Genomic DNA, 57671 nt, shown 5'->3' with positions numbered 1-57671 from the left:
GCGGGTCGCGCCGTTCAAGCCGCAGAACATGGCGCTCAACAGCGCGGTGACGGTCGACGGCGGCGAGATCGGCCGCGCCCAGGCGTTGCAGGCGGTGGCCGCGGGAATTGCCGCGCACACCGATCTGAACCCGGTGCTGCTCAAACCGACCAGCGATCGCGGCGCGCAGGTGATCATCCACGGCAAGGCGCGCATGAATCTCGACGCGCGCGCCTATCACGACTACAAACCCGTCGCGTTCGACGCTGTGCTGGAATCGTATGCGCGTCTGCAGGCCGCGTACGACACGATCTTCGTCGAAGGCGCGGGCAGTCCGGCCGAGATCAATCTGCGCGAGCGCGATATCGCCAACATGGGATTCGCGGAAGCCGTCGATTGCCCGGTCGTGCTGGTCGCCGACATCGATCGCGGCGGCGTGTTCGCGCATCTGACCGGCACGCTGGCATGTCTGTCGGCGAGCGAGCGGGCGCGGGTGCGCGGCTTCATCATCAACCGCTTTCGCGGCGACATTGGTTTGCTGCAGCCCGGGCTGGACTGGCTCGAAGCGAAGACCGGCAAGCCGGTGCTTGGCGTGGTCCCTTATCTGCATGGTCTGACGCTTGACGCGGAAGACATGCTGCCGCCCGAACTGCGCGCGGCGCACAGCGGCGATGCGGGACGGATGTTGCGGGTGGTCGTGCCGGTTCTGCCGCATATCAGCAATCACACCGATTTCGACGCGCTGCGCGCGCATCCGCAGGTCGATTTTCATTACGTGCGAAGCGGCACAGCGCCGCCGCCGGCCGATCTGATCATCCTGCCGGGGTCGAAGAACGTGCCCGGCGATCTGGCGTTTCTGCGCGCGCAAGGCTGGGACGTGGTGCTGCAAAAGCATCTGCGCTACGGCGGACGCGTGATCGGCATTTGCGGCGGCATGCAGATGCTGGGCCGCGAAGTCGCCGACCCGCACGGCGTGGAGGGCGCGCCGGGGACGTCGGCGGGGCTCGGCTGGCTCGATTATTCGACGGTCCTCACGCGCGAAAAGACGCTGAAGAATGTGACTGGGCGCCTCGCGTTGCCCGGTTCGCCCAAAGTGGCCGGCTACGAAATTCACATGGGCGAGACGCGGGGCCCGGCGCTGGACACGCCCGCGTTGCAACTGGAAAACGCGCAGGTGGCGCGAGGGACGCAAGGGACACAGGGGGCGCGCCCCGACGGCGCGATGTCCGCCGACGGCCAGATTCTCGCCACCTATGTGCATGGCTTGTTCGACACGCCGGCTGCGTGCGCCGCGTTGCTCGCTTGGGCGGGCCTCACCGATGCCGAGAAAATCGACTACCCGGCGCTGCGCGAGGCATCGCTGGATCGCCTGGCGGATACGCTCGCCGAGCATCTCGACCTTGCTAAGTTTTTTGCGGCGATGGGTTGATCGGGATCAGTTTAAGGCGAGCGATCAAATCCTGATGGGAAATAATCAAAGCGTCGGCGGTAGTTTTTCACGTTATTTGGTTCGAATAAAGTCCTGACATCGACGGCCGGCAGCCGGCCGTCTTCTTCCACAAAGGGACTCGTCATGAATTCGAACCGCTCCGCCGATCTGGCCGCCTTACTTCTTCGCGTTGTGTTGGGCGTGCTGTATCTCGCCCACAGTCTGCAAAAGATTTTTGTTTTCACGTTGCCCGGTACTGCGCAGTTCTTCGTGTCGCTCGGCTTGCCGGGGTGGCTTGGCTATCTGACGGCCTTCGTCGAGTTGTTCGGCGGCATCGCGCTGCTGCTCGGGATGCAAGTCCGCTGGGTCGCGCTCGTACTGTTGCCGTTCATGCTCGGCGCGATGTCGGCGCATCTGCATAACGGTTGGGGTTTCACGTCGCCGAACGGCGGCTGGGAATATCCGGCGTTCTGGGCGGTGACTTTGGTGGTGCAAGCGCTGCTCGGCGGCGGTGTGCTGGCGGTGAGTGGAATGAAGGCGCCACGCATGGCGGCTGCCTGATGGGTATCAGCGGTCAGCCCCGACTGGCCCCATTCTCCGGGAATATCAACCGGTAATTCTTCAGGTCCTCCTTGAAGGCATTACAGCGATCAAATTGGTCCTGCACATCGTGTCGCGGCTGACCGTAGTCGAAGCGCGAAGTCCAGTCGTGGATACGCGTCATGCTGCGAATGTACGGGGCTGCATCGCGGTCATTTGTCAGCCGCTTGAGTGGCAGCAGATAGTCCTCGCGGTACACGGTCGGAACGATGATTCGGCACACGCCTGCTTCGCTGAGTACGCAGTTCATCGCAAGCCGCGCCGAGCGACCGTTACCGTCCAGGAAAGGATGGACCTCCGCAACGACGAACATCGTCATCAATGCCCGCGCGACAGGGTCAGTCAGTGAACTGATGCGCTCAAAGCCTTCCGCCAGGGTAGCCGGCACGTGCTCCGGCAATACGAAGAGCGTGTTGCCCGCCATATTTCGCTTCTCTTTCCACTGACCGGGTCTTTTGTCCGGTCGCGCCTGCATCACGAGGGCATTCACGCTCTTGAGCCAATCGAGAAAATCGCCGGCCGTCGGTGCAGGACCGTTTCGCCATGGCGTCGTGCTAGCCGCTCGAAAGGTGCCCAGGATGTCGTGGGAATCTTCCGACCGGTTCGGAATGATGGCCCCCTCGAAGACAATCTGCTCTGCTTCTTCAACCTCGAACGTAGTGCCCTCGATGAAGTTCGAAAAGTAGGCTTCGAAGAAAGCAAAATTCTCTAGTGACGTGCCCCTTGTTGCAGGGTCGGTCGGATGCGCGAAGACTGCGCCGGAGAGCGACGCGTGCAGCACGTCAAACAGTTCCAGCCGGTCAGGGTCGTACGGCTTGCCTGCGGCGCGCGCGAGTGCCAACTTGCTGCGAAGCTTCTTTTCTTCGTGTGTGCCGAGCAGTGCGCCGATGAGTCCGTCGAGGCGCTTGCCCTCGGCAGCCATGTCGAGCTTGTCGGCGATGGCTCTCGCCTGGTCCCGCAGATCGTTGAGCTTGAAATCTCCCCTGATCGTCAAAATTTTGTCGAGGCGGGCCTCGATGTCTTCCTGCGGAAGCACCCGTGCAGCTGCACCGCGAGCGGTTCCCATGTTCTCAAGGAAGCCACGGGCCTCGCCCGGCATATAAATGTTCCTGTGTGGCAAGTCGGGCGCCGGCGGTTCGAGCAATGGCTGCGCGCCGGCTCCAGAAAATACCTCGATGGTGAGCCCGGGCAACTCGAGCTTGCGGCGCGTGCGGCCACGGCGAACGTGAAGGACGCCATCGACAGGTCGGTGCTCCAGTGCGGACCGATAAGCCAGCACCGCACCCGGAAGAAGGTGGCTGACAATCGCGGCCCAATTGCGAAGAACGACCGCTTCGACCGGACTATCCAGGTTGCGCGTGTAGACGCCCGCATAAATGCGTCGGAGCGCACCCGTCTCGGCGAGGCGGCGCAACGCGCGCGCATGCGCATCGTCTTCCACGGAAAAGAGGACTTCCGCGGTCTCCCTGTCCGAATTTTGCGTCATTGTGCGCCCTATGGCCGTCGGAATGTCCGAATAATGGATGAATAGTGTATCGTCTTGTCCGAAATGTAGGTGATTTGGTGTGCCAGTGATCCGAAGCATTTGCCGGAAACAACTTGATTCGCCCGCCCCCACCGCGCCTGTTGTCCGTAAATCAGATGATTCGTGACTGATTTTGTCCGAATACAGGTAGATTGAATGGAAAACAAAAATTGGCCATGCGAGCCCGCAGTCCGCCGCCCCGCCCCGCGCCCCATCCGCTCAATACAACACCATCTGCGTGCAGCGAAACAGGGCCATCGTCTTGCCGTTCGGGTCGGTGACGGTGGCGTCCCACACCTGCGTGCTGCGCCCCAGATGCACACTCTTGGCGACCGCGCGGATCGTGCCTTCGGTCGCCGTGCCGAGAAAATTGCTTTTCAGCTCGATGGTCGTGAAATTGCGCGCCGTCTCCGGCAGATGCGCAAGGCACGCATAGCCACAGGCGGTATCGGCGAGACCGATCACAGTGGCGGCGTGCAAAAAGCCGTTCGGCGCGAGCAATTCGCCGCGCACGGTCAATTCCGCGGTCAGAACGCCTTGTTCCAGCGACAGCACATGCACGCCCAGCAAGCCCGGCAGCTTGCCCTGCTGGCGTTCGTGGAGGCGTTCGATGGAGTATTCCGGGCGCAGTTCGCTCATGAGATTCGGTCCTTGATTGAAAAAAAACAGCAGGGTGGAGCGGCCGATTAGCCGTCGGGGGCTTCGCCGCGGTGCATTTGTCGATATTATCAACGGCTGGATCGACGGGTGATCCCGAAAAAGTACGGATCGGAACCCGCCGGCGCAACTCACAGTAATAGCGCGGCAAACCGGCTGGCGGCGCCCAGCCTTCTTTGCGGGAGAATTCATGACGGTGATCGTGGTGGCGAATCCGAAGGGCGGCGTGGGCAAGAGCACGCTTTCGACCAATCTGGCCGGCTATTTCGCCGCAGCTGGCGAATGGGTCGCGCTGGCGGACCTGGACAAGCAGCACTCCGCGCACGCGTGGCTGGCGCTGCGGCCCGACACGCTGCCGGCCATCGAAAGCTGGGAAGTCAGCCCGGACTCGCCGGCCAAACCGCCCAGGGGCCTGGAGCATGCGGTCGTCGATACGCCGGCCGGGCTGCACGGCAATCGTCTGAGCATCGCGCTGGATCTGGCCGACAAGGTGATCGTGCCACTCCAGCCGTCGCTGTTCGATATTCTCGCCACCCAGGAATTTCTCGAACGGCTGGCGAAGGAAAAAGCGGTCAGGAAAGGCGCGATCGAAATCGGCGTGGTCGGTATGCGCGTCGATGCGCGCACGCGCTCGGCGGAGCAGCTGCATCGCTTTGTCGAGGGATTGAAGCTGCCGGTGCTGGGCTATCTGCGCGACACGCAGAACTACGTGCAACTGGCGGCCCACGGCCTGACCTTGTGGGACGTCGCGAAAAGCCGCGTGGAGAAGGATCTGGAGCAGTGGCAGCCGATCGTCGAATGGACGAACGGGGCTGGCGACAAGGCTTGAGGCGGGGACGGCAGACGGCTGTGGCCGCCCGCCAGGAGGGCGCTTGCGCGGCGAGCGCGTGAACAACGCACCGCGAGCGTGTCATTGAACGCGTAAAGCGCCTGTAGAGCGAGCGTGCAAAGCCAACAAAAAAAACGAACGGCAGGACCGCTCAGGTGCAGTTCTGCGTCGGCACGTGATCGCGGCTGCCCTTGATCCGGTTGTGGTCGTCGACGAACACCAGGTCCGGCTTCCAGCCCGCCTTCAGCTCCGCTTCATCGACCACCGCGAACGCCGCGATGATCACCAGATCGCCCAGCTGCGCGCGCCGCGCAGCCGAGCCGTTCAGCGAAATCATGCCGCTGCCGCGTTCGCCCTTGATCGCGTAGGTCGAGAAGCGCTCGCCGTTATTGATGTTCCAGATGTCGATCCGTTCGTTTTCGACGATGTTGGCTGCTTCCAGCAAATCTTCGTCGATCGCGCACGAGCCTTCATAGTGCAGCTCGCAGTGCGTGACCGCGACGCGGTGAATCTTCGACTTCAGCATGTTGCGTTGCATGACCAATCCTGTAGGGCTTCAGTTGCGGCTTCGGTTGCGGCTTCAGATTTCGAGGTTGTCGATCAGACGGGTCGCGCCGAGTTTGGCGGCGGCCAGTACGACCAGTTGCGCATTCGCGTCCTGCGCGCCGGGCGGCAGCAGGTTCGAGCGCTTGCGCACCGCGATGTAGTCGGGCTGCCAGCCGCGCGCGGCCAACGCCGCCATGGCCGCCTGTTCGAGTTTTGCGAAGTCGCGCTCGCCGGACAACACCGCGTCGCGCACGCGATTGAGCTCGGCGGCGAGCATCGGCGCCTCGGCGCGCTCGGCGGGCTGCAGATAGCGGTTGCGCGAGCTGAGCGCGAGGCCGTCGGCGTCACGCACGGTTTCGGCGGCGATGATGTCGGTCGGCACCGCGAACTGGTGGCACATGCTGCGCACGATCATCAGCTGCTGGTAATCCTTCTTGCCGAACACCGCGACGCGCGGCTGCACGCACGACATCAGCTTCATCACCACGGTGCACACGCCTTGGAAGAAACCCGGCCGGAATTCGCCTTCGAGGATGTCGCCCAGATCGTGCGGCGGATGCACGCGGTACTCCTGCGGCTCCGGATACAGATCCTTTTCGGTCGGCGCGAACAGCACGTAGACGCCTTCCTTTTGCAGCTTGTCGATGTCGGCTTCGAGCGTGCGCGGGTATTTGTCGAAATCCTCGTTCGGACCGAACTGCAGACGGTTGACGAAAATGCTCGCCACCACCGGGTCGCCGTGCTGGCGCGCGAGGCGCATCAGTGACAGATGACCCTCGTGCAGGTTGCCCATGGTCGGCACAAAGGCCGTGCGATTCTGGCCGCGCAACTGGTCGCGCAATTCATGGATCGAGCTGATGACTTTCATGATCGGACAGGGATTTCCTCGCGCGGCGCGCGACTCGGTTGGCGCAAGACTTCAGGGAAGCGCGCGGGCCGCCGCCTCATTTGCGATGACGGGTTTGGAGCGCGGGATTGTAGTGGATTTGCGCGCGGGGTGCACCGAAACGAGGCAACTCGTGCGGCCACCCCGCGCGGCGCCCGCCGTCGCGTCGGCGCGTGCGCTGTCGACGGCCTCAGGCCGGCAAATAGGCGAGGCGCACATAGATCGGTGCGAACGGCTCGGCCTGGGTGATTTCGACGAGCGACTCGCGGCACAGTTCGAGCACGGCGATGAAATTGACCACCACGACCGGCACGCCCTTGCTCGTGTCGAACAGGTCGGAGAACTCGATGAAGCGCGCGTTTTGCAGTTGCCGCAGGATCGAGCTCATATGCTCGCGCACCGACAGCTCCTCGCGCGAAATCTTGTGATGCTGGACCAGCTTGGCGCGCTTGATCACGTCGGCCCACGCGGCGCGCAGGTCTTCGCTGTTCACATCGGGAAAGCGCGGCGTGATGCTTTGCTCGATGTAGACCTCGGCGCGCAGGAAGTCGCGCCCGAGTTGCGGCAACTGGTCGATGCGCTGCGCGGCGAGCTTCATCTGCTCGTATTCGAGCAGGCGGCGCACCAGTTCGGCGCGCGGATCTTCGGCTTCTTCGCCGCTGTCGGCCTTCTTCACCGGCAGCAGCATGCGCGACTTGATCTCGATCAGCATCGCGGCCATCAGCAGATATTCGGACGCGAGTTCGAGATTGGTCTGGCGCAACTGGTCGACGTAACCGAGGTATTGCACGGTGACGTCCGCCATCGGGATGTCGAGCACGTTGAAGTTCTGCTTGCGGATCAGATACAGCAGCAGATCCAGCGGTCCTTCGAACGTTTCGAGAAACACCTCGAGCGCGTCTGGCGGAATGTACAGATCCGTCGGCAGCTTGAAGAGCGGTTCGCCGTACAGGCGTGCAAACGCAATGCCGTCGACGGTGTCGGGTGTCGAATCGGTGGCGGGCGCAGCAAGCGCGGCGTCGGCGGGGGCCGGCGCCGGGCCGTGTACCTCGTCGGCGTGACTCACGCGCTTAGAAATTTTGATAGTACGAGTAAGGCGTCTGTTCTACGCGCGAGGCTCGCTGCTCGGCGCGCTCTTCCAGATCGATCGGCTGTTTGTCCCACAGCAGCGCGCGGCCGCGGCGTTGCTCGGCTTCCAGATTGGGCTTCTGTTGCTTGAGCTGGTTCAGGAACTGGGTGATGTCCGATTGATACATGGCTCGACGTCCGTGGTGGGTGAGGTGGCGGTTGCCCGGCAGGGACCTGGGGCGCAGCGCCGTTGTTCCGGAATTTTACCGCATGCGCCGCGCGCGGTCGAAAAACGGCGACAGCGGCTTTTTAGAGATCTCGCGGCCCCCGCCGATGTGGTCAAATAGCATGCCCCGGCCGCCGCCGCGCGCCCGGGCGAAAGAATTCATCAACCACGGCTCGGAGGTCCTGTTTGGCGGGATGTGCGATCGACAAGCCGCGTCTGCGGCGCGGCAATGCCGGTTCGGGGCGTGGACGTCTGACGCCTGTGCGGCACTGGCTGCGCGCATGGCTCGCGTTCGGGATCGTCATGCTGACGCTGGCTGCCGGCGACGCACACGCCGCGCGCGCGTCGGCCAGCTACAAGGTTGACATCATCGCCACGCCGCGTTCGCTGCGCAAGCTGCTCGAACAGCATCTGGATATTGCCCGCTTCGCCAAACGCCCCGACATCAGCGACGACCAGTTCGCGTTCCTGATCACCGCCACTCCGCAGCAGGTGCGCGACCTGGCCGCGACGCAGGGCTATTTCACGGCGGTCGTGCGCACCGACGTGCGCACCGTCGACGATACGAGACGCGTCACGGTGAGCGTCGATCCCGGCCCGCAAACCATCGTCACGTCGGTTTCGTTGTCGTTTCGCGGCGCGGTGCTCACCGAAGACCTGGAGCAGGAAAACGCCACGCGCTTCGCGTTTTCGCTGCACGAGGGCGACCCGTTCTCACAGGGCGGCTGGGACGACGCGAAGAACGCGTCGCTGAGAGTCTTGCAGTCGCGCCGCTACCTGGCCGCGAAGATCTATCACTCCGAGGCGCGGATCGATCCGCGCACGCATGAGGCGGAACTGTCGGTCACCTACGAAAGCGGGCCGACCTTCACGATGGGCCAGCTCGACGTATCGGGCACGCGGCGTTATCCGGAACGGATCGTCCACAACGTCAATCCGATTTCGCCCGGCGATATCTACGACACGCGCCGCGTCGCCGAATTGCAGCGGCAGTTGCAGAACACGCCGTATTTCGCGAGCGTCGCGATCGACCTGGACAACGACCCGGCCAAGCCGATCGACACGCCGATCCACGTGAAGGTCTCGGAGTTTCCGTACCACGGTTTCCGCGGCGGGGTGGGCTACTCGACCGACAACGGCCCGTTGGTGCAGGGCTCGTACACGTATCTGAACACGTTCGGCGCGGCGTGGCCGTTCACCGTCGAGGGCCGCGCCGACAAGACCCAGCAATACGGGCAAATCCAGCTGTCGATGCCGCCGGGGCCGCGCGCGTGGACCAATAGCGTGTTGGCGTCCTACACCACCACCGACGTTTCGGACACGCGCATCTACAGCATTCGCGGCGGCGTGCAGCGCTCTCGTACCTCGCAGTTCCTCGACTACAACTACTCGCTGCTGTACTACCAGGACCGGCTCGACCAGAATGCGGCGCCGCCGACCACGGCCCACGCGCTGGTGCCGGGATGGTCGTGGACCCGGCGCGATACCGACGATCCGCTGTTCCCGCGCAGGGGCAACCTGGTCCACGTCGAGGCGGGCTTCGCGATCAAGGGCGTGCTGACCGACCAGACCTTCATCCGCGGCTACGCGCGCGGCCAGCAGTACCTGCCGATCGGCAGGGACGACATCGTGCTGATCCGTGCCGAACTTGGCGGCGTGTTCACGAGCGGCAATTCGAGCGGTGTGCCGGCTTCGCTGCTGTTCCGCGCGGGCGGTTCGAACTCGGTGCGAGGCTATGGCTTCCAGAGCATCGGTAACGACGTCGCCGGTTCGGTGCTGCCCACCAAATATCTCGTGACGGCGGCGGCCGAGTACCAGCACTGGTTCTCGCACAATTGGGGCGCGGCCGCGTTCTTCGACATCGGCACCGCCACCGATACCTGGGGCGAAAAAGTTTTCTTCCCCGGCGTCGGCGTGGGAGCGCGCTGGCGCAGCCCGGTCGGTCCGGTCAATGTCGATATCGCTTACGGCATCCGCAACAACAGCGTGCGGCCCTATCTGACGCTGGGCATCGCCTTCTGATGAACACCTGCTTTTACCTGATCCGCGCATGACCACGGACGTCGCCGACCAACCTCCCGTGCAGCCGCCCGGCGCCAATCCGCCCGGACAGCCGCCGCCCGAAGCGCCGCGCCCCAGGCGCCGGCTCGGCCGCGTGCTGCTGAAGGCATTGGTCTCGACGGTAATCGTGCTGGTGCTGCTGCTCGCGTTGGCGGTCGGCCTGCTGTACGGCACGCTGACCACCGAGCGCGGCACCGCCTATGCGTGGCAGGCGGCGGTCAGGCTGCTGGGCGGCAGGCTGGGCGGCACGCTGGAGAGCGGCACGCTCGCCAACGGCGTGCAACTGCGGCACGTGCGCTGGCGCAGTCTCGACGGCAGCGGCACCGATATCCAGATCGACCGCGTCGCGGGCCGCTGGGCGCTCGCACGCGAGCCGTGGCGCTTCACGATCGACTATCTGCACGTCGGCACGATCGACGCGCGGATCGGCGCGTCGGCGTCGAGCAGCAGCGAACCGCTGAAGCTGCCGCAAGACCTGCGCTTGCCGATGCAGCTCGAGGTCCGCGACGTTCAGGTCAACAAACTGTTGCTGCACCAGGGCGCGTCGACCACCGAGCTGTCGCGCTTCGCTTTTCATGGACGCAGCGACGGACGTCATCACGAGGCCGCGATCGAGCGGCTCGATACGCCGTTCGGCGCGGTGACCGCATCGGCCAGGCTCGACGGCATGCGGCCGTTTCCGCTCACCGGCGAGGTCGGCTATGCGGGCAAGGTCAACAACGAGGCGGTCGAGGTGGGCGGCCATCTGAGCGGCTCGCTCGAGGAGCTTGTCGCCGAACTCGATGCCACCGGCATGAAGCTCGCCGGCCATGCGCGGGTCGAGGCCACGCCGTTCGCCGCCGTGCCCTTGCAGCGCGCGACGCTGACCTTCGATCACGTCAATCCGCAGGCTTTCGCGCCCGGCGCGCCGCTGGCCGATCTGGCCGTGCGCGCGGAGTTGCAGCCGGTCGGGCAGGAGGGGACGGGGGCGGTCGAGTTGGGGGCCAGCGTCGCGCAGCCTTCCGTCGCCGGCCACGCCAAACACGGCGCCACTCCCGGCGCCGCTGGAAAAACCGCCGCAGCCTTCGCGGTCGCCGGACACGTGTCGATCGTCAACGCCAAACCCGGTGCGATCGACCAGAACCTGCTGCCGCTGATCGACGCCAACGCCGACGTGCGGCTCGACGCCCAGGCACAGCACATCTCGAACCTGAACGTGCGGATCGTGAGAAACGCGACGATCACCGGCGGCGGCGCGTTGACAGGCCGGCGCGGCCAGTTCGATCTGCGCGTCGCGGGACTCGACCTGAACGCGCTGCAAGCGACGGTGCGGCCCACGCAGCTGTCCGGCTCCATCGGCATCCGCTTGAACGACGACATCCAGAGCCTCACGCTCGACCTCGCCGACCCGCCCGCGGCGCTGCGCGCGCAAGGCAAGGTGACGTTCGATCCCGCCCGGATGAGCTTCAACGACGTGCGCATCACGTCGGGCCGCGGCCGCATCGATCTGTCCGGCGCGCTCAAGCACGACGCCAATTCCACCTACAACCTGAAAGCGCAACTGACCGATTTCGACCCGTTGACGCTGGCTTCGCAGATGCCGTCGCGCACGCCGGTGGCTGGGCCGGCGCCCGCGTCGAACAGCGCGCAGCGCGCGCGGACCGGCCAGGCCGCGCAGACCGTGGCCCAGGCGGGCAGCACCGCCGGCGCGAAAAGCGCGGCACCGGGCGATCAGGCCGCCGCGATCGCGAAAAACACCGCCAAAGCCGCGGTGCAGACCGAGGTGATCGAGCGCAAAACGCCGCCGGCGCGTGGCGCCGCACGCGCCGCGCCTGCCGCCCGCAAAATCGAAGCGCGTGTAAACGGCACGCTCATCGCGGCCGGCATGCTCGGCCCGGTCTTCACCACCAAGGCCGAATTCAAGCTGGGCCCGAGCGTCTACGACAACCTGCCGCTGACCGGCGGCGGCACGATCCAGGTGGCCGGCTCGCGGATTCTGCCGAGCCGCGCGAATCTGTCGGTGGTGGGCAATCAGGTGGATTTGCAGGGCAGCTTCGGCGCGAGCGGCGACCGGCTGCGGTTTCGCGTCGATGCGCCGCAACTCGAGCGGCTCGGTTTCGGCCTCGCGGGCTTGATCGCCGCTGATGGTGATGTCACCGGCTCGTTCGCGCACCCGAACGTCGTGCTGAGCTACAAGGCCGACAGTGTGGTGTTCGGCAGCAACCATGTCGGCCATGCGGAAGGCCACGCCGAACTGCGCGACGGCGCGAACTGCGCGCTCGCCTTCACCACCGACGCGCGCAATCTCAGCGCGGGCGGCGTCGATCTGGCGACGCTCACGGCGCGCCTGTCCGGCACGCGCGCCAATCACACGCTGGAGGCTGCGGCCACCGGCAAGCTGCAAGACCGTCCGCTCGATCTGACGCTCGCCGCCAACGGCAAGCTGACCGAAGCGCGCGACGGCACGCGCTGGGACGGCACCGTGACGCGCTTGCAGAACCGCGGCACGCCGGCGTTGAATCTCGAAGCGCCGCTCGCCGTGAGCGCCGCGCCGAGCCGGCTGACGCTCGGCGCGACACGGCTGACGCTCGAAGGCGCGGTGCTGAGCCTGAAATCGTTCGCGTTCGATCACGGCAGGATCCAGTCGACCGGCAGCTTGACTGACATTTCACTCACGCGTTTGCAGGAGTTGCGGCACGAGATCACCGGCGAACCGCCGCACGTCAAAACCGATCTGGTGTTCGACGGCGACTGGGACTTCTCGCTCGGCGCGACGGCGAGCGGCCACATCCAGTTGCGGCGGCGCGGCGGCGACGTCACGGTTGAAATTGGACGCGGGCTTGCGTCGATGGGTATCGCCGATATCAGCGCGCGCGCCGAATTCAGCGGCGGCAACCGGCTCAACGCGACGCTGCACGCGCAGGCCAGCCGGCTCGGCGTGATCGACGCCGACGCGCATACCACGCTGGTGATGCGCGACGGCCTGCTGACTTTCAACGAGGAGGGCGCGTTGTCCGGCAGCGTGAACGCCAATGTGCCGTCGCTGAGAACGACCGGCGGGCTGTTCGGTCCGAGCTATCTGCTCGACGGGCATCTCGCGCTCAAACTCGCGCTCGGCGGCACGGTCGCCAAGCCGGGCTTGACCGGCTCGCTGGTCGGCGACGGTCTGTCCGCGACGATGGTCGACCAGGGCGTGCAGTTGAAGGACGGCGTGGTGCATATCGCGCTGTCGCAGAATCTGGTGGACTTCCAGCAGGTCGAGTTTCATGGCGCGAGCGGCACGCTGAGCGCCAAAGGGCGCGTGCGTCTGGACGGCACGGAGCCGGATCTGACCGCGAGCATCGTCGCGGACAAGCTCGAACTATTCGCGTCGCCGGATCGCAATCTGTCGCTGTCGGGCAGCGCGAGCGTGTCGAACGGCGGCGAGCAGCGCGGGATGGCGATCAACGGCAAATTCGTGGTCGATCACGCGTTGTTCGATCTGCCGGAGCAGGCCGCGCCGAGGCTCGGCGACGACGTGGTGATCGTGCGCCCGGACGGCACCACGTCGGGCGGGCGGCCACGGCCGGTGGCGGGCGGCAACCAGCCGGTCGGAGCGTTCGCGCCGCGTGCCAATATCGACATCAGCCTCGGCAATAATTTTCGCTTCCGCGGACAGGGCGCCGATCTCGGCCTGACCGGCACGATCACCGCGACGAGCGCGCCGAACACGCCGCTGCGCGCGGTCGGCAACGTGCGTGTCACGCCGGGGTCGACCTACACCGCGTTCGGCCGCAAGCTGACTATCGAAAACGGCTACTTCACGTTCAACGGCCCGGTGGCCAATCCCGGCATCAACATTCTGGCAATGCGCCGCAACCAGCAGGTCGAGGCGGGCGTGCAGGTGACCGGCACGGTTCAGTTGCCGGTGGCGAGGCTGGTGTCGGAGCCGAACGTGCCGGATAACGAAAAGCTCTCGTGGCTGCTGTTCGGTCACGGCACGGATCAGGGCAACAACCTTGGCCAGCAAAGCACGATGACGACGGCGCTCGCGCTGCTCGGCAGCGCGACCGGCCAGCGGATCGCGCAGACCGTCGGACTCGACGAGTTTTCGATCGGCCGAAGCGAGGTCGGGCTGACCGATCCGCAGGTGGTGATGGTGTCGAAGGCGATCAACGAGTGGCTCGTGATCGGCTACGAGCAAGGGTTGCAGTCGGCGAGCAACGCGATCAAGGCGACCATCAACCTGACGCGCTACTGGTCGCTCGTGGCCTACGGCGGCACGTTCTACGGGGCCGATGTGCTGTACACGCGGCGCTTCGACCGGATCAAGTGGTGATGCGCCGGATGCGGGCGCCTGCATGGTCCCCTTAGCGAAAACACGCGCCCCAAAAAAAACGGCACGCCGTTCAAAGCGTGCCGTTTTTTTGTGCGGGCCCGCAGCGCAAGACGCTGCGAGCGACGCCACGCGCGTTCGCGTTACTTCACGCGCATACCCGGCTTCGCGCCGCTGTCCGGTTCGAGCACGTACAGGCCCGGTTCGGCTTTCTCGTCGGTCGCCGATGCGGCCAGCACCATCCCTTCGGACATGCCGAACTTCATCTTGCGCGGCGCGAGGTTCGCGACCATTACCGTCAGCTTGCCGACCAGCTGCTCCGGCTGATACGCCGACTTGATGCCGGAGAACACGTTGCGGGTTGTCTCCTCGCCGACGTCGAGCGTGAGTTGCAGCAGCTTGTCCGAGCCTTCCACCGCCTTGCAGTCGACGATCTTCGCAATGCGCAAATCGATCTTCGCGAAGTCGTCGATCGAGATCACGCCGGGGGTTTCGTCCTTGTCAGCAGCGGCAGCTTTTGCGGCCTTCGACCTGGTCTTCGCGTCGGCCGGCGCCGCCGCTTCCGGCGTAGCTTGCAGCGAATCGCGATTGGCCGCGAGCAGCGCTTCGATCTGCTTCGGATCGACACGCGTCATCAAGTGCTTGTACGCGTTGATCGGGCGGCTGGAGCTCAGCGGCACGTTGGCGTCGGCCCAAAGCAGCGGTTCGACGCCGAGGAACGCTTCGACCGCTTCGGCCAGCTTCGGCAGCACCGGCTTGAGCGCCAGCGACAGCAGGCGGAACGCCTCGATGCTCACACTGCAGGTTTCATGCAGCGCGACCGCGTTCGCCGGGTCTTTCGCCTGATCCCACGGCTTGGCGGTGTCGACGTACGCGTTGACCGCGTCGGCCAGTTCCATGGTGTGACGCAGCGCGCGGTTGTACTCGCGGGCTTCGTAGTTCGCGGCGATCTGCGGCACGGCGGCGCGCAGCGTGGCGAGCAGCGGATGTTGCATCGCGCTGTCCTGCACGCAGCCGTCGAAGCGCTTGATCAGGAAACCCGCCGCGCGGCTCGCGATGTTCACGTACTTGCCGACCAGATCGCTGTTCACGCGCGCCTGGAAGTCGTCGAGGTTCAGGTCGAGGTCTTCCATCGTACTGTTCAGCTTGGCCGCGAAGTAGTAGCGCAGCCATTCTGGATTCAGGCCGGTGTCGATCACGCTTTGCGCGGTGATGAAGGTGCCGCGCGACTTCGACATCTTCGCGCCGTCCACGGTCAAAAAGCCGTGCGCGAACACGTTGGTCGGCGTGCGGTGGCCCGAGAATTCGAGCATGGCCGGCCAGAACAGCGTATGGAAATACAGGATGTCCTTGCCGATGAAGTGATACTGCTCGGCCTTCGAGCCCGGGTGAACCCACGCGTCGAAGTCGAGGCCGCGCTGTTCGGCGAGGTTCTTGAAGCTCGCGTAGTAGCCGACCGGCGCATCCAGCCACACGTAGAAATATTTGCCCGGCGCGCCCGGGATTTCGAAGCCGAAATAGGGCGCGTCGCGCGAAATGTCCCAGTCGGCGAGCTTGGCTTCGCCCGCGTCGCCGAGCCACTCGCGCATCTTGTTGGTGGCTTCCGGCTGCGCCAGGCCGCCCACCCACGCGCGCAGGAAATTCTCGCAGCGCGGATCGGACAGGCGGAAAAAGTAGTGCGTCGAGGTCTTGCGAATCGGCGTGGCGCCCGAGACGACCGAGTACGGATTGACCAGTTCGGTGGGCAGATAGGTCGAACCGCATACTTCGCAGCTGTCGCCGTACTGGTCTTTCGCGCCGCATTTCGGGCATTCGCCCTTGATGAACCGGTCCGGCAGGAACATTTCCTTGACCGGGTCATACGCCTGTTCGATCTCGCGCGCCTCGATCAGGCCCGCTTCATTGAGCGCCAGATAGACGTTTTCGCTGAGAACGCGGTTCTCTTCGGAATCGGTCGAGTAGTAGTTGTCGAACGAAATCCCGAAGCTGTCGAAATCGCGCTTGTGTTCCTGCCAGACGCGGTCGATCAGCTGCTTCGGCGTGAGACCTTCTTTTTCCGCGCGCAGCATGACCGGCGTGCCGTGCGTGTCGTCGGCGCCCACGTAGTAGACCTCGTGCCCGTGCATTCGCAACGTCCGGACCCAGATGTCCGTCTGGATATATTCGACCAGGTGGCCAATATGGATTTGCCCGTTCGCATACGGAAGGGCCGACGTGACGAGAATCTGGCGACGGCCTGACGCCGCGCCTGCGGAGAGATCGGTTGCGGGTGCTGACATAAGGATGGTGGGAGCCTGCGGTGGGACGAAAGGTTGATTCTAGCAGGGCGGGCGCCCGGCGCGGGGTGGGCCGCGTGGGCGCGCAGCCGGGTTGTCGCGAAGCGCGAGGGTGCGAGAACAGCGCGAAAACCGGGCGCCCAAAAAAAACCGGGGTGATTAAACCCCGGAGCAACAACGACAAGAGGAGAATGGTGACGCGGCGGCTTCGCCAGCCACGTACCGTAAAGAGAGACCACGAATTTTCGGCAGAGTTCGAAATTTTTTCGTCCTCGTGCGAGTTTTTCTTTCCTCCGCTTTTTACGTCGAGCCGGTCGCCGGTGGTGAAACCCCGGCGACCGCCTGCGTCACTCCCCTGAAGCCTTGTGCTTATTGCGTTGCGTGCTGGGCCGTGGCGCGCAGATAGATTTCCACCCGACGGTTTGCCGCACGGCCGGCTTCAGTGTTGTTGTCGGCGATCGGCTGGTTCGGGCCCATGCCTTGTGCCGACAGGCGTTGCGGCGCGATGCCGCGTTGCGCCAGGAAGCCCGTCACGCTCTCCGCGCGATTGACCGACAGCGTCTGGTTGTAGGCCTGCGAGCCCGTGCTGTCGGTGTGGCCGACCACTTGGGCGATCACTTCGGGATTCTCCTGCAGGGTTTTCGCCAACTCGTCCAGCACCGGTGCGAACGACGGCTTGATCGCGTAGCTGCTGGTGTCGAACGTGACCGAGCTCGGAATGTTCAGCTTGAGCGAGCCGTCCGGCTGCTCGGTGATCTGCGTGCCGGTGCCCTTGGTGGCGCCCGACATGTGGTTGCGAATGTTTTGCCAGTTGTAGCCGGTGATGCCGCCCACCGCCGCGCCGACGCCCGCGCCGATCGCCGCGCCCTTGCCGCCGCCGAAGATCGCGCCCAGCGCCGCGCCGGTGCCGGCGCCCACGCCCGTGCCGACGGCGGTGTTAGTGCCCTGTTGAGTGGCGCAGCCTGCCAGCAAGGAGCCGGCAACGGCAAAGACGGCCAGGCGAGTCATGTTTTTTGCATTCATTTTCGATTCCTCTTCCAGTGAAGCGAATAAACCAACGGATAGCGATCAATCTATCTAATCAGACCTGCACTACAGCAGTGCAGCAGAGCACACGAAATAGGGAAATCCTACGCCCTTCTCCGCTCCGGTCCGACAGCGAAGAAGGGTCTTCCGGCAGCGCACGGCGCCAGACACTACAATAATGGCTGAAGCACGCAGTGATGCGACCCCATGGCGCTCCGCCTGCCCGAAGGGTGCCCGGCACGCCTGGTTTTCGCAATCCTGCCTAACAATTTCTTTCAAATTCCGGCGCGTGGCCGAAACTTCGAATCCACCGCACCGGACGTGTTCCCCACGGAGTGTCAATGAGTATCGATCGGGCTTTGGTCGACGCTGCCCTCGCAGCCGTCACTGACCCCAACACCGGCTTGCCGTACGCGGCCGCCAGGAACATCAAGAACGTGGCCGTGGAGGGTGACACCGTTAGCCTCCAGGTGGTGCTCGGCTATCCGGCCATGCGCCAGTTCGAAGCGATCCGCACGCAGTTCGCCGACGCGCTGCGAGCGGTGCCGGGCGTCGCGAACGCGCGTGTCGAGGTGTCGCAGCAAATCGCCGCGCATACCGTGCAGCGCGGCGTGAAACTCCTGCCAAACGTCAAGAATATCGTAGCGGTGGCATCGGGCAAGGGCGGCGTCGGCAAGAGCACGACCGCCGTCAACCTGGCGCTCGCGCTGGCGAGTGAAGGCGCGTCGGTCGGCGTGCTCGACGCGGACATCTACGGCCCGTCGCTGCCGATGATGCTTGGCATCGTCGGCCGTCCCGAGTCGCCCGACGACAAGTCGATGAACCCGATGACCGGCCACGGCCTGCAGGCCAACTCGATCGGCTTCCTGATCGAACAGGACAACCCGATGGTGTGGCGCGGCCCGATGGCCACCTCCGCGCTCGAACAGCTGCTGCGCCAGACCAACTGGCAGGACCTCGACTACCTGATCGTCGACATGCCGCCGGGCACCGGCGACATTCAGCTGACCTTGTCGCAGCGCGTGCCGGTGACGGGCGCGGTGATCGTCACGACGCCGCAGGATATCGCGCTGCTCGACGCGAAGAAGGGGCTCAAGATGTTCGAGAAGGTTGGCATTCCGATCCTCGGCATCGTCGAGAACATGGGCATGCACATCTGCTCGAACTGCGGCCATGCAGAACATATTTTCGGCGCCGGCGGCGGCGAGCGGATGGGCAAGGAGTACGGCGTCGATGTGCTCGGCAGCCTGCCGCTCGACATCGCGATCCGCGAGCAGGCCGACTCGGGCAATCCCACCGTCGTGGCGGACCCGAATGGGCGTATCGCGGAGATCTACCGGTCGATCGCGCGCAAGGTGGCGATCCATATCGCCGAGCGGGCTCGCGACATGACGTCGAAGTTTCCCACCATCGTCGTGCAGAACACCTGAGCGGCCGTTCGGACAAGGGGCCAAGGCGTCTGTTTGCGCCTGGTCTCGCGGTATCATGTCGACTTCACAGGTTCGGCTCGGCGGCCGCAGGGGCGGCCGCCAGGCCGGCAAGAGGATCGCATGGGAAAACGAATCGACGGGCAGGCGGTGCATGCGTTCATCGTCCTGACTGCCAGCTGCGTGCTGTTAAGCGGCTGCAGCGCGTTCCTGAGACCACAGGAAAAGCGCGCCGACGCGCAGTTGCTGCCCACCGTGGGCAATCAGGCGCGCGGCCTCGTGACGTTTATCGAGCGCTCGGACGGCGTGCAGGTCACCTACAATCTCGCGGGCTTGCCACCCAATAGCGACCACGCGCTGCAAATCCATGAGCGGGGCGACTGCAACGCCGCCGACGGCTCCAGCGCGGGCCAGGTCTTCTCGCCGGCAGCCGAACGTCTGAAAGCGGGCGCGCGGGCCGAAGGCGATCTCGCCAACATTCATGCGGACGCGAACGGCGTGGCCACCGGCTTCATCGTCGCGCCGGACGTTTCGCTCGACGGGATCCGCTCGGTGTTGCAGCGCGCGGTGGTGCTGCATCATGACGCGACCGATCCGTACGCCTATCCGCAGCATGGCGCGGGCCCCGCGATCGCATGCGGCGTGATTCGCCAGTGAGCGGCGCACGCGCCGGGTTCGAAGTCCTCGTTCGACGCTCGTTGCGAGCGCTTCCAATGTCGCCTGCGGCAGCATTCTCGTGATCGCGTAAAATAAGCGCCTTCCGTTGGGGGGCCGGCAGGAACCCGCAGTCGAACGCCCGGCCCGAGGTCGCGGCATGGCCCGTTGCAGCGGCGTGCCGCGAGGGCCGCTGGCCGAAGGCACTGCGAAGTCAGCGCCCCGATTACCCGAAGTTGCCCGGCACCGCCGGGTTGTTATCCGTCACACACCTGTCATTCACGTCGAGCAGCGTTCACCTATGACCATCAAATCCGACAAGTGGATCCGGCGCATGGCCAAGTCGCACAACATGATCGAGCCGTTTGCGCCCGATCAGGTTCGCGTCTCCGAAGACGGCCGGAAGATTGTCAGCTACGGCACGTCGAGCTATGGCTACGACATCCGCTGCGCCGACGAATTCAAGATCTTCACGAACATCAACTCGACCATCGTCGATCCGAAGAACTTCGACGAGAAGTCGTTTGTCGACTTCAAGGGCGACGTCTGCATCATCCCGCCGAATTCGTTCGCGCTCGCGCGCACGGTCGAGTATTTCCGCATTCCGCGCAGCGTGCTGACCGTGTGTCTGGGCAAGTCGACGTACGCGCGTTGCGGGATCATCGTCAACGTGACGCCGTTCGAGCCGGAATGGGAAGGGCACGTCACGCTCGAATTCTCGAATACGACACCTTTGCCTGCGAAAATTTACGCGAACGAAGGCGTCGCCCAGGTGCTGTTTTTCGAAAGCGACGAGATTTGTGAAACGTCGTACGCGGATCGCGGCGGCAAATATCAAGGTCAGCACGGCGTCACGTTGCCCAAGACGTGACGTCGGCAGCGCACTGACCCACCGGATACACAGGGTGACCGCTGCAATGTTCAGAGTGCAGCGGTCGTTCTTTTTGGAGAATCGTCCATGAAGTTTCGTTTTCCCGTCGTCATCATCGACGAAGATTTCCGCTCCGAGAACATCTCGGGTTCCGGCATCCGGGCTTTGGCCGAAGCGATCGAGAAAGAAGGCGCGGAAGTGCTCGGGTTGACGAGCTACGGCGATCTGACCTCGTTCGCGCAGCAGTCGAGCCGCGCCTCGTGCTTCATCCTGTCGATCGACGACGACGAACTGCTGCCGTATGTCGATAACGTGGTGGTGGAAGGCGAGACGCCGGAGCTGGCGGCCGCGATCGTCGCGTTGCGCGCGTTCGTGAACGAAGTGCGCCGCCGCAACGCGGACATCCCGATCTTCCTGTACGGCGAAACGCGCACCTCGCGCCACTTGCCGAACGACATCCTGCGCGAGCTGCACGGCTTCATCCACATGTTCGAGGACACGCCGGAGTTCGTCGCGCGCCACATCATCCGCGAGACCAAGGTGTATCTGGATTCGCTCGCGCCGCCGTTCTTCAAGGAACTGGTGCAGTACGCGGACGAAGGCTCGTACTCGTGGCACTGCCCGGGACACTCGGGCGGCGTCGCGTTCCTGAAGAGCCCGCTCGGCCAGATGTTCCATCAGTTCTTCGGCGAGAACATGCTGCGCGCCGACGTCTGCAACGCGGTCGACGAACTCGGCCAGTTGCTCGACCACACGGGTCCGGTGGCGGCCTCCGAGCGCAACGCCGCGCGCATCTTCAGCGCCGACCACGTGTTCTTCGTGACCAACGGCACGTCGACGTCGAACAAGATCGTCTGGCACGGCACGGTCGCGCCGGGCGACATCGTGCTGGTGGACCGCAACTGCCACAAGTCGATCCTGCACGCGATCACGATGACCGGCGCGATTCCGGTGTTCCTCACGCCGACGCGCAACAACTTCGGCATCATCGGCCCGATTCCGCGCAGCGAGTTCGAACCGGAAAACATCCGCAAGAAGATCGAGGCGAATCCGTTCGCGCGTGAAGCGCTCGCGAAGAACCCGAACCTGAAGCCACGCATTCTGACGATCACGCAGAGCACGTACGACGGCGTGATCTACAACGTCGAGATGATCAAGGAGATGCTGGGCGACTGGCTCGACACGCTGCACTTCGACGAAGCCTGGTTGCCGCACGCGGAATTCCACGAGTTCTATCAGGACATGCACGCGATCGGCGCGGGCCGTCCGCGCATCGGCGCGATGGTGTTCGCGACGCACTCCACGCACAAACTGCTGGCCGGCATTTCGCAAGCCTCGCAGATCGTCGTGCAGGATTCGAAGAACAGCCGCTTCGACAAGCATCGCTTTAACGAAGCCTACCTGATGCACACGTCCACCAGCCCGCAGTACGCGATCATCGCGTCGTGCGACGTGGCCGCGGCGATGATGGAAGCGCCGGGCGGCACGGCATTGGTTGAAGAGTCGATCGCCGAAGCGCTCGACTTCCGCCGCGCGATGAGCAAGGTCGACGCGGAATACGGCGACGACTGGTTCTTCAAGGTGTGGGGCCCGGACCAGTTCGCCGAGGAAGGCATCGGCTCGCGCGAAGACTGGATGCTGCGCCCGAACGATCCGTGGCACGGTTTCGGCCCGCTCGCCGAAGGCTTCAACATGCTCGACCCGATCAAGGCGACCATCGTCACGCCGGGTCTGGACATGGACGGCGGCTTCGGTGAGTCCGGCATTCCGGCCGCGATCGTCACGAAGTACCTGGCCGAGCACGGCATCATCGTCGAGAAGACCGGGCTGTATTCGTTCTTCATCATGTTCACGATCGGCATCACCAAGGGCCGCTGGAACTCGATGGTCACCGAGCTGCAGCAGTTCAAGGATGACTACGATAACAACCAGCCGCTGTGGCGCGTGCTGCCCGAGTTCGTCTCGCATCATCCGATGTACGAGCGGGTCGGCCTGCGCGATCTGTGTGAGCAGATTCATAGCGTCTACCGCGCGAACGACATCGCGCGCCTGACGACCGAGATGTACCTGTCGAGCATGGAGCCGGCGATGAAGCCGTCCGACGCGTTCGCCAAGCTCGCGCACCGCGAGATCGACCGGGTACCGATCGACGAACTCGAAGGCCGCGTCACGTCGATCCTGTTGACGCCGTATCCGCCGGGCATTCCGCTGCTGATTCCGGGCGAGCGCTTCAACAAGACCATCGTCAACTACCTGCGTTTCGCGCGCGAATTCAACGAGCGCTTCCCGGGTTTCCACACGGACATCCACGGGCTGGTCGGCGAAATGATCAACGGGCGCATCGAGTACTTCGTCGATTGCGTTCGCGGCTGACGATGCGGCGATTGAAGTCCCGGTTGGACGTCGCTGGCTGGCGGCGCGTATTCGGCGCGCTGGCCGTGGCGTCGGCGGCGCTGCTCGGTGCGGCGTCTCCGGCGGCGCATGCCGAAGTCGCCGCCGCCGATCCGATCGACGCGTCGATGCGCGCGTGTCTGGCACGCAGCGACATGTCGACGACGACGGGACAGGTGCAGTGCATGGACAACGCGCGGATCGGCTGGAAGGCCGCGATGGACAGCGCGTGGCAACAGCTTCAGCCGAAGTTGCCGCCCGCGCGGCGCAAGCTGTGGGAAAAGAGTCAGGCAAGCTGGCTGGCCTCGCGCGAGGCCGAGAAGCAGTTGCTGGCCGCGGTGTTTGCGACGACGCGCGGCTCGATGTACGTGCTGGCCGAGGCCGACATGCAGTTGCAGCCGGTGCGCGACCGGGCGCTCGTGCTGCGCAGCGCGGTAGCCAACGCCGGTAGTCCGCCGCCGAGCCGTCCGCGCGCGTGCAGCGCCGACGCGCAATGCGAACACGCGATGTTCGATCTGCGCCGCTACTACCGCCGCCTGCAATCGAAGATGCCGGCGCACGCGCGTCCGACGCTGGTGCGCGCGCAAAGGGCGTGGAGTGGGTATCTCGCCGCGACCACGCCGGTGGTCGACGAGCCTGGCCGCATCGATATCATCGGCGCGCGCGTGGCGACGCTCAAGCGTTTGTCGGAAACGGTCGGCAACGACTGAGTGCGCGTCAAGTGCGACCAGCAACGCGCCACGAGCGCGGCGCGCTCAATCAATCGAACAGATAATCTTCCGCTTGCGGGCTCGGCCGCGCCAGCGCCGGTTCACCGCGCAGATCGCGCATCGCGTCCTCGATCATCGCGGACATCATGTTGACCGCGAGGTCGTTGTCGTCGGTGCCGAAGGGCTCTTCGATCTGCGACGCAATGGCTTCGTGCGCCATGAACGTGTACGCGACGAACACCGCGAACACCGGCGTGAGGATGCCGATGCTGTCGACCAGTCCGAACGGCAACGACGCGCAGAAGAAATACACCGTGCGGTGAATCATGACCGAGTACGCGAACGGCAGCGGCGTCGAGACGATGCGCTCGCATCCGCCGATCACATCCGATAGTCCATTCAGATTCCGGTCGAAGGCGATCACCGCCATCGGATCGATTGAGCCTGCCCGTGCGTGGCGCTGCACCCATTCGCCGAGGTAGAGCATCAAGGTCGCCGGCTTGTAGCGCGCTGCGATGACGCGCTCGAAAAGTGCCGCGGGTAGCCGCGCGGCGAGGTCTTCGCGCGGGTCGCTTTTGCGCAGCTGATGACGCAGCGCATGAGGAAGCGCGCCGAGTGCGGCGAGAAATTCGCCGACGTCTTCTTCCGGCAACGATCGGGCCGGCAGCGTGAGCGCCTGGCGCGTGAGCGAGCGCGACTCGTTCAGCAACTGGCCCCACAGCTTGCGGGCTTCCCACCAGCGGTCGTAACTGGCGTTGTTGCGGAAGCCGAGAAACACCGCGAGCGCGATGCCGATCAGCGAGAAGGGCGCAGTGGTGTTGAGGTTCACCGAGATCGGCAGCAGGTGGTCGTGGGCGGCCACGGCGACGATTGAGATGCAGAAGATCAGGAAGAGCCGCGGGAGCAACTGCGGAAGGACCGAACCCCGCCACGCGAGCAGCATGCGGAACCAATGGAGATGCGGGCGGATGATCATTGGGTTGTGCCGGTTGCCTCGAGCGATGGAGCGTCTATTATCGCTTTTTGTCCGCACGGCGCTACCACGCGGGCGCCGTCGTCAGGCAGGCCATGCCGCTACGCGGGTCAGTGCGGCAGGTCGGCAACGCTGCAGAAGGCCCACGCCGCGCGGATCACATTCGATCGCGCGGCGCAGGCCGGCTCACCAGCTCAATCGCTCAATCGCGAGCCGACGAAGCCGCCCCGTGACTCAGCCAGTCCAGCACGGCAGTCGCGTCGTCATCGGCGCCCTGGCGCGCCTTAGCGACCGTCTCCGCGACATCCGCGGCAGGCACCGCGCGACGAATGGCCACACCGACAGCGAGAATGTCGATCATTACCAGATGCAGGATCCGCGAAATCATCGACAACTGCGACTCGCGAATTTCAATGTGATCGGTTTCCAGCGCGACCGTGGCCCGCTTGGCCAGCGGCGTATTGCTCGACGTAATCGCAATCACCTTCGCGCCGGCCTGCATCGCGACATCCAGCACGCGCAGCAACTCGGGCGCGCGGCCCGACTTGGAGACGGCCACGATCACATCGCCCTTGCCGAGCAGCGCTGCCGACGCCGCCTGCATATACAGATCGCCGTACGCAATCGTCGGAATGCCGAAGCGGAAGAACTTGTAGTGCGCGTCTTGCGCGACGATGTTCGAATTGCCGAGCCCGTAGAACTCGATGCGCCGTGCGCCGTTCAACAGGTCGATCGCGCGCTCGACCTGATCGAAGTTCAGATGCTCGCGCAACTGCAAAATCGCCGACACCGTGTTGTCCAGCACCTTCGCGCCGAAGTCCGTCGCGGTATCGCCGAGGTGCACCTGGCTGTGGCTCACCGGAATCGTGCCGGTCAAACCCGTCGCCAGCTTCAGCTTGAAATCCGACAGACCCTGGCAGCCGAGCGAGCGGCAAAAGCGGATCACCGTCGGCTGACTCACGTCGGCCTTGCGCGCGATATCGACGATCGGATCGTTGATGATCGAGCGCGGATGATTCAGCGCGAGATCGGCAACGCGGCGCTCGGCCGGCGTCAACGCATCGCGCATCTGGCGAATCCGCTCGAACACCGCCGACGAACTGCCGCCCGCGCGATTCGACAACTGCTCGGCGAGAATGGCCGACACGCCGAGAAAGGCCGGATATTCAGCGGTGATCACATACGTCGGTACGTTCTGCAGATACGCCTCGAAGCGGCCCTTCGCCTCGAAGCGCTTGCGAAACGACGAGCGCGCGAAGAACTCGCCCAGCCGCGGCACGACGCCGCCGCCGATGTAGATGCCGCCCAGCGCACCGAGCGTCACCGCGATATTGCCCGCGAAGGTGCCGAGGATGCCGCAGAACACATCGACGGATTCGGCCGCCAGCGGCTCGCCATCCAACGCGCGCTTGACGACTTCGCTCGTGTCGACGCTGGCCGCCACGCGCTTCTTGTCGCGGCCCGCCAGCGCACGGTAAATCACTTCGATGCCGGGGCCCGCGGCCACGCGTTCGAACGACACGTGCGACCACTTCTTGCGCGCGTATTGCAGCACGATGTCTTCACGTTCGTCGGCCGGCGCGAAGGTGGCGTGGCCGCCTTCGCTGCCGAGCGCGATCCAGCGGTCGTCGGCGGGAATCAGGCCGGACACGCCCATGCCGGTGCCAGGACCGAGCAGGCCGATCACGCTGTTCGGCCGGCGCGCGCCGCCGCCCACCTGCACGCGCTGCGCGTCGGTGAGGCCGGGCAGCGCCATCGCCAGCGCGGTGAAGTCGTTCACCACCAGCAGCGTGTCGAAACCGAGCGCGCGGCGCGTCGCTTCGATCGAGAAGCTCCAGTCGTGATTCGTCATGCTCACCTGATCGCCGTCGACCGGGTTCGCAATCGCGATCGCCGCATGATTCACGCGGCCGATCCTGGTGTCCTTCAGATACTTCTTGATGACTTCGGCGACGCCCGGATAATTCGCGCACGGATAGACCAGCACCGAGCCGATTTCGCCCGGACCCGTCTCCAGTGCGAAACGCGCATTGGTGCCGCCGATGTCGGCCAGCAGCCTCGGTCCGTCGGCGTGCTGGCCCGCGCCCGGTACAGCCTTAGTTTGCACACCAGTAGACATCGAGTCTTACTCCCTTGTCGTTTGCCAACTGCGAGATGGCATTTTTTTGTAGCGCAGCGGCGGCTGCATTCAGCACGTCCATCTTGCGCGGTCCTGCGATCAGCAAAAACAGGTGCTTCACTTCCTTCAACGCGCAGAGCGACCAGCTCACGCGCGCATGCGGCGCGCTGCCGGGATGCACGGCGACGAAGCGCTCGGGGGTGGTGATCGCGTGATCCCATTCGGGCGAGTCGGCGAAGATCGATGCGGTGTGGCCGTCTTCGCCCATGCCGAGAATCGCGACGTCGGGCACCGCGCCAAAGCGCGGGTCGGCGTTCAGCGCGGCGACATGCGCGCGCAGATCCTGGCCGGTATCGACCAGCGGCCAGAACGTGGCGTTGCGCGCGGCGTTCTGCAACAGCGTCGCGTGCACCAGTTGCGCATTGCTCGCGCTGTCCGTCTCCGGCACCCAGCGGTCGTCGACCAGCGTCACGGCAATGCGCGCCCAGTCGAAGGCTTGCGTGGACAACGTTTGCAGGAACGGACGCGGACTGCTGCCGCCGGACACTGCAAGCATTGCGGGGCGCGCGCTAGTTGCAGGCGTACCGGCTACGGGCGTGCCGGCCACGGGCGTACCGGCTACGGGCATGCCGGCCACGGACGCGGCCGCCTGTGCGGCGAGCGACGCATGTAACGCGTCGCCAACCGCTTTCGCCAACGCGTCGGATTGGGCGCGTTGATCGTCGAAAGCGTGAAGCTCGATCACTTCTCCTCCGTGCTGCTTTTTTGCTAGATCTGCGGAATTTGCCGTACTGCTCTCACGCGGTGCCTGCAAGGTGGGATGACTTGCAGGCGCCTTCGCGATACCGGCGCCATTCCGTTCAGTTCGTCGGTGGGTCTTAGTCTGGCGCTGCGCCATGTTCCATCGAACATCACGCTGCGCGGTCCATCAATTCTCTTCTTCGAGCCAGCAGGTGTCGTGCTGCGCGAGCATCGCGCTCGCCGCGGCCGGTCCCCACGTGCCCGCCGCGTACGGCTTGGGCGGCTTGATCGAGGCCTGCCATTCGTTCAGGATCGGTTCGACCCAGCGCCATGCGGCTTCCTGTTCGTCACGCCGCACGAACAGCGCGAGGCGGCCGTTGATCACGTCGAGCAGCAGACGCTGATACGCCTCCATCTGCCCTTCGCGGAAGAACTGGTCGAACGCAAGGTCGAGGTGCACGCTCGCGAGGTTCATGCCTTCGCCGGGTTGCTTCGCGAGACAGTAGAGGCGAATGCTTTCATTCGGCTGCAAGCGGATCACCAGACGGTTCGCGCCGGCGCGCAGCGCGGATGCACCCAGCGCCGAATGCGGCACCGCGCGGAAATTCACCACGATCTCGGCGACGCGATCCGCGAGCCGTTTGCCGGTGCGCAGGAAAAACGGCACGCCGGCCCAACGCCAGTTCTCGATCTCGACCTTCAGTGCAACGAAGGTTTCGGTCGAGCTGTCCGGCTTCACGCCTTGCTCGGTTGCATAGGCGGGCACCGAATTGCCGCGGATCACACCCGAATGATACTGGCCACGCACCGCGACCTTGCCGATGTCGCGCGGATCGATCGGCTTCAACGCACGCAGCACGCGCAGCTTTTCGTCGCGCACCGAATCCGAATCCATCGAATGAGGCGGCTCCATGGCAACGATCGACAGCAACTGCAGCAAATGGTTTTGCACCATGTCGCGCAACGCGCCGGTGTTGTCGTAGAAGTCGCCGCGCGCTTCCACGCCGAGCTCTTCGGCAATCGTGATCTGAATGCTCTCGACCCACTCGCGGCGCCACAGCGGCTCGAACAGCGCATTGCCGAAGCGCAGCGCGAGCAGGTTCTGCACCGGCTCTTTACCGAGGTAGTGGTCGATCCGGTAGATCTGTTCTTCGGCGAAGATTTCGCCGACCGCGTCGTTGATCGCATTCGACGACTTCAGGTCGTAGCCGAGCGGCTTTTCCAGCACGATGCGCGCGTTCTCGTTGAGCCCCACCGACGCGAGCGCGTGACAGATCGGCACGAACAGCGACGGGCCCGTGGCCAGATAGAACACGCGGATCCCGGGCAGGTCCTGGACGGCGTCGCGCAACTGCACGAAGTCTTCCGGGTTGCCGAGATCGATCTTCACGAACTCGATGCGCGCGAGGAAGCTCGTCCATGCCGCTTCGTCCACGGCTTTTTTCGACACATGCGGTTTGACGTGTTCGTTCACCCACTGCAGGTACTCGTCACGATTCGCCGCATGGCGCGCCACCGCGACGATCTTGCCGCTGTCCGCGAGCATGCCGCCTGCACGGTGCGCTTCAAACAGTGCCGGCAGGATCTTGCGCATCGACAGATCGCCGGTTCCGCCAAAGAGAACGAAGGTGAAGCTTGAATCGGTTTGCATGAGTCTCCGTCGATGTGCTGGGGCCGCCGTGCCGATCGGAAAGGGCGACCGTAGTCCGATAAAATATTTTTTGACACTGAATTGTAGTTTAACTACAATCCAAATCAAGAGGTAGCGCTAATTCGATGAAAAAAGCGTGCGCTGTTCGGCAAGATGCGCGTTTTCCCGAATCGGCAGGCGTCCCTGCATGTTAGCGGACATTGCGTGTCGGCATCTGCCAGCAAGCCCCGGCGCTCTTACGGAAAGCCGGGGTAGTTGAAGGGCCGGCAGCGCGGTTGCCCGAGTTGATGTGCAAGGCACCTCGAGTCTGCCGCGCGAAACGCGGGCAGGCAAAAATCAAAAGAGGAGACAAACAGTTGCATCCCAAACTACTCATCTCTTGAGCTTCTAGCGGACGGACATCGGTCCGCCGGCACATGCTTCGCGCATGCGCCCGACCATGCTCGATCGCCCAGTGTTTTGCCTGTTAGAACCAACCACAGCACCCTGGCGACATCAGGGGCCATTTGTTTTTTTGTTCAGGTGTCTGGAGGAGATAAGCAATGAAAATTCGCGCGATCATGGGCGCCTTGTGCGCCGCAGGTCTGATGTGTGGCGTCTCGGCCGTGCAGGCTGCCGAGTCGGTCGAAGTGTTGCACTGGTGGACTTCGGGCGGCGAATCGAAAGCCGTCGGCGTCCTCAAGGACGACATGACGAAGCAGGGTTACACGTGGAAGGACTTCGCGGTTGCGGGTGGCGCGGGCGCGGCTGCCATGACGGCGCTGAAGACCCAGGTGATCTCGGGCAATGCACCGAGCGCGGCGCAGATCAAGGGTCCGCTGATCCAGGACTGGGCTTCGCAGGGCGTGCTGGTGCCGATCGACCCGGTCGCGGGCGACTGGAAGAAGAATCTGCCGCCGGAAATCGACAAGATCATGCGCGGGGACGGCCACTATGTCGGCGCGCCGTTCTCGGTGCACCGCGTGAACTGGCTGTACATCAACAAGGCGGCACTCGAGAAGGCAGGCGGCAAGGTGCCGACCACGTGGCCTGAGTTCTTCGCGGTGGCCGACAAGATGAAGGCCGCTGGCATCCAGCCGATCGCGATGGGTGGTCAGCCGTGGCAAGACCTGACACTATGGGAAGACGTCGTGCTGTCGCAAGGCGCGGACTTCTACAGGAAGGCGCTGGTCGACCTCGACGAAAAGACGCTGACTTCGGACAAGATGGTCGGCGTGTTCGACACGGTCCGCAAGATCCAGGGTTACTTCGACGCGGGCCGCACGGGCCGTGACTGGAACCTCGCCACGGCGATGGTCATCAACGGCAAGGCCGGCATGCAGTTCATGGGCGACTGGGCGAAGGGCGAATTCCTCGCCGCCGGCAAGAAGTCGGGCACGGACTACGTCTGCGCGGTCGTACCGGGCACGGACAAGGCCTACACGTTCAACGTCGACTCGTTCGTGTTCTTCCAGCAGAAGGGCCAGAAGGCTGCCACGCCGGGTCAGCTGGCGCTCGCGAAGACGATCATGTCGCCGGAATTCCAGGAACAGTTCAGCCTGTACAAGGGCTCGATCCCGGTGCGTCTCGGCGTGCCGATGGACAAGTTCGACGACTGCGCGAAGAAGTCGTACGCGGATGAACAGATCGCGATCAAGTCGGGCGGCTATGTGCCTTCGCTGGCGCACGGCATGGCGCAACCGGATGCAGCGGCCGGCGCGATCTCGGACGTGGTCACGAAGTTCATGAACTCGCAGCAGGATTCGAAGAGCGCAGTTGCGGCGCTCGCGAAGGCAGCAAAGACCAGGTAAGTGAAGTAAGCGAAGCGGCGCGCCCGGTGGTTTCCTCAGGGCCGGGCGTGTCCTTCAGGCCGCTGATGGCGCTTCGTGCGCGGATTGCAGGCGGCTTCACTCTGGTTTCATAGAGTCACACCTACGCTGTCGCGGCCTCGCGTGATTCGCGCGTGAGCACCCCGGCGGTACAGTTTCAGCAGGAGTCGAGTAGTGACTGCTTCTATCAGCGGAAACGGGAAAACGGCCACCGTCACCCGCCGCACGTCGCCCATGGCGGCCCTTGCCGATCGCTGGATTCCGAAGCTGGTGCTCGCACCCAGCGTCGTGATCAGCCTGATCTTCGTGTATGGCTTCATCGCAATTACCGGCTTTCTGTCGCTGTCCAACTCGCGGCTGATGCCGAGTTATACCTTTGTCGGTCTCGACCGTTATCGCGAACTGTTCGACAACGACGTGTTCTGGACGTCGGCGGCGAACCTCGGCTGGTTCGGCATTCCGTTCATCGCCATCTGTATCGGCCTCGGTCTGTTCCTCGCCATCCTGCTCGATCAGCAGATCCGCAATGAAGGCGCGCTGCGCGCGGTGTTCCTGTACCCGATGGCGCTGTCGTTCATCGTGACCGGTACCGCGTGGCAATGGATCATGACGCCGAGCATCGGCCTCGAAAAGGTGTTGCACGACTGGGGCTGGACGAGCTTCTCGTTCGACTGGCTCGGCAATCCGGACCGGGCGATTTTCTGCGTCGTGATCGCGGCGGTCTGGCAATCCACCGGCTTCGTGATGGCGCTGTTCCTCGCCGGCCTGCGCGGTGTCGACAATGAAATCTTTAAGGCCGCGCAAATGGACGGCGCGAACCTGCCCACCATCTACCGCAAGATCGTGATTCCGAGCATGCGGCCGGTGTTCTTCTCCGTGCTGCTGATTCTTTGCCACATCACCATCAAGACCTTCGACCTGGTCGTCGCGTTGACCGCGGGCGGTCCGGGCACGTCGTCGTCGCTGCCGGCTATCTTCATGTACACGTTTTCGTTCAATCGCGGGCAGCTGGGCGTCGGCGCGGCATCGTCGATGATGATGCTCGCCACCGTTGTGGCCGTGCTCGTGCCGCTGATGTATCTGGAATCGAGGAGCACCCGCAATGCAGCCTAAGATGACGATCAGCCGTGCCGTCATTTATGCGGCCCTGGTTCTGTTTGCCCTGTATTTCCTGTTTCCGCTGTACGTGATGCTGTCGACGTCGTTCAAGGACATCGACCAGCTGCGCACCGGCAACCTGCTCACGCCGCCGTCACACTGGACCGTCGACCCGTGGATCAAGGCGTGGAGCGGCGCCTGCACGGGCGTGCGTTGTGACGGCATGCAGCCGTTCTTCATGAACTCGGTGCGGATGGTGATTCCCGCCGTGCTGATCTCGTCGATCATCGGCGCGTTCAACGGTTATGTGCTCACGCACTGGCGTTTCCGCGGCGCCGATCCGATCTTCACGATGCTGCTGGTCGGCTGCTTCATCCCGTTCCAGGCGATCCTGCTGCCGATGGCGCGCTTCGAGGGCTTCCTCGGCCTGGCGAACACGGTTACCGGCCTGGTGCTGGTGCACGTGATCTACGGTATCGCGTTCACCACGATGTTCTTCCGCAACTTCTACGTCAGCGTTCCGGCTGAACTCGTGAAGGCGGCGCGCATCGACGGCGCGGGTTTCTTCACGATCTTCACGAAGATTCTGCTGCCGGTGTCGCTGCCGATTTTCATGGTGTGCCTGATCTGGCAATTCACGCAGATCTGGAATGACTTCCTGTTCGGGATTGTGTTCTCCGGCGTCGATTCGATGCCGATCACGGTGGCGCTGAACAACCTCGTGAACACCTCGACCGGCGTGAAGGAATACAACGTGGACATGGCCGGCGCGATCATCGCCGCGCTGCCGACCCTGCTGGTCTATGTCGTCGCCGGACGCTATTTCGTGCGCGGCCTGACGGCGGGCGCGGTTAAAGGCTAACCGCCGGGCTAAACCCGTTGAACCCGGGCTAAACCATCCGGGCGCGGCGGCGCTTCACTGAACCAGCGCCGCCGTCACCCGACAAGACGTTTTCAAGCAGTACCAGAGACTAGAGGATTCACAGCATGGCAAGCCTTTCCATCCGTGACGTGTACAAGACTTACCCGAACGGGGTGCCGGTTCTGAAGGGTGTCAATATCGACATCGAAGACGGCCAGTTCCTGATTCTGGTCGGCGGCTCGGGCTGCGGTAAGTCGACGCTGCTCAATATGATCGCCGGCCTCGAAACCGTAACCAAGGGCGAGATCCAGATCGACGGCAAGACGGTCAACAATCTGTCGCCGAAAGATCGCGATATCGCGATGGTGTTCCAGTCGTACGCGCTGTATCCGTCGATGACGGTGCGCGAGAACATCTCGTTCGGCCTGAACATCCGCAAGGTGCCGAAGCAGGAGCAAACGCAGATCGTCGACCGCGTGTCGAACACGCTGCAGATCACTCACCTGCTCGACCGCAAGCCGGGCCAGCTGTCCGGCGGCCAGCGTCAGCGCGTGGCGATGGGCCGTGCTCTCGCGCGCGATCCGGTGATGTTCCTGTTCGACGAGCCGCTCTCGAACCTCGACGCGAAGCTGCGGATCGAGATGCGTTCGGAAATCAAGCTGCTGCATCAACGCCTCGGCACGACGATCGTCTACGTGACGCACGATCAGATCGAAGCGATGACGCTCGGCGACCGCATCGCGGTGATGAAGGACGGCATCGTGCAGCAGTTCGGCGCGCCGCAGGAGATCTACGACTCGCCGTCGAATCTGTTCGTGGCGGGCTTCATCGGCGCGCCGCCGATGAACTTCATCCAGGGCAAGCTGGTGGAGCAGGGCTCGGGCATCGGCATCGAACTGGACACGGGCGTTGCACGCAAGGTGCTGACCCTGCCGTTCGACTCGACGAAGGTGAATTCGCACGTCGGCCGCGAGGTGATTCTCGGCCTGCGGCCGGAGCGCATCACCGACGCGCGCGGCGCGCATGGCGACGACTCGAAGCTGCAGCCGATCGAAGTGAAGGTCGACGTGATCGAGCCGACCGGCCCGGACACGCTGGTGTTCGCGCAGGTCAACGGCAAGCGCGTGGTGAGCCGCGTGCACCCGGCGTCGAATCCGCAACCGATGGCGAATACGACGCTGCTGTTCGATACGTCGAAGGCGGTGCTGTTCGATCCGTCCAACGAAGAGCGGATTGCCTGAGCGCGAGCGTTTCGCCGAGCAGTCTGATGCTTTAGAAAAGCCCCATGCGTTTCATAACGCATGGGGCTTTGTCTTGTGGTTTGTATTGCAGCGGCCTCACTCGTCCGTGATGCGCAGGTCCGGGTTGTTGTGTGTCAGTTCGCTCACCCAATCGATGAACGCGCGCAGCCGCGAACTCAGATTGCGGCGGTGCGCGTACAGGATCGACAGCGGCGTGCCGGGACTCGTGTAGTTCGTGAGGATTTCCTTGAGCGCGCCTTGCTCGATCAGCTCGGCGACCATGAAGCGCGACGGCTGGATGATGCCGTGGCCGAGCGCGCCCGCGCCGATGTAGACCGAGCCGTCGTTCACCGCGAGCACGCTTTTCATCGTGACCTTCGCGATCTCGCCGTCCACCTCGTATTCGAACGGGAAGGTCCGGCCGGTGCGCGCCGACACGTAGTTGACGGCGCGATGTCCGGCGAGTTCTTCTAGCGTGGTCGGCGTGCCGTACTTCTGCAGATACGCGGGCGACGCGCAAGTAACGATCCGCGCCTCGCCGATGCGCCGCGCGACGAGACTCGACTCCTCCGGCGTGCCCATGCGGATCACGCAATCGACGGCGTCCTGGATCAGATCGATATTGCGGTCCGCGAGGCCGAGCCGCACGTCGATCTGCGGGTAGCGCCGGTAGAAATCGTCGAGCGCGGGCAGCAGCAGCGCGCGGGCCAGCGTGCCGGACGTATCGACGCGGATCGTGCCGGCCGGATTCTCGCGTTTGTTCGACAGCGACGATTCGGCGTCGGCGACTTCGGCGAGAATCTGCACGCAGCGCTCGTAGAACGACGCGCCGTCCTCGGTGACGCTCACCTGGCGCGTCGAACGGTTCAGCAGACGTACGCCGACGTGCTCTTCGAGCGCCTGGATCGTGCGGCTGACTTTGGCGCGGGGCAGGTCGAGCGATTCGGATACTTTAGTGAAGCTGTTCGCCTCGACCACACGCGTAAATATCTCCATCGCTTCGAAACGGTCCATGGTGTGCCTTATGAGTGATGAGCGGAAGTGGCTTTCGAGGTGAGTTTACAGGGTGGAAATAGTGTTGTCGCGCAGGGGGGCCGAGTGGGCGCCTGCCCGGAGCATGGAGCGCCCGGCGGGCCCGATGGGTGGCCGCCTGGCGTGGTTGCGCGCGTGGCCGTTCGTGGCGCGCCGCTCAGTCCCGGTCGGGCGCGCCGAGCGGGAACAGCGGCCGATACGGGCGCGCTTCGTCGACCGCGCGGGCAAACGACGGCCTCGCCAGCAGCCGCTGGCGGTAGGCCCGCACGTGCGCGAACGCCGGGCCGATCGGATGCGTCCAGTCGGCGTAAAACAGGAACGGCCCGGCGCCGCAATCGGCGAGGCTGAAGGTCTCGCCGGCCGCCCATTCGCGTTCGGCCATCACCTTGTCCAGCCAGCCGTACGCGGTGTCGAGCAGCGCGCGCGCGTCGGCCACGCCGCGCGGGTCGCGCTCCGGCTCGGGGCGCAGACTGTCGTAGACGATCTTTTGCTGCGGCGTCGAGATGTAGTTGTCGAAGAAGCGATCCATGCTGCGCACTTCCAGCGCGGCGCGGGCGTCGGCCGGCAGGAGCGGCGCCGGCCCGGGATGATACAGACCGAGATATTCGATGATGATGCTCGCCTCGACCACCGTCCGGCTGCCGTCGACCAGCACCGGAAAGCGTTTGATCGGCCAGAGCGCGGCGAATTCGGCCATCACTTGCGGGTCGTCGTGTGACAGGAGTCGCAGCTCGAACGGCGTGGCGTTTTCGTAGAGCGCGGTCAGGGCCTTCTGGCAGTACGAGGAGAACGGGTGGGCATAGAGCTTAAGGGTCATCGCGGTCACCTTGGACGGTTGCGGGGTGCGCCGTGGCGCAACGACGGCCGCAAGGGCCGTTTACCTCACGACGAACGACGGCTACGAGAATCGACAGTCATGAATGAGGCATTGCAATGCCGCGAGCAGCCGGGGCGCGCTGACCGTGCTTCGAGCTCAATGCGGCAAGCGGACATCGAACCGGAATGTCACCAGTCTGGCGAGCAGGATAAACGCAGTCGCGATCAGCACGCTATACACGGTGTCGAAGTTCGCATAGTCCAGCAGCACGTACAGCCAGCAGCCCACGAACGCACACGTCGCGTAGGGGCGCGAGTCGCGCAGGATCAGCGGCACTTCGTTGCACAGCACGTCGCGGATCACGCCGCCGAACACGCCCGTCAGCACGCCCATCATCACCGACGTGAACCACGGCATCTGCGCGTCGTGCGCGATCGACGTGCCCGCGATGCTAAAGAGGCCCAGCCCTATCGCGTCGGCCACCAGCAGCACTCGTTCGGAGAGCAGGCGCGAGGTCATCTTCAGCAGCGTCGGCGCGAACAGGGACATCACGAAGATCGCGATCAGATACGCCTGATGCTCGACCCAGTAGAACGGCCGCCGTTCCAGCAGCACGTCGCGCAACGTGCCGCCGCCGAAGGCCGTGGCGATCGCCACGAGGAAGGTGCCCACTGCGTCGAGGCGGCGGCTTCGGGCTTCGATGAATCCGGAAACGGCGTACGCGAAAATAGCCAGCGCTTCCATGATGGTCAGCGCCAGCGTCAGCCTTGGATGGATCACTGTGGCTCCGTCAAGGCCTGGCGTGAGGCGGCAACGCGCCCGGCTGCAGCAGCACGACCACCGCGCCGGCGCCGCCGTCATGCGCTCGCGCCTGACAGAACGCGATGACCTCGGACTTCTGCACCAGCCACGCGCGCACTTTGCCCTTCAGCACCGGCTCCTTGCCGACCGATCCCAAGCCCTTGCCGTGGATCACGCGCAAGCAGCGCAAGCCGCGTTTCACCGATTCGCGGATGAACTCGGCCAGCGCCTCGCGTGCTTCGTCGCGCCGCATTCCGTGCAGGTCGATTTGCGCCTGCACGATCCAGTCGCCGCGCCGCAGTTTTCGCACGACTTCCTGACTCACGCCGGGACGGCAATAGGAGAGCGTCTCGTCGGTTTCGAGCAGCACCTCGGGATCGAACTCGTCCGAGATCGCTTCGTGCAGGACCGCTTCTTCATCGAGCCGGGTTTGCACCGGCAGCGGCGGCGGGGGATTGCGCGGCAGCGTCGCGCGCGGCGGAGCCACTAGCGGCGCGACCGCGCCGATCTCGCGGCGAAACAGCTCGGCGTCCGCCGAGGCTTCGCGTTGCGCTGCCGCCGCGGCGGCACGTTCGCACTCGCGCCGTTGCGTATCCACCTTCAACGCATCGCGCAATGCGCCGAGACCGGCGAGACCCGCGGCTGGATCGAGCTTCGGGTTGGCGGCGGGCGCCACCGGCTGGGGTGCGGGCCTGGCGACGGTTCGCGCGCGTTTCGGTTCGCTCGGATGAGGATGATTCTTCGGCATATCGGTAACACACGCAGAAAATGGTGATCGGTCGCGCGACGGTTTTTTTGAGGGCGCCTGGAAACTGGCCGTTTGGCGCTACGGTGAAGCGCGGGCCGGCCAGGACGCAAAAAAAGGCCGCCGGCTTTACAGCCGCGGCCTTCTCTCAAACCAGCGGCCGGGTCACGCCCAGCCGCTATTTTACCGTCGCGCTTACCGTCGCCGTTCAGCGCCGCCGCTTAACGCTCGGCTTCCTGGCTCATCACGTGCTCGCCGACCGTCTCGTTGATGGTTTCCAGATAGCGTTGCGCGTCCAGTGCGGCCATGCAGCCCGTGCCTGCGCTGGTGATCGCCTGACGGTACACGTGGTCCTGCACGTCGCCCGCGGCGAACACGCCCGGCATGCTGGTGGCGGTCGCAAAGCCGTTCAGGCCGCCCTGGGTGATGATGTAGCCGTTCTTCATCTCCAACTGGCCTGCGAAAATGTCCGTGTTCGGCTTGTGGCCGATCGCGACGAACAGGCCTTGCAGCGCGATATCGGTGGTTTCGCCGGTTTGCGTGTGCTTGATGCGCAGGCCGGTCACGCCGGATTGATCGCCGGTCACTTCGTCGAGCGTGTGGCTCCACTTGATCTCGACGACGCCTTCCTTTTCTTTCGCCAGCAGGCGGTCGACCAGGATCGGCTCGGCGCGGAACTTGTCGCGGCGATGGATCACGGTCACTTTCTTCGCGATGCCGGCCAGATACAGCGCTTCCTCGACCGCGGTATTGCCGCCGCCGATCACGGCCACATGTTGCTGCTTGTAGAAGAAGCCGTCGCAGGTCGCGCAAGCCGACACGCCTTTGCCCATGAACGCCTCTTCAGACGGCAGGCCAAGATACTGCGCCGATGCGCCGGTCGAGATGATCAGCGAGTCGCAGGTATATTCGCCCGAGTCGCCGATCAGGCGAATCGGCTTCTCGTCCAGCTTGGCCGTATGGATGTGGTCGAAAATGATTTCGGTGTTGAAGCGCTCGGCGTGCTCCAGGAAGCGCGTCATCAGTTCCGGGCCTTGCACGCCGTTGCCGTCGGCGGGCCAGTTTTCGACGTCGGTTGTGGTCATCAGCTGGCCGCCCTGGGCGAGACCCGTGATGAGCACCGGCTGCAGATTGGCGCGCGCCGCGTAGACCGCGGCCGTGTAGCCGGCGGGACCGGAACCGAGAATCAGAACCTTGGCGTGTTTCGTGGAAGTTGCGGGCATGATCGAATCCTTTTACGGCGCCCGGCTCGCCCATGCGAGGCCGTGCGACTTGAGCTGAAACTGCAGATGGGTATCAGTGCGGCATTATAAAGGGCGGCGCGCGAGGCTGCTCCATGAAGCTTTCCGATCGCCGCGATAGCGTCGCCGCGTGCTCGCCGCGCTTCGCTGTGGTCAATCGGCCAAGTTACCGTCATTTACAGCCTCGCGCGGGACACAGCGTTTACAATAGGCCGGATCAAAGTTTCCGGACGCCGGGTTTCCGGTCGCCGGGATGCCGGTCGCCGGGATCGGCCGAAGCCACGCTGGGCGAGGCTCTGGCCGCGTTTCCGGCCGGCAATCGGCTACCCACGCAACAGGATCAATGGCAAAAGCTCCCTATTCCGCGAGCGCGCAGGCATTGCCGCACCGCATGTCGCGCCTTTTCACCGAAATCCGCTGGATCCTGCAGGTGGCGCTCGGCGTGTTCCTGCTGATGGCGCTCGTCAGCTACAGCAGGCGCGACCCGAGCTGGACCCACGCCGCGCAGGTCGACCATATCTCGAACTGGGCGGGCCGCGTCGGCGCGTGGACCTCCGACATTCTGCTGCTGCTGTTCGGCCTGTCCGCCTACTGGTGGATCGTGCTGCTCGGCCGCCACATTTCCCGCAACTACAAGCGCATCACCCGTCACGAGGACTTGCAGGACGACGAGCCGCGCGGCGTGAGCTGGCTCGCGGACGCGTTCGCCTTCATGCTCGTGCTGCTTGCGTGCAACGGCATCGAAGCGCTGCGCATGTGGTCGCTGAAAGTGCAGTTGCCGCGTGCGCCGGGCGGCGTGGTCGGCGAGGCCGTCGCGCGCGGGGTGTCGCATGCGCTGGGGTTCACGGGCGGTACGCTCGCGCTGCTGATCGCGCTCGCGATCGGTTTGTCGCTGTACTTCCGCTTTTCGTGGCTGTCGGTATCGGAGAAGGTCGGCGAGTCGATCATTTCCGCCGTGACCTTCGCGAAGCTGCGCCGCGAGGCCGGCCGCGACCGCAAGCTCGGCGAAGCGGCCGCGGTGAAGCGCGAAGGCAAGGTCGAGAAGGGCCGCGTGCGGATCGAGGAACACGAGCCGGTCATGATCGTGCCGCCGGTCGTCACGCCGGCCAAATCGGAGCGCGTCGAGAAAGAACGGCAAGTGCCGCTCTTCACCGACCTGCCGGGCGATTCCACGTTGCCGCCCATCGCGCTGCTCGACCCCGCGCCCGCCGCGCAGGAAACCATCTCCGCGGATACGCTGGAATTCACGTCGCGTCTGATCGAGAAAAAGCTCAAGGACTTCGGCGTCGACGTGAGCGTGGTCGCCGCCTATCCGGGTCCGGTCGTCACGCGCTACGAAATCGAACCGGCCACCGGCGTGAAGGGCAGCCAGATCGTCAATCTGGCGAAGGACCTCGCGCGTTCGCTGTCGCTGGTGTCGATCCGCGTGGTCGAAACGATTCCGGGCAAGAACTACATGGCGCTGGAGTTGCCGAACCAGCGCCGCCAGACCGTGAGCCTGTCGGAGATTCTCGGCTCGGCGGTCTATGCGGACGCCGCGTCGCCGCTGACCATGGGTCTCGGCAAGGACATCGGCGGCAAGCCGGTGTGCGCCGACCTCGCGAAGATGCCACACCTGCTGGTGGCCGGCACGACCGGTTCGGGCAAGTCGGTGGGCATCAACGCGATGATCCTGTCGCTGCTCTACAAGGCGAGCGCCGAGCAGGTCCGGATGATCCTGATCGATCCGAAGATGCTCGAAATGAGCGTCTACGAAGGCATTCCGCATCTGCTGTGTCCGGTGGTGACGGACATGCGCCAGGCGGGTCACGCGCTGAACTGGGCGGTCGCCGAAATGGAGCGCCGCTACAAGCTGATGAGCAAGCTCGGCGTGCGTAACCTCGCCGGCTACAACAACAAGATCGACGAAGCGGCCAAGCGCGAAGAGAAGCTGCCGAATCCGTTCAGCCTCACGCCGGACGATCCGGAGCCGCTCACGCGCCTGCCGAACATCGTCGTCGTGATTGATGAGTTGGCCGACCTGATGATGGTGGTCGGCAAGAAGGTCGAAGAGCTGATCGCACGCATCGCGCAGAAGGCGCGTGCGGCCGGCATCCACCTGATTCTCGCCACGCAGCGTCCGTCGGTCGACGTGATCACCGGCCTGATCAAGGCCAACGTGCCGACGCGGATGGCCTTCCAGGTGTCGTCGAAGATCGACTCGCGGACCATTCTCGACCAGCAGGGCGCGGAATCGCTGCTCGGCATGGGCGACATGCTGTATCTGCCGCCGGGCAGCGGCTTGCCGGTGCGGGTGCACGGCGCGTTCGTGTCGGACGAAGAGGTGCATCGAGTCGTCGACAAACTCAAGGAGCAGGGCGAGCCCAACTACATCGAGGGCATTCTCGAAGGTGGCGTGACCGGCGAGGGCGACGAGGGCGCGGCGGGCGGGGCAGGCTCCACCGACGGCGAGTCGGATCCGCTGTACGACCAGGCGGTCGACGTGGTGCTGAAGAACCGCCGCGCGTCGATCTCGCTGGTGCAGCGGCATTTGCGCATCGGCTATAACCGGGCGGCACGCTTGCTCGAGCAGATGGAGAACTCGGGGGTGGTGTCGGCGATGTCGTCGAACGGCAATCGCGAGATTCTTGCGCCGGCTCGGGAAGCGGAATAAGCGGTATCGCCTCCTGCTGCGAAGCCGGCGGCAAGGCAGCGGCAAAGCGAAGCGAGCCAGCGGACATGGGCTCTCCACGGAGCTTATAAGGCTCGCTTAAGGGCGCCCGCCTAAGCTGCCGGGCAAGCGCGGGGGCGAATCTGCTGGCCGCGCGCCAGCAACCTGCCACTAGAGGCGAGCGGCCATCGCCCCTTTTCACCGCCCATCGCGACCGCTCACCGAATTCAATCAAGGGAGAAAACACCATGCAGCTATTCGCGCATCAGCGCACTCGACAGGGTGCTCAAGCCAGCCGCTTCGGCCAACTCGCGCGGACGATCGTGCGTAGCGTCGGCAGCGTGGCGATCGGCGCGTCGGTGCTGGTCGCCTCGCAGGCGTTCGCGAGCGGCACCGAGCAATTGAAGGCGTTCGTCGCGCAAGTCCACTCGGCGCGCGGCACCTTCGTGCAGCAGGAAGTGCGTGCGCCGAGCAAGGCGCAGGGCGCAAGCGGCGCACTGGCCACCGCAGGCGCCGGCAAGACCGGCACGTCGAGCGGCACTTTCACGTTCGCGCGTCCCGGCAAGTTTATCTGGCAATACGAGAAGCCCTATGCGCAACTATTGCAGGCGGACGGCGACAAGCTCTACGTGTACGACAAGGATCTGAACCAGGTGACGGTGCGCAGCCTCGGCGGCGCGCTCGGTGCGAGTCCGGCGGCGATCCTGTTCGGCAGCAACGATCTGGACAAGAGCTTCACGCTGCGTGATGCGGGCGTGAAGGCCGGCATCGACTGGCTCGAACTGACGCCGAAGGCGAAAGACACGCAGTTTCAACGTGTCGGCATCGGCTTCAAGGACGGCAATCTCGAAGCGATGGAACTGCATGACGTGTTCGGCAATGTGACGCTGCTGACGTTCTCGAACATTCAGAAGAACCCCCCGCTGCCGGCCGATGCGTTCAAGTTCACGGTGCCGAAGGGCGCGGACGTGATCAACGGATAAGCCCGCTGCTGGCGTAGATTCGCAGGCAAACAAAGCCGCGCTTCGAGCGCGGCTTTTTTATGGCCGTCTATGGCTGAGCCGCGCTCGCCCAAAGCGCCTCGCGAACGCGCTTATTCATCCACGTCCAGAACCTGCGCCGGATGCGCGGCCTTCATGTCGTCGATAAACGCTTCGACGATATCCGTGCGATGCTGCCGCGCCCGCGTGACCATGTGAAACGCGACGCGGTAGCGCATCTGCGCCGGATTCAACGCGGCGAGCAGCCCTTGCTTGACGAACGGCGCCGCGAAATGCCCCGGTAGATAGCCGAGGTGATGCCCGGACAGCACCAGCATCGCGACCGCTTCCATGTTGTCCGCGACCGCGGTGACGTTCTGCGGCGTGGTCGAACTCTCGGCTTCGGGCAACGGATAACTGCGCCACGCCCATTCATGCTGCGCGGCCTCGGCGGCCGACACGTCGCCCGCCCGCGCGAACAGCGGGTGGCCTTTCGCGCAATAGGCGAACTGGTCTTCGGCGAACACCTCGATGTATTCGAGCGACGGCACACGATGCCAGAAATAGCCGATACCAACCTGAATCCGGCCATTGAGCAGCAGCTCTTCCAGCTCACCCGGCGAGCGCACCAGAATCGAAAAACGCACCGACTGATCGCGCGCGCGAAAGCGGCCGATCGCGTCGCTGATGCGCGCGCTGGCCGACACCGGCGTGTGGCCGATCATGCCGATATCGAGCGTGCCGACCAGCTTGCGGCCCACGTTGCGTGCCTGCATGCCGAAGGTATCGACGGCCGACAACAGCGCGCGGGCGGCATCGATGAACTGCTCGCCGCGCGCGGTCAGGCTGAAGCCGCCGCGGCCGCGCTCGCACAGCCGGTAGCCCAGACGCGTTTCGAGCGTGGCGAGCTGGGTGCTGATGGTCGACTGGCCGACGTTGAGCGTCGCCTGGGCCGGCGAAACGCCGCCCGCGTCGACGATGGCGAGAAACACGCGGATGAGCCGCAGGTCGAGATCGGTGAGTTGGGAGAACATGGGTCAGAGCATACATCGCTAAAAATCGATGTGAAGTTTGCGGCGCCGCTATTTTAAGTTCGAAGAAACCGATCAAGAATCGGAATTCGTCCGGCAAGGTGCGCCTTTTTGCGCTTTCCTTCGGCCGGTTCGCACGTCATTTGCGTGCTGCCCCTTTTCATTGCCGAGCCACGATGAATCCCTCTTCCTTCATTTCCCCCGACGCCGGCGAACGGCCGCAGCCGCTGTCCGGCAACGCGATGCCACGCTGCGGCGGCATCGCGACGATGATGCGGCTGCCGAACGTCGGCTCGGCCGAAGGGTTCGATGCGTGCTTCGTCGGCGTGCCGTTCGATCTCGGCACGTCGAACCGCACCGGCGCGCGCTTCGGGCCGCGCCAGATCCGCAGCGAATCGGTACTGCTGCGTCCGTACAACATGGCGACGCGCGCGGCGCCGTTCGATTCGCTGCGCGTGGCCGATCTCGGCGACGTCGCGATCAATCCGTACAACCTGCACGACTCGATCGCGCGAATCGAAACCGCGTACGACGAAATTCTCCAGCACGATTGCAAGCCGATCACGCTCGGCGGCGACCACACCATCGCGCTGCCGATCCTGCGCGCGATTCATCGCAAGCACGGCAAGGTCGGCCTGATTCATGTCGACGCGCACGCCGACGTCAACGACACGATGATGGGCGAGAAGATCGCGCACGGCACGCCGTTTCGCCGCGCGGTGGAAGAGGGGCTGCTCGATTGCGAGCGGGTCGTGCAGATCGGTTTGCGCGGCACCGGTTACGCGGCGGAAGACTTCGACTGGTGCCGCGATCAGGGCTTCGAGGTCGTGCAGGCCGAGGCGTGCTGGAACCAGTCGCTCGCGCCGCTGATGGCGCGCGTGCGCGAACGGATGGGCGACGGCCCGGTGTACATCACGTTCGACATCGACGGGATCGATCCGGCCTTCGCGCCGGGCACGGGCACGCCGGAGATCGCGGGGCTGACGGTGCCGCAGGCGCTGGAGATCATTCGCGGTTCGCGCGGGTTGAACATTGTCGGCTGCGATCTGGTCGAGGTCGCGCCGCCGTACGATCCGTTCGGCACGACCGCGCTGCTCGGCGCGAATCTCGCGTTCGAATTGCTGTGCGTGCTGCCGGGTGTCGAGTATCGGGTTTCCACGCGCTGAGCTGACGCGCAATAAGAAAAGGCCTGCATTTGCAGGCCTTTTCTGTCTTCTGCCGACTGGCAGTGTCGCTAGGACATCATGCGTACGCGGTCTTGCGCGCCGACGCGAATACGAGATAACACGCCGCGCCGACCGCCAGCGACGGCAACGTCGCGCCGAGATTCGGCAGCCATTGATTGATCACCTGATACGCTGCGATGCCGATCGCCCATGCGATGAACGCGCTCAGATGCCAGCCGCCCGAGAAGCCGTAACGGCCGCGTACGTCGGCGAGCACGGCGGCTTCGATACGGCGCTTGCGCACGATGAAGTGATCCATCAGCACCACGCCGAACAGCGGCGCGAACACCGAGCCGATCAGCAGCAGGAAGTTCTGATACTTCGCCATCGGTACGAGCAGCGCGATCAGCGTGCACAGCGCGCCGAACGCCGCCGACAACATCGGCACGCTGCCGCGCATCCAGAACGTGCCGGTCGAGACCGCGGCCGAGTGGATGTCGGCGAACGCGTTGTCGATCTCGTCGATCAGGATCAGCAGCAGCGCGAGGCCACCGCCGGCTTGAGCCAGCGCGCCGGTCAGCAGCGCGTCGCCGCCGCCGGCCGCAAGGCCGTAGATCGCGCCGAGCGCGTAGAACCAGATGTTCGCGATGCCATAGCCGAGCAGCGTGCCGCGGAACGTCTCGCCGGGGCGGCGGGCGAAGCGGGTGTAGTCGGCGATCAGCGGCAGCCACGACAGCGGCATCGCCACCACCAGGTCGATCGCGCCGCCGAACGACATCTCGCCCGTGCCCGGACGGCGCATCAGGTCAGCGAGGTTGTGGCGTGCGAGCAGATTCCACGTGAGCCACACCGCGCCCGCGAGCAGCAGCCAGATGCCCCACTTGCGCAGAAAACGCCGCACGAACGACAGCGGGCCGCTGATCGCCAGCAGCGTCGCGAGCAAGCCGAACAGCACGGTCCAGATCAGCGGCATCGACAGGCCGAACGCCTGTTTGGCGAGGGCGTCGGCGGAATCGCGCATCACGATCACTTCGAACGAACCCCAGCCGACCAGTTGCACCGCGTTCAACACCGCCGGCACCGACGCACCGCGCACGCCGAGCGTCGGGCGCAGCGACGACATCGCCGCCAGCCCCGTATCGGTGCCAATCACGCCGGCCAGCGCCAGCAGAACCACGCCGATCACGCTGCCGATCACGATTGCCAGCAACGCATGCGGCAGCGACAGCCCCGGCACCAGCAGCGCGCCGGCCTGCGCGACCAGCAGGCCGATGCCGAGCGAGAACCAGAGCGCGAACGCGTCGCCGGTACGGAACGCGCGGCGCGCGTCGGGCACCGGCGTGAGCGGCGCGTAGGTGGAACCGGCGTCGCCGGCGAGTGGATCTTGTGCCATCTGGTCTTGTCCCTGTAGTGTTGCTTGCCATATCGCATGACGACCTGGGTGCCAGGTTGCCTGCGCAGTCGTATCTACGTTTGCCGTTGGGTCCGCAGCCGCATGCGCGGCCGCGTCCTTCATGGCTGAATTTTTCGCGGGCGTTTCCGCCCAGGCCATCCCGCCGCGCCAAGCGGCCATCGTCTGGGCGCCGTCACTGTCATAATGCGGGACGTTGCCCGCGCCTTCGCGTGCCGGCTTTGCGCTCATCCGGCAGCACGCCGCCTTCACACGGACCGCGTCCGGAAAAGCCGAGATTATCCCCAAAACGTCATGTTTGAAGAAACCCGTGCCAATGTTCCGCTCGCCGAACGCCTGCGGCCCCGCAATATCGACGAGGTGATCGGCCAGAAGCACCTGCTCGGCCCGAACAAGCCGCTGCGGGTCGCGTTCGAATCCGGCGAAGCCCATTCGATGATCCTCTGGGGCCCGCCCGGCGTCGGCAAAACCACGCTCGCGCGGCTCATGGCCGATGCGTTTCACGCCGAGTTCATCGCGTTGTCGGCGGTGCTTTCCGGCGTGAAGGATATCCGCGAAGCCGTCGAGACCGCGCAGATTCATCGCGCGAACGGCCATCAGACGCTGGTGTTCGTCGACGAAGTGCATCGCTTCAACAAGAGCCAGCAGGACGCGTTCTTGCCGCACGTCGAGTCGGGGCTGTTCGTGTTCGTCGGCGCGACGACCGAGAATCCGTCGTTCGAGGTGAACAGCGCATTGCTCTCGCGGGCCGCGGTCTACGTGCTGAAAAGCCTCACCGACGAAGAGCAGCGCGAACTGCTCGAGCGCGCGCAGCAGGAACTCGGCGGCCTTACGTTCACCGACGAAGCGCGCGACGCGCTGATCGGCTCCGCCGACGGCGACGGCCGCAAGCTCTTGAACAACCTCGAAATCGTCGCGCGCGCGGCTGCGCAGCAAAAGAGCAGCGAGATCGACGGCGCGTTGCTCGGCAGCGCGCTCGCAGAAAATCTGCGCCGCTTCGACAAGGGCGGCGACGCATTCTACGACCAGATCAGCGCGCTGCATAAATCGGTGCGCGGCAGCAGCCCGGACGGCGCGCTGTACTGGTTCTGCCGGATGCTCGACGGCGGCGCCGACCCGCGTTATCTGGCGCGCCGCATCGTGCGGATGGCGTGGGAGGACATCGGCCTTGCCGACCCGCGCGCCGCGCGTATCGCGCTCGACGCCGCCGAAACCTACGAGCGCCTCGGCACGCCGGAAGGCGAACTGGCGCTGGCGCAGGCGATCATCTACCTCGCGGTCGCGCCGAAGTCGAACGCCGGCTACAACGCGTATAACGAAGCGCGCCGCTTCGTGAGCAAGGACCAGTCGCGCGGCGTGCCGGTGCATCTGCGCAACGCGCCGACCAAGCTGATGAAGGAGCTTGGCTACGGTCACGAATACCGCTACGCGCACGACGAGCCCGATGCCTATGCGGCCGGCGAGACCTATCTGCCGGACACTATGCGCGAGCCGCACTGGTACGAGCCGACGCCGCGTGGTCTCGAAGGCAAGATCGGCGACAAGATGGCGCGTCTGGCCGAACTGGATGCGCAATGGCGCAGTGAGAACAAGCGCAAGAAGGGCTGAGCTTTTTTATGCGTGGCGTTGCGCGTGGCGTGGCGCCGCTTTTGACACCGGGTCGGCAATCCGCACGCGTCGACCCTCTAACGCATCGGCCGCGCGCGCCGGTGCGCTAAAATCCCACCTTCATACAACGAATACCCGTTCCATCCCATGCTAGACATTCAGCTGCTGCGCAAAGACCTCGACGGCGTCGCGAAGCGCCTCGCCGACCGCGGCTATACCCTAGACGTGGCGGCGTTCACCGCACTCGAAGCGGAACGCCGCGACACCCAGACCCGTACCGAAGAGATGCAGGCGCGCCGCAACAGCCTGTCGAAGCAGATCGGCGCGATGAAAGGGCGAGGCGAGGATACCTCGGCGGTGATGGCCGAAGTCGGCGGGATCGGCGACGACATGAAGGCGTCGGCGGCCAGGCTCGACGATATCCAGAAGCGTCTGTCCGACCTGCTGTTCGGCGTGCCGAACCTCGCGCACGAAAGTGTGCCGGTCGGCGACGACGAAGCCGGCAATGTCGAAGTGCGCCGCTGGGGCACGCCGCGCCAGTTCGATTTCGAGGTGAAGGATCACGTCGATGTCGGCGCGCCGCTCGGGCTCGACTTCGAGACCGGCGCGAAGCTGTCGGGCGCGCGCTTCACGCTGCTGCGCGGGCAGATTGCGCGGCTGCATCGCGCGCTTGCGCAGTTCATGCTCGACACGCACACGCAACAGCACGGCTATACCGAGGTCTATACGCCGTACATCGTCAATCCGGAAATTCTGTTCGGCACCGGCCAACTGCCGAAATTCGCCGACGACATGTTCCGCGTCGAGAAGGGCGGTGACGAGAACACGGTCACGCAGTATCTGATCTCCACGTCGGAGATTTCGCTGACGAACACGGTGCGCGACAGCATCATCGAAGCGGACGCGCTGCCGATCAAGCTGACCGCGCATTCGCCGTGCTTCCGCTCGGAAGCGGGCTCGTATGGCCGCGACACGCGCGGCCTGATCCGCCAGCATCAGTTCGACAAGGTCGAGATGGTGCAGATCGTCGCGCCGGAAGCGTCGTATGACGCGTTGGAGCAGATGGTCGGCCACGCCGAGGTGATTCTGCAGAAGCTGGAACTGCCGTATCGCGTGATCACGCTGTGCACGGGCGATATGGGCTTCTCGGCTGCGAAGACCTATGACCTGGAAGTGTGGGTGCCGGCGCAGAACACGTATCGCGAGATTTCGAGCTGCTCGAATACGGAGTCGTTCCAGGCTCGCCGGATGCAGGCGCGTTATCGCAATGCGCAGGGCAAGCCGGAGCTGGTGCATACGCTGAACGGTTCGGGGTTGGCGGTGGGCCGTACGCTGGTGGCGGTGCTTGAGAACTTCCAGAACGCCGATGGTTCGGTGACGGTGCCGGCGGCGCTGCGGCCTTATCTTGGTGGTGTGGAACGGTTGGAAGTGCCGGCGGCTTGATTGCTTGCCAGGTTGATGCTTGATGCGGCGAGGTGCCGTCGTTGGTTGCCAGGTCTCTTTGAATTTTTTTGATGAGGGGCTTGGAAATCGGATTTAGCTGTTCTATAATCTTTCTCTCCCAAGCAACGACCCGCTTGATTCTGACGAAACAGCTTCACCGCTGTGAGTTGGAAAACACGGAAAGGTGGCAGAGTGGTCGAATGCGCTGGACTCGAAATCCAGTGTACCTTTAGGGGTACCGTGAGTTCGAATCTCACCCTTTCCGCCAAATTTGGAAAACAGGCCCTTCGGGGCCTGTTTTCGTTTGTGGCCGTAGAAGAACCTGCCAAAGGTGCTATAGGCGGCGAATGTTCTTTGCCGCACGAAATCGGTGACGCCAAGGCCTCGAATCAGTTTAGGAAAGCCTAAGCCTCCGTCTAGAATTGACTTCAAAACGTAGTAACGATTGCAGATATCTACTCACCGGAGAGTCCATATGACAATCCACAAAGGAAAGACTGGGATCATCCACGGTGTCGAAGTAAAAGCCCGAAACAGGACGCAAGAGCCCACGGTCAAGATTACGACGACTATTGCGGAGGGCCGAAAGGCGGTGTTGCGTGCCGCGCAAAGCGTGTACGAACAGCACGACGCTGTAATCCAGGCGCTGGCGAAGAGATGATTCTTGATCCGGAGTTAGTCGTGCTCATTCACGACTTCATTCTGGATCGCGAGCCCGGCGTTAAGGGCATGACCAAGGGCGCTCTCGAAGGCGCCCTTGGTCGTATTGAAAGCCGGCGTCACTACGAAAAATCTCAACGACGTGTTTGAGATAGCCGGCATGTATGCCGAAGCGATCGCCCGCGGGCATGCCTTCTCTGATGCAAACAAGAGAACCGCGCTTGTTTCAGCGCTCACCTATTTGCTGATGGAAGGCTATCTGGTCGAGCGAACTGCAGCCCTTGAGGACATCATGATTGATGTTGCGCAAGGCGCACTCAACCACCTCGATGTTGCCAATATCTTCTCCGGCTTGGTTTTCCCACGCACGCTGTGCGGCGAACTCGGCGTCCAGTTGCACCCGAGAATGACCTTCCCGGTCTCGCTCGACCAAGGCCGCCTCGAATCAGCCGACACCAGCATGAACACGGTCTTTGCACTGCACACTGCCAATCACGCGTTGCCCAATCTACATCGCGGACCCAAAGAGCCCGTCAATATCCCAAGAAGAACTAAGCAATTCAGAAAGAAGAAGCGAGTCCTCAACCGGCTTTACCTAGCGAATCTGCGTCCAGACGCAAGCCCCACAGAAGACTTCCTTGTGCGCTCGCAACATGCCCCGGCTGAGCGCACATAGCGCATTTCAAATACCACCCGACGCCACCAGAAAATCATCCCGCGGGCCCGTCAAAGCCCATTTTGCCCGGGTCCGGCGGCGATCCTCTGTACAATTGGCCGATCGATCGCCGGCGCGGGTGTGATTTGCCGTACCGCTTGCGGCGGCTCGGCGTCCGCTGAACATCGAACCGCATCCGACCCATATCGATTGAATTCATGGCCATTACCTACAAGACCCCCGACGACATCGCCAAGCTGCGCATTTCCGGCCGCCTCGCGGCCGACGTACTGGCAATGATCGGCGAACATGTCAAGGCTGGTGTCTCCACCGACGAACTCGACGCGCTGTGCAACGACTACATCGTCAACACGCAAAAGTCGATTCCGGCCAATGTCGGCTATCTGGGTTTTCCCAAAACAGTCTGTACGTCGGTCAACCAGGTGGTGTGCCACGGCATCCCGAATCGCAGCGAGATCCTTAAGGACGGCGACATCATCAACATCGACGTCGCGATCATCAAGGACGGCTACTTCGGCGACACCAGCCGCATGTATTGCGTCGGCCAGCCGAGCACGGTCGCGCTCCAGTTGATCGACACGACCTACGAGGCGATGCTCGCCGGCATCCGCGCAGTGAAGCCGGGCGCCACGCTCGGCGACGTCGGCTACGCAATCCAGAAGGTGGCGCAGCGCGACGGCTTCTCGATCGTGCGCGACTACTGCGGGCACGGCATCGGCAAGGTCTATCACGAAGACCCGCAAGTGCTGCACTATGGCCAGCCGGGGCAGGGCGTGCGCCTGAAGCCGGGCATGGTCTTCACGATCGAACCGATGATCAACGCGGGTCGCGCCGGCACGACGGTGCAGCGCGACGGCTGGACCGTGGTCACGAAAGACCGTTCGTTGTCCGCGCAATGGGAGCATATGATCGCCGTGACCGACGACGGTTATGAACTGCTGACGCCGTGGCCGGATGGCACGGGCAGCTACGAAGCGCCTTGAGCGCGCCGCGCGCGCGGCATACCGATCCTGCAGAGGATGCCGGGGGCATCAAATGCCGCCGGTTTTGCGCGCGCGTCGTGCCGATACTTCATGCGGCGGCGCGATCCGGTCAATAATGATTTGACTCGCGCGCCGGTTCGGTTAAAGCTACGCCTTAGGGTTTCAAGGGGTTTTCGTCTGCATGAGTCCGTCATTGACCGTTCGCCGTATCGCCGCTGATCAGGGCGCCGTTTTGCGCGAACTCCGTACTGCGTCGCTGCGGGAGGCGCCTTATGCGTTCGGCGCCACGCTCGAGGACGCGTTGTCGGCCGATGCCGCGAGTTTCGACGCCACCGCCGCGGAGCGCGCGGTTTCGTTTTCCGTCAGCACCTTCATCCTCTACACCGAAGGCCATCCGGCCGGCTTGATCGAAGCACATTTCGACGCCACCGCCGCGCGCCGCGCATTCGTCTGCGAGTTGTGGGTGGCGCCGGCCGTGCGTCATCTGCGCGGCGGCGAGCTGCTGGTCGACACGGCCGGCGCCTGGCTCGCCAACGAAGGCGCCACGGAAATCTACGCGTGGGTCGCCGACGCCAACCGCAATGCGATGCGCTTTTACGAGGCGCTCGGCTTCGGTCCGGCCGGCGAACACCGGCGCATCGAGCGCGCGCCCGAGCAGGTCGAAAGTCTGCTGGTGCGCCACGTGCCGAGCACGTCTCAGGTGTTTCAGCAGTGATCTCGCGAGCGGCGCAACAGCCTGCCGCTCGATTCCCTTCCGCGTCTGTCCAGCAATCGTGGCCGGGTGATCGGCCCAGTCATCGGCGATGGCGCGGCCCGAATGGCCTGCATGTGGCCGCGCCGCATTTGAGGTCGCTCGTTCTCCCGGTAAAAAAGCTGGCCGCGCGCGTGGACGCCTGTAAAATACGCAAAATTTTTTGCCGAACGCTATGTCGCCCAAGAAATCGCCCTTTTTCGAACTCCGCAGCGGCGCTGTCGATACGCTCCTGTTCGTGGTCAAGACCACCGACCTCGACGCCATGCGTGCCGAGCTGACGCGGCGCTTCGAGGCGACCCCCGAGTTTTTCGCAAACGACGTCGTCGCGATCGACGTGCGGCGCCTGGCTGCGAACGAACACGTGCCGCTCGCCGACATCGCGCAACTGCTCGACAGCGTGCGGATGCGTCCGGTCGGCGTGGTCGCCAACGCGCAGCAGACGTGGGCGGCCGAATCGGCGTTGCCGCTGCTCGAAGCGCGCGATCGCCGTGGCGCCGTCTCGAAATCGGCCGACGAAGAAAGCGCCGACGCGGCTGCTGCTGCCGGCACGACCGACGCCGCGACGCCGGCTGCCGGGACGGCTCAGGCGAGCCTGCTCCCGCCAGACATCCCCGCAGCCGGTACGCCCGCCGCCGGTACGCCCGCTGCCGGCACGCCCGCCGCCGGCACACCGGCCACGGCCGCCGCGGTCGAGCCGGCTCCTGCCGCTGAGCCGGTGCGGCTCGCCACTTCGTCGCAAACGATGGTGGTCGACAAGCCGCTGCGCTCCGGCCAGCGCATCTACGCGAAGGGCGATCTGGTCGTGCTCGGCCTCGTGAGCTACGGCGCGGAAGTGATCGCGGAAGGCAACATCCATATTTACGCGCCGCTGCGCGGCCGGGCGCTGGCCGGCGTGCAGGGCAACCACGACGCGCGCATTTTCTGCACGTGTCTCGAACCGGAACTCATCTCGATCGCGGGCATCTATCGAACGACCGAGAACCCGCTGCCGGCCGACGTGCTCGGCAAGCCGGTGCAGATCTGGCTCGAAGATGAAAAGCTGATGATCGAACCGCTGCGGCTCACGTAGTCGACGGAAAGCGCGCGCTGTGCCGAGCGATTGCGGCACGCGGCGTTTCACGGCAAATATGGCCGCACATAACTGACGAATTTGACGAACACAAGGTAAGGGTAATGGCAAAAATCATTGTGGTGACTTCGGGCAAGGGTGGCGTGGGTAAGACGACCACGAGCGCGAGTTTTGCATCGGCCCTCGCATTGCGTGGCAGCAAAACCGCCGTGATCGACTTCGACGTCGGCCTGCGTAACCTCGATCTCATCATGGGCTGCGAGCGCCGGGTGGTGTACGACCTGATCAACGTGATCCAAAGCGAAGCCAATCTGAACCAGGCGCTGATCAAGGACAAGAAGTGCGAGAACCTGTTCATCCTGCCGGCCTCGCAAACGCGCGATAAAGACGCGCTGACGATGGAAGGCGTCGAGAAGGTCATCAACGATCTGATCGCGATGGACTTCGCATACATCGTCTGCGATTCGCCGGCCGGTATCGAGTCGGGCGCGCTGCTCGCGATGCACTTCGCCGACGAAGCGCTGATCGTGACCAATCCGGAAGTCTCGTCGGTGCGCGACTCGGACCGTATTCTCGGCATCCTGTCGTCGAAGACCAAGCGCGCGATCGAAGGCAAGGAGCCGATCAAGGAGCATCTGCTGATCACCCGCTACAACCCCAAGCGCGTCAGCGAAGGCGAAATGCTGTCGCTCACCGACATCCAGGAAATCCTGCGCATCGATCTGATCGGCGTGATTCCGGAATCGGAAGCGGTGCTGCACGCGTCGAACCAGGGTCTGCCGGCCGTGCACCTCGACGGCACCGATGTGGCCGAAGCCTATAAGGACGTCGTGTCGCGTTTCCTCGGCGAGCAAAAGTCGCTTCGCTTTACCGACTATCAGAAGCCCGGGCTGCTGCAGCGCCTCTTCGGCACCAAGTAAGGGGAGCGCACGTAATGTCGATTCTTTCGTTTTTGCTGGGCGAGAAGAAGAAGTCCGCGTCGGTAGCGAAGGAACGCCTGCAGTTGATCATCGCGCACGAGCGCGCCGGCGGCCATGCGCCCGCCGATTATCTGCCTGCGTTGCAACGCGAACTGGTGGCCGTGATTTCGAAGTACGTGAAGATTTCCGATGACGATATTCGCGTGAGCCTCGAGCGTCAGGACGATCTCGAAGTGCTCGAGGTCAAGATCGAAATACCGCAGGCCTGATGGTTCGGGATCTGTGCCGTTGCGCGGCGTCGCGTCGGGATGACGCGACGCCGTCTGGCGTGCGAGCGCTGAGGCTTTTGCTCGGGGCCTGGTTATGATTCGCGATCTTGCGTCTAGCGGTTGGCGTTGTCTTCGTTGCGGCCGTTGTCTTTGCTGTGTGGTCTGATTCGTAGTTTCTTCGTGGTTTCCTCGCAGTTTCATTTCCCCCATCGTTTTCTCTGTGCCGTCGCGGTTCCATCGCGTTGCGTTCGTGCGTGTCGCGTAGGCCCATCACGTCCTCTCGCGCGTGCTGTCCTCTCGCCGAAATAAACCGTTGCACTTCGGCGTGCGCCGTTACACGCCCACAGTCAGCCGGTAGCAGCCCTCGCGCATTAAACGGATAACGCCGTATTCGGTGTTCAACCAAAGAGGGAAATCATGAACAAGACCTTTCGCTTGCTGCTTGCCAACACCGTCTTGATCGCAGCCGGCGTCGCCGCTGTGGCATCCGCATCGGCCGAGGAGGTTGTCGTGCTCGCGCCGTCCGCGCCGCCGCCCGCGCGTTATGAAGCAGTGCCCGCGGCGCGCGTCGGCTATGTGTGGGATCACGGTCACTGGCGTTGGGATCACGGCCGCTTCGTGTGGGCCGCGGGGCACTGGCAGGCCGAGCGCGTCGGCTATCACTGGGTGCCGGGTCACTGGGTCTCGCACGGGCCGAACTACCACTGGGTCCAGGGCCACTGGGCATAACCCGGCGCGGTTCAACAACATCCGGCGCGGCGTGTTCGATACCGCGCGCGCCGCCCCATCCAATTCGACAACACCGGCTCTGCGCACGCGCCTGGCATAGCGCTTGCCGGTGTCTTGCAGGAAACACGTGATGAAAAAGAATCTGCTTCTGCTTGCCGCGCTGGCGGTCATGCTGGCCGGCTGCGTCGTCGTGCCGGTGCGGCCGCTGTATGTGCACGCGCCGCGCGTCGTCGTCTACTGACGCGGCGCTTTGCCATTTTCAGCGCCGTCTTCAGCGGACGGCTCGCCGTCGACGTGTTGCGCCGCCGGTTCGGACGCTTCGGCTTCAGGCACCACCTCGAGCACTTCCGGCATCTCGGGCACCGGCGCGGGCGCCGGTTGCGGCAGCGGCGCCATATAGCGCTGCGCCAGCGACTCATACAGCGGCGGCGCCAACAAGCGCGACACGCGGCTCGCGATCAACGCGGTGGCCATCAGCGAAATTACGAGCGCATGGCCGTCGATCATCTCCATCACGATCACGAACGACGTAATCGGCGACTGTGTGACGGCGGCCAGATAGCCGACCATCGCCAGCGCGATCAACATCGGCAACTGCATCGAGTCGAACACCATGTGCAGCAGATTGCCGAAGCCCGCGCCGATCGACAGCGACGGCGCGAAGATGCCGCCCGGAATGCCGGGCAGGTACGAGCCGATCATTGCGATCATCTTCAGGAACGGATAGAACACCGACAACTGCTCATGCCCGTCGAGCAGTCCGCGCGCTTCCGCATAACCGCTGCCGAAGGTCGTGCCGCCCGAAATCACCCCGACCACCGCGATCGTGAAACCGCACAGTGCGGCGAACACGACCGGCCGCTCGCCGTGCAATTGACGCAGCGGCGCGGGAATCCAGCGAGCGGTATTCAGCAGCAGCCAGCCGAACACGCCGCCCGCGATACCGGTGACGACCGCCGTGAGCAGCACCGCGAGCGCGAGCAGATCGGGGAAGTGCACGCCGATCTGGATGGTGCCGAAATAGGTGTAGTTGCCGTTCAGCCCGAGCGCGACGACGCCGGCGATGATGATCGCGGTAATCAGCACGCCGCTCGCGCGCGCTTCGAAGCTGCGCGTCAGTTCCTCGATCGCGAAGACGATCCCCGCGAGCGGCGTATTGAACGCGGCGGACAAACCCGCGGCCGCGCCGGCCAGCACCAGTTGCCGTTCGATCTGCGCGTTCGAGCGTGGATAGAGCCGGCGCAGATTGAACATCAGCGCCGCGCCGACCTGCACGGTCGGTCCTTCGCGGCCGATGGTGAAGCCGCCCAGAATCGCCAGAAACGACACGGCGATCTTGCCGAACAGAATCCGCAGCGACAGCAGCCGCGCGCCGTATGCGCCAGGCTTCGAATGAAGTGTGGCGATCACTTGAGGAATACCGCTGCCCTCGGCGCCGCGAAAGAAAGTGCGCGTGAGCCAGACCGCGAGCGCAGCGACCGCCGGCGTGACGAGCAGCGGCGCCCATACGTACCTTTGCTGCAACGTGCGGAACTCGGCGTAACCCCAATCGATCAATCTCGCGTACAGCACCGCAATCAGGCCGACCGCAATCGCGCCGAGCCAGAAGATGCCATATTGCCGCCAAAGGCGTTTCGCGCGACGCACGATGGCGGAAGCTTGGAGAGACGAGGGCCGGGACATGAGGGTGTGTGCTGGCGCAAAGCGTGAAGTATAGAGCGCACCACGCCGCGGAATCCGGTTGAAAGTATTTTGAAATGAAACAAAATGACGCTTGTCAGGCGCGTCATGTAACGCGCCGTATTGAGAGACGGATGGCGCGCTGCCCGCTTGGACGGAGATTATTCCAATCGTCGTCTAAAATGAATTGATCTTCGAACAACTAACAGGTCCCCAATGAACCGAGTCCTTATCGTCAAGGTCACGTCACTCGGCGATATCGTGCAGGCCTTACCGGTCGTCGCCGATATCAAACGCGCGTTTCCGGGCGTTCAGGTGGATTGGGCAGCTGACGAGGCATTCGCCGAGCTGGTGCATTGGAGCGAAAGCGTGGACCGCGTGCTGTGCGCGCCGTTGCGCCGCTTCAAGAAAGCGCGCCGCTGGAGCGATTTCAAGGCGATCTGGTCGTCGATCGCCGAGCTGCGGGCTCATCGCTACGATTTCATCATCGATATTCACGGCGTCTACAAGAGCGCGATCATCGCGTTCCTCGCGCGTTCGTCGCGGCGCATCGGCTACCAGTCCCAGGATCTGGGCGAGCGGGGCGCCGCGTTCGCCTACACCGGGCGCTTTGGCCCGCGTCCGCAATGCAATGCGTGGCATGGCATGCGTATCAGCGCAGGCGAGGCGCTGGGCTACGAAGTGGAAGGGCCGGCCCTCTACAATCTGCGCGTACCCGAACCGGCCAGCCAGCCGTTCGCATCCCATAGCGCGCCCGTCGCGGCGTTCTTTCACGCCACCTCCAAAGACGACAAGAAGTGGCCGCTCCATCATTGGGTGGCGGTCGGCCGCGAACTGGCCGAACGCGGTTTTCGCGTGGTCTTGCCGTGGGGTTCGGCCGGCGAGCGCGCCGAGGCGGAGCAGATCGCCGCGCAGGTGCCGGGCTCGACCGTGCTGCCGAAGATGAGCGTGACCGAGATCGCGCAGATGATTGACGCATGCGCGCTGGTGGTCGGCACGGATACCGGCTTCGTCCATCTTGCGCACGCGTTGCAGAAGCGCACCGTGATGATCTTCGT

49 protein-coding genes and 1 tRNA gene (2 of these 50 running past the window's edge) are annotated in these 57671 nt (G+C 64.3%); 29 read left to right on the top strand and 21 right to left on the bottom strand.

Annotated elements, in window-relative coordinates; translation table 11 throughout:
• Together HV744_RS15890 and HV744_RS15885 are read left to right on the top strand one after the other, a co-directional pair.
• Positions 1–1408 carry the 3' portion of a cobyric acid synthase gene (locus tag HV744_RS15890; protein ID WP_175150473.1) on the top strand. 80 nt of this gene lie to the left of the window's left edge, so 1408 of the gene's 1488 nt are visible here — the last part of the coding sequence; the start codon falls outside the window, past its left edge; the stop codon is at positions 1406–1408.
• 144 nt (positions 1409–1552) lie between these two features.
• Positions 1553–1969, top strand: coding sequence for a DoxX family protein (locus HV744_RS15885; protein ID WP_175150433.1), 417 nt, complete (start codon positions 1553–1555; stop codon positions 1967–1969).
• Between the two features lie 13 nt (positions 1970–1982).
• Here the strand turns inward: HV744_RS15885 and HV744_RS15880 are convergent, their stop codons facing one another.
• Positions 1983–3494, bottom strand: a complete 1512-nt coding sequence (locus tag HV744_RS15880) for a Fic family protein (protein ID WP_175150432.1) — start codon at positions 3492–3494, stop codon at positions 1983–1985.
• 258 nt (positions 3495–3752) lie between these two features.
• Entirely contained in the window at positions 3753–4172 is a 420-nt protein-coding gene (locus HV744_RS15875; protein ID WP_175150431.1) for a PaaI family thioesterase, read from the bottom strand.
• 208 nt (positions 4173–4380) lie between these two features.
• Here HV744_RS15875 and HV744_RS15870 point away from each other — a divergent pair, with 208 nt between their 5' ends.
• Entirely contained in the window at positions 4381–5019 is a 639-nt protein-coding gene (locus tag HV744_RS15870) for a ParA family protein (RefSeq protein ID WP_175150430.1), read from the top strand.
• 151 nt (positions 5020–5170) lie between these two features.
• Here HV744_RS15870 and panD read toward each other — a convergent pair whose 3' ends face one another.
• The 5 genes from panD to HV744_RS38005 form a co-directional block, all read right to left on the bottom strand.
• Positions 5171–5557, bottom strand: a complete 387-nt coding sequence (gene panD / locus HV744_RS15865) for an aspartate 1-decarboxylase (RefSeq protein WP_175150429.1) — start codon at positions 5555–5557, stop codon at positions 5171–5173.
• Between the two features lie 42 nt (positions 5558–5599).
• Complete coding sequence (gene panC / locus HV744_RS15860; protein WP_175150428.1) at positions 5600–6433, bottom strand: pantoate--beta-alanine ligase; 834 nt, start codon at positions 6431–6433, stop codon at positions 5600–5602.
• 208 nt (positions 6434–6641) lie between these two features.
• Positions 6642–7517, bottom strand: coding sequence for a segregation and condensation protein A (locus HV744_RS15855; protein WP_175150427.1), 876 nt, complete (start codon positions 7515–7517; stop codon positions 6642–6644).
• Between the two features lie 4 nt (positions 7518–7521).
• Entirely contained in the window at positions 7522–7707 is a 186-nt protein-coding gene (locus HV744_RS15850; RefSeq protein WP_175150426.1) for a DUF3460 family protein, read from the bottom strand.
• Positions 7708–7782: 75 nt separating this feature from the next.
• On the bottom strand, positions 7783–7908 hold the full coding sequence (locus HV744_RS38005; protein WP_281363649.1) for a hypothetical protein: 126 nt from the start codon (positions 7906–7908) through the stop codon (positions 7783–7785).
• A 23-nt stretch (positions 7909–7931) separates the two neighbouring features.
• Between HV744_RS38005 and HV744_RS15845 the strand changes: the two genes are divergently transcribed.
• Positions 7932–9767: an autotransporter assembly complex protein TamA gene (locus HV744_RS15845; RefSeq protein ID WP_175150425.1), complete on the top strand. Its 1836-nt coding sequence runs from the start codon at positions 7932–7934 to the stop codon at positions 9765–9767.
• Positions 9768–9795: 28 nt separating this feature from the next.
• A complete protein-coding gene (locus HV744_RS15840; RefSeq protein ID WP_175150424.1) occupies positions 9796–14103 on the top strand; it encodes a translocation/assembly module TamB domain-containing protein in 4308 nt (1435 codons plus the stop codon).
• Between the two features lie 140 nt (positions 14104–14243).
• Here the strand turns inward: HV744_RS15840 and metG are convergent, their stop codons facing one another.
• Both metG and HV744_RS15830 read right to left on the bottom strand, forming a co-directional pair.
• Positions 14244–16379, bottom strand: coding sequence for a methionine--tRNA ligase (metG, locus tag HV744_RS15835; RefSeq protein WP_175150423.1), 2136 nt, complete (start codon positions 16377–16379; stop codon positions 14244–14246).
• Between the two features lie 366 nt (positions 16380–16745).
• Positions 16746–17399, bottom strand: a complete 654-nt coding sequence (locus tag HV744_RS15830; protein ID WP_175150422.1) for a YiaD family glycine zipper/OmpA-like lipoprotein — start codon at positions 17397–17399, stop codon at positions 16746–16748.
• A gap of 344 nt (positions 17400–17743) precedes the next feature.
• Between HV744_RS15830 and apbC the strand changes: the two genes are divergently transcribed.
• The 5 genes from apbC (at position 17744) to HV744_RS15805 (ending at position 23455) form a co-directional block, all read left to right on the top strand.
• On the top strand, positions 17744–18832 hold the full coding sequence (apbC, locus tag HV744_RS15825) for an iron-sulfur cluster carrier protein ApbC (RefSeq protein WP_175150421.1): 1089 nt from the start codon (positions 17744–17746) through the stop codon (positions 18830–18832).
• Between the two features lie 120 nt (positions 18833–18952).
• Positions 18953–19486 carry a superoxide dismutase family protein gene (locus HV744_RS15820; RefSeq protein WP_175150420.1) on the top strand — a complete coding sequence of 178 codons (534 nt, stop codon included), beginning with the start codon at positions 18953–18955 and terminating at the stop codon, positions 19484–19486.
• Between the two features lie 298 nt (positions 19487–19784).
• On the top strand, positions 19785–20354 hold the full coding sequence (dcd, locus tag HV744_RS15815) for a dCTP deaminase (protein WP_175150419.1): 570 nt from the start codon (positions 19785–19787) through the stop codon (positions 20352–20354).
• Positions 20355–20441: 87 nt separating this feature from the next.
• Positions 20442–22727: an arginine/lysine/ornithine decarboxylase gene (locus HV744_RS15810; RefSeq protein ID WP_175150418.1), complete on the top strand. Its 2286-nt coding sequence runs from the start codon at positions 20442–20444 to the stop codon at positions 22725–22727.
• Between the two features lie 2 nt (positions 22728–22729).
• Positions 22730–23455 carry a lysozyme inhibitor LprI family protein gene (locus HV744_RS15805; RefSeq protein ID WP_175150417.1) on the top strand — a complete coding sequence of 242 codons (726 nt, stop codon included), beginning with the start codon at positions 22730–22732 and terminating at the stop codon, positions 23453–23455.
• 49 nt (positions 23456–23504) lie between these two features.
• Here HV744_RS15805 and HV744_RS15800 read toward each other — a convergent pair whose 3' ends face one another.
• The 4 genes from HV744_RS15800 to zwf all read right to left on the bottom strand — a co-directional run bounded on the left by HV744_RS15800 (position 23505) and on the right by zwf (position 28939).
• Positions 23505–24431 carry a bestrophin family protein gene (locus HV744_RS15800; protein WP_175150416.1) on the bottom strand — a complete coding sequence of 309 codons (927 nt, stop codon included), beginning with the start codon at positions 24429–24431 and terminating at the stop codon, positions 23505–23507.
• A 199-nt stretch (positions 24432–24630) separates the two neighbouring features.
• Positions 24631–26547, bottom strand: a complete 1917-nt coding sequence (locus HV744_RS15795; RefSeq protein ID WP_175150415.1) for a bifunctional transcriptional regulator/glucokinase — start codon at positions 26545–26547, stop codon at positions 24631–24633.
• Positions 26525–27292: a 6-phosphogluconolactonase gene (gene pgl / locus HV744_RS15790; RefSeq protein WP_175150414.1), complete on the bottom strand. Its 768-nt coding sequence runs from the start codon at positions 27290–27292 to the stop codon at positions 26525–26527. Before pgl ends, HV744_RS15795 begins: the two co-directional genes overlap by 23 nt.
• 183 nt (positions 27293–27475) lie before the next feature.
• A complete protein-coding gene (gene zwf / locus HV744_RS15785; protein ID WP_175150413.1) occupies positions 27476–28939 on the bottom strand; it encodes a glucose-6-phosphate dehydrogenase in 1464 nt (487 codons plus the stop codon).
• Positions 28940–29481: 542 nt separating this feature from the next.
• Between zwf and HV744_RS15780 the strand changes: the two genes are divergently transcribed.
• The 4 genes from HV744_RS15780 to HV744_RS15765 all read left to right on the top strand — a co-directional run bounded on the left by HV744_RS15780 (position 29482) and on the right by HV744_RS15765 (position 33948).
• Positions 29482–30729: an ABC transporter substrate-binding protein gene (locus HV744_RS15780; protein ID WP_175150412.1), complete on the top strand. Its 1248-nt coding sequence runs from the start codon at positions 29482–29484 to the stop codon at positions 30727–30729.
• 192 nt (positions 30730–30921) lie between these two features.
• Positions 30922–31860, top strand: a complete 939-nt coding sequence (locus HV744_RS15775) for a carbohydrate ABC transporter permease (RefSeq protein WP_175150411.1) — start codon at positions 30922–30924, stop codon at positions 31858–31860.
• Positions 31850–32707 (top strand): carbohydrate ABC transporter permease, encoded by an 858-nt coding sequence (locus HV744_RS15770; protein WP_175150410.1) that lies wholly within the window; start codon positions 31850–31852, stop codon positions 32705–32707. Before HV744_RS15775 ends, HV744_RS15770 begins: the two co-directional genes overlap by 11 nt.
• 125 nt (positions 32708–32832) lie before the next feature.
• Positions 32833–33948 (top strand): ABC transporter ATP-binding protein, encoded by a 1116-nt coding sequence (locus HV744_RS15765; RefSeq protein ID WP_175150409.1) that lies wholly within the window; start codon positions 32833–32835, stop codon positions 33946–33948.
• Between the two features lie 96 nt (positions 33949–34044).
• On the opposite strand, the gene HV744_RS15760 is transcribed toward HV744_RS15765, so the two are convergent.
• The 5 genes from HV744_RS15760 to trxB form a co-directional block, all read right to left on the bottom strand.
• On the bottom strand, positions 34045–34962 hold the full coding sequence (locus tag HV744_RS15760; RefSeq protein WP_175150408.1) for a LysR family transcriptional regulator: 918 nt from the start codon (positions 34960–34962) through the stop codon (positions 34045–34047).
• Between the two features lie 175 nt (positions 34963–35137).
• Entirely contained in the window at positions 35138–35797 is a 660-nt protein-coding gene (locus HV744_RS15755; RefSeq protein WP_175150472.1) for a glutathione S-transferase family protein, read from the bottom strand.
• A gap of 156 nt (positions 35798–35953) precedes the next feature.
• Positions 35954–36574: a trimeric intracellular cation channel family protein gene (locus HV744_RS15750; protein ID WP_175150471.1), complete on the bottom strand. Its 621-nt coding sequence runs from the start codon at positions 36572–36574 to the stop codon at positions 35954–35956.
• Positions 36575–36587: 13 nt separating this feature from the next.
• A complete protein-coding gene (locus tag HV744_RS15745; protein ID WP_175150407.1) occupies positions 36588–37346 on the bottom strand; it encodes a Smr/MutS family protein in 759 nt (252 codons plus the stop codon).
• 218 nt (positions 37347–37564) lie between these two features.
• A complete protein-coding gene (gene trxB, locus HV744_RS15740) occupies positions 37565–38566 on the bottom strand; it encodes a thioredoxin-disulfide reductase (protein ID WP_175150406.1) in 1002 nt (333 codons plus the stop codon).
• Positions 38567–38927: 361 nt separating this feature from the next.
• Here trxB and HV744_RS15735 point away from each other — a divergent pair, with 361 nt between their 5' ends.
• Entirely contained in the window at positions 38928–41237 is a 2310-nt protein-coding gene (locus HV744_RS15735) for a DNA translocase FtsK (RefSeq protein WP_175150405.1), read from the top strand.
• A gap of 245 nt (positions 41238–41482) precedes the next feature.
• The gene (gene lolA, locus HV744_RS15730; RefSeq protein WP_175150404.1) at positions 41483–42217 is read left to right on the top strand and encodes an outer membrane lipoprotein chaperone LolA; all 735 of its coding nucleotides are present in this window, start codon (positions 41483–41485) and stop codon (positions 42215–42217) included.
• A gap of 110 nt (positions 42218–42327) precedes the next feature.
• Here the strand turns inward: lolA and HV744_RS15725 are convergent, their stop codons facing one another.
• Positions 42328–43248, bottom strand: coding sequence for a LysR family transcriptional regulator (locus HV744_RS15725; RefSeq protein WP_175150403.1), 921 nt, complete (start codon positions 43246–43248; stop codon positions 42328–42330).
• Between the two features lie 173 nt (positions 43249–43421).
• On the opposite strand from HV744_RS15725, the gene speB reads away from it, so the two are divergent.
• Positions 43422–44411, top strand: coding sequence for an agmatinase (gene speB, locus HV744_RS15720; RefSeq protein ID WP_175150402.1), 990 nt, complete (start codon positions 43422–43424; stop codon positions 44409–44411).
• A gap of 76 nt (positions 44412–44487) precedes the next feature.
• Here speB and cytX read toward each other — a convergent pair whose 3' ends face one another.
• Positions 44488–45804: a putative hydroxymethylpyrimidine transporter CytX gene (gene cytX, locus HV744_RS15715; protein ID WP_175150401.1), complete on the bottom strand. Its 1317-nt coding sequence runs from the start codon at positions 45802–45804 to the stop codon at positions 44488–44490.
• Positions 45805–46116: 312 nt separating this feature from the next.
• Between cytX and HV744_RS15710 the strand changes: the two genes are divergently transcribed.
• The 11 genes from HV744_RS15710 to HV744_RS15660 all read left to right on the top strand — a co-directional run bounded on the left by HV744_RS15710 (position 46117) and on the right by HV744_RS15660 (position 54933).
• Positions 46117–47430: a replication-associated recombination protein A gene (locus HV744_RS15710; protein ID WP_175150400.1), complete on the top strand. Its 1314-nt coding sequence runs from the start codon at positions 46117–46119 to the stop codon at positions 47428–47430.
• A 147-nt stretch (positions 47431–47577) separates the two neighbouring features.
• Positions 47578–48873 carry a serine--tRNA ligase gene (gene serS / locus HV744_RS15705; protein WP_175150399.1) on the top strand — a complete coding sequence of 432 codons (1296 nt, stop codon included), beginning with the start codon at positions 47578–47580 and terminating at the stop codon, positions 48871–48873.
• 178 nt (positions 48874–49051) lie between these two features.
• A tRNA-Ser gene (locus HV744_RS15700) sits at positions 49052–49141 on the top strand.
• A gap of 207 nt (positions 49142–49348) precedes the next feature.
• A complete protein-coding gene (locus HV744_RS15695) occupies positions 49349–49534 on the top strand; it encodes a hypothetical protein (RefSeq protein WP_175150398.1) in 186 nt (61 codons plus the stop codon).
• 96 nt (positions 49535–49630) lie between these two features.
• On the top strand, positions 49631–50209 hold the full coding sequence (locus HV744_RS36785; RefSeq protein WP_217469131.1) for a type II toxin-antitoxin system death-on-curing family toxin: 579 nt from the start codon (positions 49631–49633) through the stop codon (positions 50207–50209).
• Between the two features lie 197 nt (positions 50210–50406).
• Positions 50407–51192 carry a type I methionyl aminopeptidase gene (map, locus tag HV744_RS15685; protein ID WP_175150397.1) on the top strand — a complete coding sequence of 262 codons (786 nt, stop codon included), beginning with the start codon at positions 50407–50409 and terminating at the stop codon, positions 51190–51192.
• 181 nt (positions 51193–51373) lie between these two features.
• A complete protein-coding gene (locus HV744_RS15680) occupies positions 51374–51907 on the top strand; it encodes a GNAT family N-acetyltransferase (RefSeq protein ID WP_175150396.1) in 534 nt (177 codons plus the stop codon).
• 211 nt (positions 51908–52118) lie between these two features.
• Positions 52119–53015, top strand: a complete 897-nt coding sequence (gene minC / locus HV744_RS15675; RefSeq protein WP_175150395.1) for a septum site-determining protein MinC — start codon at positions 52119–52121, stop codon at positions 53013–53015.
• Positions 53016–53119: 104 nt separating this feature from the next.
• On the top strand, positions 53120–53935 hold the full coding sequence (minD, locus tag HV744_RS15670; protein ID WP_175150394.1) for a septum site-determining protein MinD: 816 nt from the start codon (positions 53120–53122) through the stop codon (positions 53933–53935).
• Between the two features lie 14 nt (positions 53936–53949).
• On the top strand, positions 53950–54204 hold the full coding sequence (gene minE, locus HV744_RS15665; protein WP_008922443.1) for a cell division topological specificity factor MinE: 255 nt from the start codon (positions 53950–53952) through the stop codon (positions 54202–54204).
• A gap of 417 nt (positions 54205–54621) precedes the next feature.
• Positions 54622–54933, top strand: coding sequence for a YXWGXW repeat-containing protein (locus HV744_RS15660; RefSeq protein WP_175150393.1), 312 nt, complete (start codon positions 54622–54624; stop codon positions 54931–54933).
• A 234-nt stretch (positions 54934–55167) separates the two neighbouring features.
• Here the strand turns inward: HV744_RS15660 and HV744_RS15655 are convergent, their stop codons facing one another.
• Complete coding sequence (locus HV744_RS15655; protein ID WP_175150392.1) at positions 55168–56616, bottom strand: chloride channel protein; 1449 nt, start codon at positions 56614–56616, stop codon at positions 55168–55170.
• Positions 56617–56829: 213 nt separating this feature from the next.
• On the opposite strand from HV744_RS15655, the gene waaC reads away from it, so the two are divergent.
• On the top strand, positions 56830–57671 hold the 5' portion of the coding sequence (waaC, locus tag HV744_RS15650) for a lipopolysaccharide heptosyltransferase I (RefSeq protein WP_175150391.1). Its footprint extends 163 nt past the window's final position; only the first 842 of its 1005 coding nucleotides appear in the window; it begins with the start codon at positions 56830–56832; the stop codon falls past the right edge of the window.

This window comes from Paraburkholderia ultramafica (genome assembly GCF_902859915.1).
Lineage (GTDB): Bacteria > Pseudomonadota > Gammaproteobacteria > Burkholderiales > Burkholderiaceae > Paraburkholderia > Paraburkholderia ultramafica.
Note: the sequence above shows the minus strand (reverse complement) of the source record. Positions and strands in the feature narration are given on the sequence as shown.

Coding starts and splice junctions, on each gene's coding strand:
- HV744_RS15885 (WP_175150433.1), top strand. CDS start 1,553: ATGAATTCGAACCGCTCCGCCGATCTGGCCGCCTTACTTCTTCGCGTT.
- HV744_RS15880 (WP_175150432.1), bottom strand. CDS start 3,494: ATGACGCAAAATTCGGACAGGGAGACCGCGGAAGTCCTCTTTTCCGTG.
- HV744_RS15875 (WP_175150431.1), bottom strand. CDS start 4,172: ATGAGCGAACTGCGCCCGGAATACTCCATCGAACGCCTCCACGAACGC.
- HV744_RS15870 (WP_175150430.1), top strand. CDS start 4,381: ATGACGGTGATCGTGGTGGCGAATCCGAAGGGCGGCGTGGGCAAGAGC.
- panD (WP_175150429.1), bottom strand. CDS start 5,557: ATGCAACGCAACATGCTGAAGTCGAAGATTCACCGCGTCGCGGTCACG.
- panC (WP_175150428.1), bottom strand. CDS start 6,433: ATGAAAGTCATCAGCTCGATCCATGAATTGCGCGACCAGTTGCGCGGC.
- HV744_RS15850 (WP_175150426.1), bottom strand. CDS start 7,707: ATGTATCAATCGGACATCACCCAGTTCCTGAACCAGCTCAAGCAACAG.
- HV744_RS38005 (WP_281363649.1), bottom strand. CDS start 7,908: ATGAATTCTTTCGCCCGGGCGCGCGGCGGCGGCCGGGGCATGCTATTT.
- HV744_RS15840 (WP_175150424.1), top strand. CDS start 9,796: ATGACCACGGACGTCGCCGACCAACCTCCCGTGCAGCCGCCCGGCGCC.
- metG (WP_175150423.1), bottom strand. CDS start 16,379: ATGTCAGCACCCGCAACCGATCTCTCCGCAGGCGCGGCGTCAGGCCGT.
- HV744_RS15830 (WP_175150422.1), bottom strand. CDS start 17,399: ATGAATGCAAAAAACATGACTCGCCTGGCCGTCTTTGCCGTTGCCGGC.
- apbC (WP_175150421.1), top strand. CDS start 17,744: ATGAGTATCGATCGGGCTTTGGTCGACGCTGCCCTCGCAGCCGTCACT.
- HV744_RS15820 (WP_175150420.1), top strand. CDS start 18,953: ATGGGAAAACGAATCGACGGGCAGGCGGTGCATGCGTTCATCGTCCTG.
- dcd (WP_175150419.1), top strand. CDS start 19,785: ATGACCATCAAATCCGACAAGTGGATCCGGCGCATGGCCAAGTCGCAC.
- HV744_RS15810 (WP_175150418.1), top strand. CDS start 20,442: ATGAAGTTTCGTTTTCCCGTCGTCATCATCGACGAAGATTTCCGCTCC.
- HV744_RS15805 (WP_175150417.1), top strand. CDS start 22,730: ATGCGGCGATTGAAGTCCCGGTTGGACGTCGCTGGCTGGCGGCGCGTA.
- HV744_RS15800 (WP_175150416.1), bottom strand. CDS start 24,431: ATGATCATCCGCCCGCATCTCCATTGGTTCCGCATGCTGCTCGCGTGG.
- HV744_RS15795 (WP_175150415.1), bottom strand. CDS start 26,547: ATGTCTACTGGTGTGCAAACTAAGGCTGTACCGGGCGCGGGCCAGCAC.
- zwf (WP_175150413.1), bottom strand. CDS start 28,939: ATGCAAACCGATTCAAGCTTCACCTTCGTTCTCTTTGGCGGAACCGGC.
- HV744_RS15780 (WP_175150412.1), top strand. CDS start 29,482: ATGAAAATTCGCGCGATCATGGGCGCCTTGTGCGCCGCAGGTCTGATG.
- HV744_RS15770 (WP_175150410.1), top strand. CDS start 31,850: ATGCAGCCTAAGATGACGATCAGCCGTGCCGTCATTTATGCGGCCCTG.
- HV744_RS15765 (WP_175150409.1), top strand. CDS start 32,833: ATGGCAAGCCTTTCCATCCGTGACGTGTACAAGACTTACCCGAACGGG.
- HV744_RS15760 (WP_175150408.1), bottom strand. CDS start 34,962: ATGGACCGTTTCGAAGCGATGGAGATATTTACGCGTGTGGTCGAGGCG.
- HV744_RS15755 (WP_175150472.1), bottom strand. CDS start 35,797: ATGACCCTTAAGCTCTATGCCCACCCGTTCTCCTCGTACTGCCAGAAG.
- HV744_RS15745 (WP_175150407.1), bottom strand. CDS start 37,346: ATGCCGAAGAATCATCCTCATCCGAGCGAACCGAAACGCGCGCGAACC.
- trxB (WP_175150406.1), bottom strand. CDS start 38,566: ATGCCCGCAACTTCCACGAAACACGCCAAGGTTCTGATTCTCGGTTCC.
- HV744_RS15735 (WP_175150405.1), top strand. CDS start 38,928: ATGGCAAAAGCTCCCTATTCCGCGAGCGCGCAGGCATTGCCGCACCGC.
- lolA (WP_175150404.1), top strand. CDS start 41,483: ATGCAGCTATTCGCGCATCAGCGCACTCGACAGGGTGCTCAAGCCAGC.
- HV744_RS15725 (WP_175150403.1), bottom strand. CDS start 43,248: ATGTTCTCCCAACTCACCGATCTCGACCTGCGGCTCATCCGCGTGTTT.
- speB (WP_175150402.1), top strand. CDS start 43,422: ATGAATCCCTCTTCCTTCATTTCCCCCGACGCCGGCGAACGGCCGCAG.
- cytX (WP_175150401.1), bottom strand. CDS start 45,804: ATGGCACAAGATCCACTCGCCGGCGACGCCGGTTCCACCTACGCGCCG.
- HV744_RS15710 (WP_175150400.1), top strand. CDS start 46,117: ATGTTTGAAGAAACCCGTGCCAATGTTCCGCTCGCCGAACGCCTGCGG.
- serS (WP_175150399.1), top strand. CDS start 47,578: ATGCTAGACATTCAGCTGCTGCGCAAAGACCTCGACGGCGTCGCGAAG.
- HV744_RS15695 (WP_175150398.1), top strand. CDS start 49,349: ATGACAATCCACAAAGGAAAGACTGGGATCATCCACGGTGTCGAAGTA.
- map (WP_175150397.1), top strand. CDS start 50,407: ATGGCCATTACCTACAAGACCCCCGACGACATCGCCAAGCTGCGCATT.
- HV744_RS15680 (WP_175150396.1), top strand. CDS start 51,374: ATGAGTCCGTCATTGACCGTTCGCCGTATCGCCGCTGATCAGGGCGCC.
- minC (WP_175150395.1), top strand. CDS start 52,119: ATGTCGCCCAAGAAATCGCCCTTTTTCGAACTCCGCAGCGGCGCTGTC.
- minD (WP_175150394.1), top strand. CDS start 53,120: ATGGCAAAAATCATTGTGGTGACTTCGGGCAAGGGTGGCGTGGGTAAG.
- minE (WP_008922443.1), top strand. CDS start 53,950: ATGTCGATTCTTTCGTTTTTGCTGGGCGAGAAGAAGAAGTCCGCGTCG.
- HV744_RS15660 (WP_175150393.1), top strand. CDS start 54,622: ATGAACAAGACCTTTCGCTTGCTGCTTGCCAACACCGTCTTGATCGCA.
- HV744_RS15655 (WP_175150392.1), bottom strand. CDS start 56,616: ATGTCCCGGCCCTCGTCTCTCCAAGCTTCCGCCATCGTGCGTCGCGCG.